Origin of the sequence: Acinetobacter baumannii (assembly GCF_009759685.1) — a bacterium.
GTDB lineage: Bacteria > Pseudomonadota > Gammaproteobacteria > Pseudomonadales > Moraxellaceae > Acinetobacter > Acinetobacter baumannii.
Genome location: NZ_CP046654.1, coordinates 2,190,659 through 2,248,329, shown reverse-complemented (window position 1 = coordinate 2,248,329; position 57,671 = coordinate 2,190,659). Strand labels below are relative to the sequence as shown.

The window sequence follows — 57,671 nt, the reverse complement described above, 5'->3', positions numbered from 1 at the left end:
CACTCTTGGCAAAGCTGAGACATGAAAATGGGCTGTGGCGAACTTTGTTCAGTGCACACCTCTGTCCACTTTTCTTGATTATCTATACCGTAATAACCAATTGCAGAACCAGAGACAATCACTTCAGGAAAAATTTGAGATTGCTTGAGCCATGCATACAGTTTTTGGGTCGTATTTACACGGCTTTCAATGAGGTGTTTTTTACGTGACTCGGTCCAGCGTTTCTCACCAATATTTGCACCGGCCAAATTCACCACATAATCAATTTGACGGGTCGAAATATCTTCGAACTTTTGTACCCACTGCAAGGCAGGATGGTCAGATTTCTTTCCAGCCTGCCGTGTCACCGCAATCACGTTATAATTTTTTTGTAGCAGGAACCTAATTAAATGCGTTCCAATAAAGCCACTGGCACCTGTGATTAATACATTCTTATTCATATTTCCTCCAAAACCGAGGACAGCAGTTTTTAATTAATATAGTTATAAAATTTAATAACGATCTAATCGTATCAGTTTTTGTGGTGAGTTATGACGCATTAAACATTTTGTTTGCCATGCGCTGGGCTTGTTTGCCATAAAACCAGTAGGTAATTAAATAAAGCGGAATAGCTAACATTAAAAGCATAATCACCATAATGCTTAAGAACTGAGGCTGTTTGAGGTAAAGCATAAAGTTTTGCAAAATCTCAGGGTCTTGTCTTGAAAATAAAAACAGACCAAATAAAACACCACACAAGTTATAGCCCCAAAATATGAGGGTAAAACCTAACGTAAATTTCTTTTTTTCTGGTACTGTCGGTGCACGGCGTTCTTTCTTTAAAAATCTAAATAAGACAAAAATCATTGCGCCTAAATATGGAACGGCTGTTAAAATACCGCCTACACTCGCTGGTAATAGTGCTGCAATCACACCGACAATTAAAGTAAGCACGATGCATAAAGCAAAAAACCAGAGAAAGTAAGAACGTAATTTGGTCATATTTTTGCCTAATTTATGGGTTCAAAAAATAATTATAAATTTTTTTCGATTTTTTTTCATTTTTCTGTCAACCAATCCTGATCTCTTGACGTTATATAGGGTAACAAGGTCGCAGCAACCGAATACTTCCTTTGCACGGCATCCGCAAAATTGTTTCGGTGACCTTTCATTACGACTCTTTCTTCCTTCGGATTAGGTTTTGTTAGCAGCCGAAACCCTTGATGAAGTTTTTGACCGACGATTCTCTCATCACTCGAATCGTCGGTTTTTATTTTCTAGCACTTTCATTTATTTTACGCTCACCATACACAATAGTGCTTTCGTGGCTATAAAGGCTATGCGTATACTTTTTACACCATAAAAATATGATTTAAATAATATGAACAATATTGCCTATTTTGAAATCCAGTCTTCAAACCCTGCCCGCGATGCGCAGTTTTATCAAGCTGTGTTTGGTTGGCAATTTAAACTCGATGAAAGCTTACCTATTGAATATTACCGCATAGAGACACCTTCAATTATGGGTGGACTATTAAAACGCCCTGCTCAAACACCTCCAATGGAATATGGCACCAATGCATTTACCTGTTCGGTTCAGGTGGAAAACTTCGATGAAGTGGCTGCAAAAATTTTAGCGCAAGGTGGCATTGTGGCAATGGATAAATTCGCTATTCCAGGCCGCGCTTGGCATGGTTACTTTGTCGATTTAGACCACAACGTTTTTGGTATTTTTCAAGTCGATGAAAATGCAGCTTAAAGATTTTATTTAACGACTTTAATTATTTTTAATTTATAGCCACCGCCTTTTATCGGTGGCTATTTCATATGAATTATTCAGCAAAGCTAAAGCTGGCTTCACATGTAATTGGAAAATTTACCGAATTGGCAATCATACATTCGTGATGTGCTTCTTCATGCAGTTTTGCTGCAAGCTCTTGGTCAGCCCCTTTTTCTAAAACAACCTCGGGCCTTAAAATAATTTGGGTAAAATGACCACGTTTGACCGGATCTGTATCTTCCATAAAACCAAGTGCATGATCGACATAACTCACAACGTGAATATGATTGACTGCACATAGGTGTAAATACCAAAGCTTATGACAAGCAGAAGCTGACACGACCAATAAATCTTCTGGGTTCCATCTGGTCACATCGCCCAAATAGGCAGGGTCTGAAGAACCTTGAATAGTCGTCTTTTGAGGATGCTGAATACTAAAATCGCGTTTATATGAACGATAAGAGGAAGTGCCTGTACCCGTATTGCCTTCCCACTGTATTTTTACTTCGTATTTATGAATAGCCATTTTGTTCTCAAAGTTCATGGTTTGACCTGATAGTAACAAAGCAGCATTTAAAGTGAACAATTTAATTCAGGTTTCATTGCGAGCTTAAATAACGAGCACTTTAAAATGTCTTGATAAAATCTCCTGCCAATTTATGCTAACGTATCTGTGTTTATTTTGGCTTGATGTCTGTTTCTATGTCCGTACATTTTCTACATACTTCTGACTGGCATTTGGGGCAGTTTTTTTATAATCATTCACGACACTACGAACACCAACAATTTTTAAGCTGGTTGCTCACTCAAATTCAAGAAAAACAACCACATGCCCTGCTTATTGCTGGCGATATTTTTGATGTCATTAACCCGGGTTCACAAGCACAAAAACAACTCTACCAATTTTTAGCAGATGCCCATCGTATTGCACCGCACATGCAAACACTCATGATTGCGGGTAACCATGACTCAGGCTACCGTATTGAACAGGTCGAACCGCTTTTAGAAAAATACAATGCAAAAACCGTAGGTGTGGTTCGCTGGAATGAAGATAAAACCCTAGATCTCGATCGACTGCTTTTACCTATCTATAACCAAAATCAAGATATTGTGGCGTGGTGCCTTGCCCTGCCTTTTTTACGTTCGGCTGAAATTACGGGCTTTAACGAACATACCACCAATAGCAAAAATGCGATTGCCTATTTGCACCAGCAACTCATTGCCGAAGCCAAACGTCGCAAGACACCGGACCAAGCCCTGATTTTGATGTCGCATGCGCATATGCAAGGTGGGGAAACATCCGACTCTGAACGCCCCATTATTATTGGTAATGAAGAGGCGCTTTCAACGACGTTATTTGAAGATGCGGTCGACTATGTCGCTTTAGGGCACTTACATAAACCACAAAAAGTAGGTCAGCCGCACATTCGTTATAGCGGTTCACCCATTCCGCTTTCTTTTAGCGAAATTAACTATAAGCACCAAGTAGTTGAGGTCAAAATCGACCCTTCTCAAGATACGGACAGCCGTTTGCAATTTGAAGCTGTGGAAATTCCGCGCTGCATACAATTGCACCGCATTCGTGGTGAGCTAAACGAAGTACTGCAACAACTCCAAGCCTTGCCTCACGGCGTGATTGAAAATATTGACCACCGTGAATATGTCGATATTGAATATTATAGTTTAACGCCACCACAGCCGAATTTACGTCAGCAGTTTGAAGCTGCTCTACCACCTGACCGCTATCGTTTAGTGCGTATTTCACGTCAATACGTAAACAAAGACGCGACTAATTCAAATACTACCCAGCACATTGCTCTTGAGCCACCAACACCAGAAAAACTCTTTCAAAATATCTGGGAAAAACAAGGTTACAGCGCCGATGATGCGGTCTTAAAAGATTTTCTGAGTCTGGTACAAGAAGCACAAAAACATCTTGAAAATGATGCAAGCCATTAAGGATATGTCATGAAAATTTTATCCATTCGAATAAAAAATCTGGCATCGCTTGCTGATGAACATTTTATTGATTTTGAAAGCGCACCTCTGGCCCATGCAGGTCTTATTGCGATTGTGGGGAAAACTGGCGCAGGTAAATCGACCATTTTAGATGCCATGTGTCTGGCCTTATTTAATCGGGTTCCTCGCCTTAAAGACAGCGATGGCAAATTAAAAGATGTCGATGGTTCCGAGTTACTAACCAACTCTCCTTTAACTGTTTTACGCCGTGGTACAGGACATGGTTTTGCTGAGCTTTGCTTTATTGCGCAAGATCAAAAGCGTTATTTGGCTCGTTGGGAAATTAAACGTGCACGTGAAAACCCAAATGGTAAATTACAAAGTGTGCAGCGCCACTTAAAATGCTTGACCGATGGTGTAGTACTTGCCGATAAAGCCAAAGCGGTTGATGAAAAAGTTAAACAAATTACCCAGCTTTCTTTTGAACAATTTACTCGTGCGGTGCTACTTGCCCAGTCCGAAGTAACCGCATTTTTAAAAGCTCGAGACAGCGAACGTGGTGAATTACTTGAGTACCTGACCAACTCCAGCATTTTCGCCAAAATCGGTGAACTGGCTTTTCGTAAAACAGCCGATATTGCAAAGCAGCGTAAACAGCTGGAAGAGTTTTTAGGCCATATTGAAATTTTGTCTGATGAAGAGATTGCTGCATTTACCGAGCAATACCAGCAAGCCGAACAAAACTATCAACAGTTAGAACAACAAAAACATGTCTTAGACAAACAGCAACAATGGTTTGAACGCAAAGCAAAACTTGAGCAAGAAGTTCAATCGAAACAGCAACAGTTTCAAACCCAGCAAAATCACCATCAACAACTGGCTAGTGAACGTGAGCAATTAAAACGACTCGAAGTTTTCTCTGAAATACGCCCACAAGTTTTTCAGCAAGCTCAAAATTTACAGACCCTACAACAACTTGAACCGCAAATTCAGCAAGCTCAAACCAAGTTTAATGAGTTGGTACAAATTTTTGAAACGGGACAAAAACAATATCAACTTGCAGAACAACAGCTCAAACAGACCCTCGATTTTGAGCAACAGCATCAACAAGCCTTAAATCAAGTTCGGCAGTCCATTCAAGAACGTGCTTTTATTGCCGATGAATATAAAAAGTGCAAAGAAAAAAGACAGGTACTTGAGCAAAACCTAAGCCCACTACAACAGCAGCAAAACGCTGTACAACAGCATATTGCACAGCTTGAGCAGAACAAAATTCATCTACAACAGCAGCTGATCCAGACTCAGCAATATGCTGTATTAGATAAGGGCCTTTCAGCGCATCTTCATCAACTTGGGCAATTTATTCAAAATTACCAAGCAATTGAAGAACAGCTCGGTAACCCTACCCTTGCTCGCCAAAAGCTATCGGAAGCTAAAAATGAACTCGAACAACTCACAGTTTCACTAGGCACCGTTGAACAGATTGAGTTAAAGCTTGAACAACAGCGTAAAGATAAAGATCAGAAACTTGCTCAAGTCACGCAGTTAGATCTGATTCAACAGAAAATAAAAATTTATCATGAGCTATATGCTGAGCTTCAGCAATTCACCGAAAAACATACTCAAGCCTCCGCGCAAGAAGACCAACTTAAAACCGTTTGCCAGTTAGCTGAACAAGACTACCAAACAGCAAAAACTGAACGTGAAAAGTTACAGCACATCCTGCAACAGCAACGTTTACTACACACCGAAAATATTGAACAGTTACGTGCCAATCTTAAAGAAGGTGAAGCGTGTTTGGTCTGTGGAAGCACCCACCATCCTTATCGTATTGATGACAGTGCAGTCTCCAAGGCCTTGTTCGATTTACAGCAACAGCAAGAGCAACAAGCTATTGCACTCGAACAAACTAAGTTTAATGCATGGCAAACCCAGCAACATGCACTTACTCAGTGCCGGGCCGAGCTTGAACAAGTTCAGAAATATCTAGCTCAACTGCAAGTAAAACAGACGCACTTACAGCAAGAACTTGAGCAAGCGTTTAACCTCAATCAATTACACATTGAGCTTAATCAAGCTCCTGAACAAATCTTACAAACACTTAATGAGCTGAGACAAGCGACACAAACTGCCATAAGTTTATTTGACTCAGAAAATGTGCGTTTAACCCAAGCCATTAAACAACACAATCAGCTTGTTCAAACGATTCAACGTAATGAAAGTTTGCTTAATACAGCACAGCAATGGCAACAACAAGTTCAACATATTGTTGAGTGTTTGTCGGAAACCGAACAGCACGCATGGCAGCAAGCAAGTAGCCAAACAGCTAAGCAGACTTGGGCTATTCTTGATGCACGCGCTAAGCAACTTGAACTACAAGAACAGCTTGCACAGCGTTTTGAACAGCAGCAACAAGATCTTAAAATGTTAGCTGCCAATCTTGAGCAAATGATCAAGCAAATTGATGAGATCGAACAAAATCTCCAAGAGATTACGCTTAAAGGTCAACAAAATAATGAAAAAGCGGTATCGCTCATTCAGCAAATGACGGGCCGTTCGGATATTAAGCCACATGAATGGTTAATTGAGCATGACGCTAAACGTCAGCACCAACAAACGGCGTATCATGAGGCTAAACAGCGTTTCGAACAAACTAGACAACACTTTGAACAGCAAAAACAGGCGCTCGATCAACTTAAACATCAGCATCAACACACAGAACAACATCAACAGCAGATTGATGGGCAAATTCAAAACTGGTTAAAAGCCCATACTGATTTTCAGGCATCTGATCTTACGGCACTCATACAGATTAATTCAGCACAAGAGCAAGACATTCGTAACCGTCTTAATCATGCCGAGCGTTTATTAAGTGAAGCCTCTTCTGCCCTTAAAACGATGCAAGAGCAATTAAGCGAGCACTTACAAACTCAGCCAGATATTGAATACGAAAAGCTCGTTACTCTCATTCAAGACAATATTGCAAAGCTCAAAGCACAGCTTGAAGTGCGTGATGGACTAAAGCTGAAGCTTGAATTACATCAGCAAAACCTTGCCAAACAGCAAAAATACGCTGAACAAATTCAAAACATTCAACAAGAAGAACATCGCTGGAGCAAAATTTCAGGCTTGATTGGTGATGCCAAAGGTAAAGAGTTCCGTGACTATGCTCAGCAATATCACCTAGATATTTTAGTTGAACATGCCAACCAACAACTGGCGATGCTTTCTCAGCGTTATACGCTAAAACGTCTTGATCAGTCCTTAAGTCTTGCCATTATTGACCACGACATGGATGGAGAAACCCGCTCAGTTGCCTCTTTATCTGGCGGTGAGTCGTTCTTAACTGCCCTTGCCTTGTCTTTAGCGATTGCCAATATGGCATCGGGTTCAATGAAAATTGAATCACTGTTTATTGATGAAGGTTTTGGTACTTTAGATGCCTCATCTTTGCACATGGTCATGAATGCTTTAGACCAACTGCAAAATCAGGGACGTCAGGTCATTCTCATCTCACACATTCAAGAAATGCATGAACGCATTCCTGTACAAATTCAAGTGAAACCACTTGGCGCTGGTGCAAGTACCATTGAAATAGTGGGTTAAAACTAAAAAGCCCCGACATCCTGTCGGGGCTTTTTTAGATTCTGCGTTGGTATGACTCCTGTCGTACCTGTCTGCATCCATTCATGACTTTTTATTGTTATTCTTAGAAACATCCTGTTTCCTGATGAGTTCATAGTACAAAAAAAGCGTGGTCTGCCATAGCCGCAAAAGGCCGCAATTTCTGTAAGAAATCGCTTACATCAGCCTTTTTGCGAATAGTCTCTAGCTCCAAATAAAGCTGTACCTACACGTACCATTGTTGAACCAGCGGCAATTGCGGCTTCTAAATCCCCTGACATTCCCATACTCAATGTATCCCAGTCTTCTGGATGAGCATGTTGGACTTTTACCGCATCAAATAATTTTTTGGCATCTGCAAAAGCAGCTGTATTGTCAGGAGCCGGAATCACCATTAAACCACGTAACCTGATTTTCGGTAGTTGACTCATTTGAGCAACCAACTCGGCAACGTCTTCCGGTGCACAACCATCCTTACTCTCTTGCCCATCAATATTGACTTGCAAACAAATATTAAGTGCAGCTTGGTCATCACCACGTTGGTTAGATAGGCGTTCTGCAATAATTAAACGATCTACCCCATGAACCCAATCAAACTGCTCGGCCAAATGCTTAGTTTTATTCCGCTGAACATGACCAATGAAATGCCATTCAATATCCAAATCCTGTAAAGCATCAATTTTATCTAAAGCTTCTTGCAAATAATTTTCGCCGAATGCCCTTTGCCCTGCTGCATACATTTCACGCAATCTTTCACTCGGATGAGTTTTCGATACGGCTAAAAGTTGCACAGTTTCAGGCGCACGCTGAGCAAGTTCACAAGCTGTTCTGATTTGCTGTAATACGTGCTGTCGCGCATCTTGCAGGTAATTCATTGACAAGGTTCTCATTTTCAAAAAACTTTTTTGCTTTTCACCTAAAGCGGGGTGTTGGTAAGCCTCGGTGAAAGCCGTATATTATTCTACAAAATAATGACATATTTTGATTTACTTGGGGAAATTATGGATATTACAGAGCTACTCGCCTTCTCTGTGAAAAATGGCGCGTCCGATTTACATCTTTCTGCTGGCATGCCACCAATGATTCGTGTTGACGGTGAAGTTCGTCGTATTAACTTACCAGCTCTAGAACATAAAGATGTCCACCGTCTTGTTTACGACATCATGAATGATAAACAGCGCCGTGACTATGAGGAAAAACTCGAAACTGACTTTTCTTTTGAAGTACCTAATGTTGCGCGTTTCCGTGTTAACGCATTTAACCAAAACCGTGGTGCTGGTGCAGTCTTTCGTACCATTCCATCTAAAGTCCTCACCATGGAAGATCTAGGTCTAGGTCAAATCTTTAAAGATATTTGCGACTATCCTCGTGGCATTGTACTGGTGACGGGGCCAACAGGTTCGGGTAAATCAACTACGCTTGCAGCGATGCTCGATTATATTAACGAAAACCGCTATGACCATATTTTAACGGTGGAAGATCCAATCGAATTTGTACATCAGTCTAAGAAATGTCTCATTAACCAGCGTGAAGTGCATCGTGACACACACGGCTTTAATGAAGCACTTCGCTCAGCACTGCGTGAAGACCCTGATATTATTTTGGTCGGTGAGATGCGTGACCTTGAAACCATTCGCTTGGCATTAACCGCTGCCGAAACAGGTCACTTGGTGTTTGGTACACTCCACACCACGTCAGCTGCAAAAACCATTGACCGTGTGATTGACGTATTCCCTGCCGAAGAAAAAGACATGGTTCGTGCCATGCTGTCAGAATCTTTACAAGCGGTTATTTCACAAACCCTGCTTAAAAAGAATGGCGGTGGCCGTGTCGCAGCGCATGAGATCATGATTGGTATTCCGGCTATTCGTAACTTAATTCGTGAAAACAAAGTCGCGCAAATGTACTCAGCCATTCAAACTGGTGCCAATCATGGCATGACCACACTCGACCAAAGCTTAAAAGGCTTAGTCGCTCGCGGTGTAATTAGCCCGCAAACGGCTCGTACTGCAGCAAAACAGCCTGAATCATTCTTATAAAAACAACAAAATAGCGAGAATACAATTATGGATTTTAATGACTTGCTCAACCTGATGGTTGAAAAAAAATCTTCCGATCTCTTTATTACAGATGGCGTTGCGCCCTCTATGAAGATTAACGGGCAAATTGTTCCAATTTCAAAAAATAGTCTTTCAGGCGAAGTAATTGGTCAACTATTACATTCCATCATGAGTGAAAAACAACGCAAAGAATTTGCAGAAACTCGTGAATGTAACTTTGCCATTATGAACCGTGAAAAAACGGCGCGTTTTCGTGTCAGTGCTTTTCAGCAGCGCGACATGCCGGGCATGGTACTACGTCGTATTGAAACCAAGATTCCTTCAATTGATGACTTGCAGTTACCGCCTGTACTTAAAGATTTATCGATGACCAAACGCGGCATTATTATTTTCGTAGGCGCGACAGGTACAGGTAAATCCACTTCATTGGCTTCAATGATCAGCCATCGTAACCATAACTCTAAGGGCCATATCATTACCATTGAAGACCCGATTGAGTTTATTCACGAACATGCAGGTTGCATCATTACTCAGCGTGAAGTCGGGATCGATACCGACTCATTTGAAATTGCCTTGAAAAATACACTACGACAAGCGCCGGATGTGATCTTAATTGGTGAGATCCGTTCTCGTGAAGTCATGGACTACGCGATTGGCTTTGCTGAAACAGGCCATCTTGTATTAGCTACCATGCACGCCAACAACGCCAACCAAGCGCTCGACCGTATTATTCACTTTTTTGAAAGTGACCGTCATAGTCAGCTTTACATGGACTTGTCACTTAACTTAAAGGCAATGATTGCGCAGCAGCTCATTCCAACACCAGATGGTAATTCACGCCGTGCAGCAATTGAGATTTTAATTAACTCACCATTAATTTCAGACTACATCCGTAAAGGTGAAATTCATGAAATTAAAGATTTGATGAAACGCTCACGTGAACTTGGTATGCAGACCTTTGACCAAGCTTTATTTGATTTATATAAAGCTGGTCAAATTACCTACAAAGATGCACTTAAACATGCTGACTCACCGAACGATTTACGTTTAACCATTAAACTTGCTGATGAAGGTCCTGATCAATTATCAGACGGGAAACAGCATTTAACTTTTGACCGCCAGTAATTTCTTCATAAAAAAAGGAAGGTTAAACGTAACCTTCCTTTTTTATTTGTTTTCTTTATGTGAAAACGATTATTTCTTGCGCAATGCTTCCTGACATTCAGGTTCATTACAGTAACCATAGAGATTTAATGAGTGACCCGTTAAGGTAAACCCATGTTGTTCTGCTACAGAATGCTGTTCTTTCTCGATAACATCATTAGTAAATTCAATGACTTTGTTACAGTTTTGGCATACTAAGTGATCGTGATGATCTTCTTGCATGATTTCGAAAACAGAATGGTTATTTTCAAAATGATGACGTTGAATAATACCCGCAGCTTCAAATTGTGTTAACACACGGTAAACTGTCGCAAGTCCGACATCTTCCCCTTGCTCTAACAAAGTCTTGTAAATATCTTCGGCGCTAAGATGATGTTGTTTTGAATTTTCTAATAATTCCAAAATCTTAATTCGTGGAAGGGTAACTTTAAGTCCAGCTTTGCGCAAATCTTGATTGGAAATAGGCATGAAAAAAGGTCTCTCAACAAATCTCAAGTTGGAATAGGCAATAGAATTTAGATGAAGTATGATCTATCCTTTGATCAAATGCATCATAATTTATTGGGATAGTGTAGCAAAATGCAAAAACTCGTGCTGACGTTATTCGTCACTTCACTCCTAGCTGGTTGTTCAATCTTTGGTGTATATAAGGTTGATATTCCTCAAGGGACTCCATTGACTAAAGCTCAAGCCTCTCAAGTACAGGTCGGCATGAATTTCCAGCAAGTGCGCTTTTTGCTTGGTAGCCCAACAGTGACTGATCCCCTCAATCCACAACGTTGGGACTATATCTACAACTATATCCCGGGAACATATGCTAAAAAAGCGAAAATCCCCGCAGCACATGGTCAGCATTTAAAAATTTACTTTGATGGAACTGGAACCGTAACTAAAATTGAAGGTTTAGAGACTATTCCAGAATCGCAACCAGGTTTACCTGCTTCCAAAGAAGCAATTTTAACTGCCCCACCACTATAATCGTTTTTTCTAATAAAAAGAAACCCCTCTAGTGAAATACTTGAGGGGTTTTGCTTATTGAGCTGATTGCTTAAAGCGATTGCCTTTAATGTATCTGCCTACAGGGTTTTTCGCAGCACGTTTCCGGCGAATATCTTTTGGATTAATCGTTAATGGTCGATAAACCTCAACTCGATCGCCTGCATGTAATACCGCATCAATTTCTACTTTTACTCCAAAAATGCCGAGCTGAAGTGGTTCAGGCAAATCAACTTGATTTGATAAACCACTTGCTTGAACTGCCTGTGCAGCAGTCATTCCCTCTTCAAATGGAACAGAAATTAAAAACTGTTGTTCCGGTACTGCAAAAGCGACCCAAACTTGTTGTGTACGTTCCATTAGATACTTTGTCCAATTACAGCAATCATTGCCACAATAATTGAAAGCGGCAATACGATACGTACAGCAATACGCCATAAGTTATAAAAAAGCTCATTGCTGAAATTCATCGATTTACGCAAGTGGCTAATTTTCATAATCCAACCTGCAAAAATTGCATAGATTAAGCAAATAAGTAAGCCCCAAAGCATAAGAATGAGCGTGAATAAATTATGAACTTCCGACACCGCCCAAACTGCAATTGCTACAACAATAATCACCCATTGTAAAACAGGCATAAGTTGTCGCTGAGCAAGTTGTTCTCTAGCCAACTGCACAAATAACGCGGATGTCATTACTCTGGTAAATATCCACGTTAAAACGGGTAATTGAGCCTGAAGCGAGAAAAAGCCAAAAGCAACCACAGCAATGAGCTGAGCTAACCAAATTGGAAGAACAGTTTTTGTTGCGCCTTCTTGCGCCTGAACAGCACCTACACTATTTTGCCAGTAAAGCCCTAACCCTAACCCGCTCGCGACAAGTGCAAGTACAGTTGCATTACCCCACTCCTTAAACTCAACACTGGTCCAATGCCAAGGTTGTAAAGTCGAGCCCATCATATTTGCCAACACAATAGAAGCGATTACTCCTAAGGTCATTAATAAAATGAGTATTTGGCGTGGAATAAAAGATAATACCAAGGCAGCAACTGCAAGGCCTGCAAAAATAATTTGACCGGAAATGCTTGGGGCAAACTGTGCAACTAATATATTGCTCGCAGTACTTAGAACGTTACCCGCTAAGAAAGGAATAAAAACAACAGCAAGCCAGCCAACCACACGCCATTTAGGGGAACTATCAGCTTCACGAGTTAAACTCGATAACGCATTTAAAGCGGTTGTTTTTGATCGTTTTGCTAAAGCAATTTCCAAATAACAAACTGGTAATGCCAATAACAACATAGTGCCAAACCACAATAACCAGAAATCGATTTGACGATCAATCTGGATTCCCATGGTGGGTGCCAAAGTGGCCATGATGACAAAAGATAAGCAAAACGCCATAAGAGGCGATAACCATCGTGACATAGGTATGTCCTGCATTATGCATTCCTTGAAAAAGTCTATAGATATTTTGCCCGTCTCATGCATGAAAATCAAAGTTTGCACAATAAAAAAAGCAAACCACCGAAACGATAGTTTGCCGCGCTAACTGTATATTAGAGTTTTTTTAGTTAAGGTTATGAGAAAAAACGGGCGAACCAGTTCTTTCCTTTCTTCTTTTCTTTTTCTCTAATAATCCCCATCATATTTTCTTTTACTGCCCCCACATAATCGGCATCATCATGTTGAATATGGTTAATTAACCATTTAGCCAAGATCTCTTGTAATTCTGCTTCAATCGTATGGCCCATTTCAAAACGTTCACGATATAATTCTATTTTTTTAATAAACAAGTCATGTACACGTTTATGAGGCACTCTATATTTATAATCCGCTTCCTCTTGTAAACTTTCTTCAAAGGTAAAATGTGATTGCGTATAATCAATAATATTGTCTAAAACATCTTTAATACGACGTCTATCCTCATCATCTTTTACATCATCAATCTCATTAATATAATCCAGTATTCGTTTATGCTGCTCATCAATAACGTCAATACCAGTATTATATTCTGAAGCCCATTTCATTTTCATACATCACCCCCAATGATGTTCAATGACTGTTGCATAAACTGCATCTTATCTTTAAAGGGTATAAATAAAAACAAAGCTATTTTGTCGGCTTTAAATAAATAAAAATGAATAAACAAATAAGTTTTTGATTTTTAAAAAATTAATTAATATTAACCAACTAAAAAGATAAAGTATTTTTTAAACAAAATACTTTATTATTAAATAAACAAAAATATATATTTCTTAAGAAATTACATTTCTTTCAATAAAAAATTAATATTGGTCAGCACGAGTAATACGCTTAAGTTCAGGATTTTTCTCTTCACGTATTAATCTTTCAACTTGAGTAATCGCTTTCTTTATAGGTTTACCATGTTGAAATAAAATCATTTCACCAGGTTGATAAGCAATCCATGTTTCATTATGAGTTAAAGGCTCAGTGGTAATTACAGCAACTCGATCTTCAGGAGTGGTTACCTGACTAAAATCAACCTCAACATCTAAATCAATTAAATGTGCATTATTGAATGGATATTCTCGAACTAACCAATGTAATTTAGTAATCGCATAACTAAATAAGGCTTGCCCATTCGATAAACAGAAATTAAATGTCCCATATTCTGCAATTTGAGGGGAAATCTTTTCTAATACTTCAAATATCTGCTCAAGCGTTGGTTCTTCATAACCAAATACTTCTACCAGTTGATCTAATAAATAACAAAATGCTCTTTCGCTATCGGTATTCCCTACCGGCGTAAAACGTCCGCTTAAGGGTGGATTAAAATCATGTAAATCGCCATTATGGGCAAAAATCCAGTGACGTCCCCATAACTCCCGAATAAAAGGATGTGAGTTCTCAAGCGTAATTTTGCCTTGAGTCGCCTTACGAATATGTGCGATTACATTACGGGATTTAATGGGATAATTACGAATAAGATCAGCAATTGGTGATTCAACTGCAGACTGGTTATCTACAAATAAACGGCATGCCTTATCTTCAAAAAAGGCAATACCAAAACCATCACTATGGTCAGAGGTAATTCCTGCGCGTTGTGAAAAACCACGGAAAGAAAAAGTGATATCCGTTGGTGTTGCACAATTCATTCCTAATAGCTGGCACATATTGTTTTTAAACTTTCACTTCATTACCCCATGCGTACTATTGTGCATGAGAGTAAATTGGCTTGTAAATCCCAATATGCGCTCGCTATTACAAAATATAAGATAACTTTATCGCTGAGCCATTTTGTTCATTACAAACGAAGTGGCAATTTTATTCACTTCTAAAAATACAAAGTAATCGAGACAGTTAAATTCAGCATCAAAGAAGGCATCTTTAGATAATTTAGACTGCATACTCAAATACATTTGGAATAGTTTCGGCATCCGCTCATCTTGAGGGAAACTAAACTCCGGATATTCAGGTTCATAGATTTTCTTAGAACGAATATCGATGGTTTTAGTGTCCGGTAATTGCTGAATTTGACGGTGTGTATAGTACGCTCTAGCCAAATTATCTTGCAGATGAATACTGACACATCCCATCAAATATTTAGCACGCATTGACCACAATACTTTAGGTGCAAGATTCAGCCATAATGTTGAAAGTGCCTTACCATTACGAAAACGTGGATGTACACAAGTACGCCCTATCTCTAATACATTTGGCAAATGCGACAAGTGTGGAACAATGTCAAACTCATTAGCACTGTAACTTTGCCCTATTTCGTGGCCTTGAAAGAGCTTAAGTCGTGTATAAGCAACAATCTCTCCTGTCCATTTTTCTCTTAATACAGCATGCTCACAGCCAAAATCGTAAATATCTTGATCTAAATTATCTTCAAATTGAATGCCGAATTGTTTACTAAATTGTTGTGCACGAAACCGTTGTACATCTTGTAATTCTTTTAAATTATCAACCCATTCAAAGCGGAATTGTGTTTGATTGTTAGCCTTATGGCGATTTAAAGGTAAAGTCCAGGTTTGGCGATATTGATTAAATTTTTCCAGCATAATGAACGCTCCTAGTGACACCCACTACACTAGTCAAAGCTCATGACAAAAAAATGACCAAAATTAAATGGCATAAAAAAAGACCACTTAGCGTGATCTTTTAATAAAAAATAATGAGGTTTAGTGAGTTGTTTGTGTACGGTTAGAAATAAGCGTACCAACCCCGTGATCTGTAAAGATTTCAAGTAATGTTGCGTGCGGTACACGTCCGTCAACAATATGTGCGCTCACAACACCACCTTTTACAGCGTCAAGCGCACAGCCTACTTTAGGAATCATTCCACCGTAAATTACGCCTGTTTCGATTAAACGGTCAACTTCTTGTGTCGTTAAACCGGTTAAAAGGTTTTTGTTTTCATCTAATACGCCACTAATATTAGTCAGCAGAATTAATTTTTCTGCGCCTAATGCTTCTGCGACCTTCCCAGCCACCAAGTCAGCATTAATATTGTAAGTATTACCTTTTTCATCAACACCTAATGGAGCAATAACAGGAATAAAGTCGCTTTGAGTAAACATCTCTAATACGTCAGTTTTAACCCCGGTCACCTCACCAACCATACCTAAATCGATATGTTTGATAGAACCGTCCTCTTCTTGTTTTTCCATTAATAATTTACGGGCACGTAATAGGTTGCCATCTTGACCAGTCAAGCCAATTGCACGGCCGCCGTGTTTATTAATCAAATTAACAATAGATTTGTTTACGCTACCGCCTAGGACCATTTCAACCACTTCCATCGTAGCTTCATCGGTCACACGCATACCATCAATACGGTCAGACTCACGTCCTAATTGCTTTAAGAAAGAGTCAACTTGTGGGCCACCGCCATGCACAACAATCGGGTTTAAACCCACAGTTTTAAGTAAAACGATATCGCGGGCAAATGAACTTTCCAATTCAGGATCAGTCATCGCATTACCACCGTATTTCACCACCAGCGTCTTACCAGAAAAACGTTGAATATATGGCAAAGCTTCAATCAAGATTTTTGCTTTGTCGACGCCGAGATGCTGATCTTGTGGCATTGCGCCTCTCCTTATTAGGCCTCAGAAAGTTCTTGTGCAATTTGCGGATAACGCTCTTGCAACATATCAATAAATTTTTGCTGGATTTCCTTTAAACGTAAAGGATTATCAGCGTCAAATCTTACGGTAAAATACTCACCTGTATTTGATGCTCGAATAATGCCAAAACCATCATCAAAATCAAGACGTACGCCATCAATTTTACTAATTCGAGCACCTAAACGATGGCTTAAAATTTCAATATCTTGTAGTACATGTTTAGGGTCGGACTGATGGGTACCAATATAAGTATCTTCAGTACAGCATCTTTCAGGATAATTAGAAAATAAATCAGAAATTGTTGTCGCACTCGACTCGGTGAAATATTCCATTACACGTAATGCAGCGTACAAACCATCGTCATACCCAAAACCACGCCCATCATTAAATACATAATGACCCGCGTATTCGCCCCCAAAAATAGCGTTACCATTTGATTGAGATAAATACGCGCGGAGGAAGCTACTTCCCGTGCGAATCATTTTGGGTTTACCACCAAGTCGTTCTACGGTTCTTTGAACCATGAGCGAGCATTTCACATCAAATACAATTTCTTTGTCTGGTTGCTGCTCCAGACACATTTGTGCAAATAGTGACAATAAACGGTCAGCAGTAAGTATATTGGCTTTTTCATCAAGCAATACGACACGGTCGCCATCACCATCAAGGGCAATACCAATATCTGCCCCCTGTTCAATAATCGTTTTACGTAGTTCTTTTAAATGCGCAGCATGTGAAGGGTCTGGTGCATGATCAGGGAACTCACCATTTGGAGTTGTACGTAAAGCAATGACTTCACAACCCATTTTTTCAAGTACGAGTTTTGAGCAATGCCCTGCCGATCCATGCAGGCCATCTAATACAACTTTTAAAGGACGCTTGAGTTGAATATCGTTAAAGATTGCTTGTTGGTATTTTTTACAAAATTCTGAATTAAATTGAGGAGTTGATAATTCTAATAATGAAATTGTATGAGTAGGTACATAAGTTTGCGCAAATTCACCTACTTGCTGGATCATTTCAGGAGATGGAGGTTCACCTCTTAAAATCCATTTAATACCATTATCTGATTTAGGATTATGGCTAGCTGTTACCATTATGCCATTACCACCAAACTCCCGTGCAATGTAGTACATCATCGGGGTTGAGCAACAACCAATATTTGTAACATTTAAACCCTGCTCTAATAATATCTCTTCGATTAAATGCGCATAAGCTGGACTCGTCAGGCGCGCATCATAACCAATAATCAGCTGAGTTTGTTCTGCTTGTTTATATTGTTGTGCCAATCCATAGGCAATTGAACGGACGACGTCCGTAGTTAAATAAGAAAGTTTGCCTCTAATATCGTAAGCACGGAAAATATTTTTTGGAAATGAGTGTCTTACATTCATAGCGTATCTTCTATTTAAAGATCAATTTGATCTATCGCAAAAACATAGAGTATTCAAAATCTGAAAAATGGGTATTTGCTAAAAAAAGTTAAAAGAATATGAGTAAAGCGTTTTGTAATATAATTCATTGTAACATTCAAGGTGTAAAAAGAAACACTTGTAAAACAAGCGTTTCTTTTCATTATTTTTTATAAATTAATTATTGTTTACCAGTGTGACCAAAGCCGCCTGCGCCACGTAAAGTTTCTTCAAATTCCTCTACTTGCTCAAATTCAGCCTGAACTACTGGAACTAGAACATACTGTGCTAAACGCTCACCTGGTTCTAAACGGAAAGTGGTTTGACCACGGTTCCACACTGAAACCATCAACTCACCTTGATAATCCGAATCAATCAAACCAACTAAGTTGCCAAGCACGATACCGTGTTTATGACCTAAACCTGAACGCGGTAGAATTAAACCAGCAAAATTCACATCATGAATATAAATTGCCATACCTGTTTTAACCAAAACAGTTTGACCTGGTTCAATCTCAATTGCTTCATCTAAACAGGCACGTAAATCTAAACCTGCTGACCCTGCTGTTGCATATGAAGGTAAAGGCCACTCTTTACCTAAACGCGGATCGAGCAATTTAACTTGAACTTTCATGGGATTTCCTAAAAATTAAAAAAAATTAACGCTTTAATAAAGCTTTTAAATTTGCCAAATATTGTTGAGCCTGTTCTTTAGGATCAACATTTGCTGCAATTTTCTTTTTACGCCCTAACCATTCGAGCTCATCTTGCGGAAGCTCATCGAGGAAACGGCTTGGGGTCATCTGTTTCATTTGACCACCATTTTTACGCTGCTCTGCCAAAGTCAAAGTTAAGCCTTGACGTGCACGGGTAATTCCCACGTACATAAGACGGCGTTCTTCTTCAATAGTTTCAGCAGCAATCGAGTTCTTATGCGGCAACAGCTCTTCTTCAAGACCCATAATATAGACATATGGGAATTCCAAACCTTTAGCAGCATGTAGAGTAAGTAAGTTCACTTTATCAGTGTCTTCTTCCTCTTGCTGTTGCTCTAACATATCAAGCAAGACTAGTTTTCGAATCACACTTTCAATGTTCTTTTCATCAACATCTTCAGCACGATTAATTAAGTTTTGAATACTACTAAACAAGTTCTCGATATTATCGAGCTTACTTTTCTCTTGCGCAGGCGTTGCGGACTGCTCACGAATATAGTCGATATAACCCGCTTCATTCATCATTTGACGAACTTTAGGCACAGGCTCATCATCTTCCAACAGCTCACGTGTAAACGTCGAGATAAAGTCAGCAAACTCATGCAATTGAGTTTCTGCCTTTTTAGGAAGCACCATACTTAAGCGCTGGTCAGAAGAAGCACCAAGTAAAGACAAATTATTTTCTTGTGCAAATAAGCCTAACTTCTCAAGAGTAACTGGGCCAATCGCACGTTTAGGCGTATTAATAATACGTAAGAAAGCACTGTCATCTTCTGGGTTAATAATAAGACGTAAATAACTCATTACATCTTTAATTTCTGCACGAGCGAAGAACGATGTACCGCCAGAGAGTTTGTACGGAATCTGCATTTGGCGAAGTTGTGTTTCCAATACACGCGCCTGAAAGTTACCACGGTACAATACAGCGTAATCTTTCCAGTTCTTACCATTCATAAGTTTGTGAGTCAGTAAGTCTTTGACTACACGTTCTGCTTCATCATCATCATTACGACAGGTAATAATTCTGATGACCTCACCATGCCCTTTATCACTCCACAATTTTTTATCAAAAATATGCGGGTTATTTTGAATTACACAGTTCGCAGCTTTCAAAATACGGCTGGTCGAGCGGTAATTTTGTTCAAGCTTAATAATATGAAGATTTGGGAAATCCTGTTTAAGCAAAGCCATGTTTTCAGGCTTAGCCCCACGCCATGCATAAATCGATTGGTCATCATCACCTACGGCTGTAAACTGCCCCATTACGCCAACTAGTAGTTTCACCAAAATATATTGCGCGGTGTTGGTATCTTGATACTCATCCACTAGCAAGTAACGAACACGGTTTTGCCATTTGTCACGTACTTCTGCATTTTCTTGCAATAAGCGGGTTGGCATAACAATGAGGTCATCAAAGTCAACTGCATTGTAAGCACGTAAATTACGTTCATAAAGTTGATAAAGATGGGCAAACTGGACGTCTTCAGGTGTTTCACACGTCGAATGTGCTTGCTCAGGCAAAATCAGATCGTTTTTCCAATCTGAAATTTTCTTCATTGCCTTGGCAATTAGTTCTTTACTCTCTGCACCCGATAAATTATCGCGATGCATCAAATCCATCAAAATACGTTTACAGTCATCCGCATCCAAAATCGAAAAATTAGCTTTTAAAGGTAAATTTTTAAGTTCTAAACGTAAAAGATTTAAACCAAAAGTATGGAAGGTCGAAACGGACAAACCTTTTGCTTCTTCACGTGATAAAAGCTTGGTGACACGCTCTTTCATTTCACGTGCAGCTTTATTGGTAAAGGTCATCGCTGTAATACGATGTGCAGGAATACGGCAATGTTGCACCAAATAGGCAATTTTACGCGTAATTACCGATGTTTTACCTGAACCAGCGCCAGCAAGCACCAATAAAGGGCCTTGAGTATATTTCATGGCTTCTTCTTGCTTGTTGTTCAGTTGACTGGCAGATGACATCGTGTATTACCTCTTAATTTTTCGAGCATGATTATAGTCATCTCTTTTTTAGAATCCCAATAGTAAATCTACGGATATGTATAAATGATGTCTAATAATGCAATTTATGCGCCGCAGAATGTCGTGATTATTTTTTATACTTCACCCATAAAAAAACCACCCGAAGGTGGTTTTTGAAACAATAAACTAGATCTTATTGTTTAGCATAAATGCTGATTTCTACACGGCGGTTTTGTTCACGACCAGAAGCAGTTGAGTTGTCTGCGATTGGGTTAGAAGAACCATAACCTTGTGCATCGATACGGCTAGATGGAACACCTTTACCAGCTAAATAGTTTTTAACTGATTGAGCACGCGCTTGAGATAATGGGATGTTAATAGAGTCATTACCAGTGTTATCTGTATAACCAGTAACTAAAATCGCGCTCTTGTTATCTTCAGCCAATGTTTGAGCTACTTTGTCCAAAGTTGCATAGAAGTTTGGCTTGATGTTTGATTTGTTAGTATCAAAAGTAATGCTACCAGGCATGATCAATTGAACAGAACCATCTGGGTTACGGCCTACTTCTACACCAGTACCAGCCATTTGTTCGCGTAATTTTTTCTCTTTTTGGTCAAGATATAAACCGCCAGCTGCACCAAGAACTGCACCAATTGCCGCAGCACGGTTGTTTTGACGGCTAGAGTTTGCATTTGATTTAGAAATACCGTAGCCAGCTGCTGCGCCGATCAAAGTACCTAATGCGGCTTTATCGTATTCAACGCCACCAAGGTTATTACCTGTTGTTTGACAACCAGAAAGTACTACTGCTGCCCCTACCACTGTTGAAATAACTAATGCACGCATTGCATGCCTCCTCACTTTGAGTGTTTTGTTGTTGAATGAATAATGAAACAAAAAGGAAGTATAAAACATTGATATTTTGTTAATAATAAACAGTTTAGTTATTTTTTTGTAATATTTTGATGCACTTTAAGGTGTGCACTCATCACAATTTCTTCATTGTTGTCTAAGATACCGTTGTATTTCATTTCATGATAGTTATAGTTGAACAACTTTCTATGGATTTTGGATATTCGGGGCCATTTATATGTCAACTGCACCCAATAAGCAATCTGCGCTAAAAAAAATTACACGTGGACTCACTGTAGGTACAGTCATCACAGGTAGCACTTTTTTTCATGGACCACCTGTCTTAGCTTTAGGTTTAACAAAGCTATTTAAAAAGTCTTCAAAAATTGATGAAACCAATATTCAAATTACTAATAGCTGGCTTGGTGTCAATAATTGGCTCATTGATCATGTTTTACCTAATTTAAAATGGGACATTAGCATTGACGAAGGCCTTGATCTGAATATGCAAGGCCGTTATTTAATGACTTGTAACCATCAAAGTTGGGTTGATACCACGGTAAACCAATATTTCGGATTAACCCGTATGCCGCTTACCCGCTTTTTTACCAAGTGGGAGCTCATCTTTATTCCTTTCGTGGGTCAAGCTTTTAAAATCTTAGGCTTCCCAATGATGAAGCGTCATACAAAAGAGCAAATCGCGAAAAACCCTGAACTCAAAGACCGCGATATGATGGAAGCACGTAAAGCGTGTGAACAGCTCTTAAGTCAACCTTTTACATTATTAAATTATTTGGAAGGGACTCGTTTTACTCAGGAAAAACACGACCAACAAAAATCACCATATAAACATTTATTAAAACCTAAAGCAGGTGGTTTGGCTCTGGCGTTAAATATTTTGGGCGACAAAATTGATGCTTTAGTTGATATGACCATTGTCTACCCTGATGGCGTACCAGGTTATGGCGATTTCTGGCTAGGTGACGTTTCAAAAATTGCGGTCAATCTTCGAAAAATTGAAATACCAGACTGGGTTCTCGGGGGTAATTATGAAGATGACCAAGTTTACCGTGAACGTTTTCAACAATGGGTACATGAACTCTGGACTGAAAAAGATCAGCTCATCGAGAAAATGAAAGCTCAATACGCGACTACGAATCTTTAAAAAAGAATCCACTTTTATGCAAAACAGTTCCGGAAAGCAAACGAAATATCACCGTGTAGATTCAAGCAGCCTTTCATTTAAGCTGTTTTTGGTCTACGACATCTTTATGGTGTTTATTATCATTTTCAATCTGTTCTGTCTTGCAGCCAATTTCTTTTTAATGAGCAGTATTGGGGCATGGTTCTTTGAACATATCCATTTGCCCCAAGTATTGTCTTTCTACCGTACCCATTTACACCCATGGGTTATTACCTCTGAAGCCTGGTTTATTGGTTTTCTAATTATTGAACTACTGGTCCGTTGGGGAATTGCTATCGTTTATAAACATCATAAGCGTTGGTTCTTCTTCCCTTTCATTCACTGGTATGAAATTTTAGCTATTATTCCTCAGCTACGTTTTCTACGTTTATTCCGTGCCGGGATTATTGCATACCGTTTACACGAACTTGGTTACCCGGTTATTCCTGAAAGCTGGAGAAAGACAGGTCTCTTTTATTACCGTGTGGTTATGGAAGAGTTGTCGGACCGCGTGGTGATTACCGTAATTGACGGTATTCGATACGAGCTTGAAACGAGTTCTAGCCATAAACAAATTATTCATGATTTGGTTAATCATCATCGTGAACAATTTACCGTAACCCTAACTGCCCTATTACAAGAATCTTTAGCAACTGCTTTAAAAGAACAAAAGCCTGCAATCACCCGAGCTGTCGGACAAATTGTAGATCAGGCAATAGAAGATACGCCTGAATTAACACAATTATTAAGGCTTATTCCACTTGTAGGGGGACGTATTGAGCAACAAATTCAAAGTATTGGTCAACGTCTTGGTGAAAATATCAGTGCTGGTTTAATAGAGCCGTTAATTGAAGGTTCAGCCGCACATCCTAATTCAACTTATCAATTAATTTCTCAAAAAATTAGCCATATAAATATTGATAACCATGAACTTGAGCAGCTGGTTGAGTCTGTCGTTTTTGAAACGCTAGAAGCTGTCCGTAAACAAGTTAAAGTTAAACAGTGGCAACAAACACTCGCGGAGTATGATCGAATCAAAGAATAAGCATTTATTTATTTTTTTATAAATCACGCTAGAGAATTGGTACGATTTGTTCTAGCATTTGCTCTATTTACAATAAACTTAACGATATTACAGCTCGTTTTAACGCCTTGAAGGAAGACTTATGGCTGATATCCGGATTACCGGCAGAATGGTTAACTTTAGCAGGATAACCTTCGATACGAATGATCATGATGTGATCCGCCAGCAATTATCAAATATATTAAATGAAGGTTCCTATCAGGGAACTGTCGTTATTATAGATAGTACTGTTGAACAAGAGCTTATTGCTTTAATTCAGCTGTTAGTCAGCATGGGCTTACAGCCTATGGCTGTCATTGACGGTATTTTAGGCGACGAAGCACGCGCCATTCAGTTCCCTGTATTACCGGCAGATCAACCATTACAACGTATTAAACCAACTGCAGAGCAAGTTGCAATTGTAGAGAAGCCTAGCTCTGCACAAGCTTCAGTAGAAACAAAAAAACCACTAAATAATAATGCAGTTGCCCATATTACCTCTTATCATGATGAAATTTTGCGTACAGGCCAATCTCTTGTACAAGACCAAGGCGATATTATTTTAAAAGCTGGCATGAATAGTGGTTCCGAAGTGATTGCTTCAGGAAATATACATATTTATGGCACGGTTCGTGGTAGAGTCATTGCTGGTGCGGGTGGGCACGCTGCTGCACGCATTTTTTGCCAATCTTTAGAGGCTGAACTCGTTTCCATTGCCGGAACATATTGTGTCGCAGATGATATCCCTAAACATGTGGTAAAAAAGCCAGTACATATTTATTTAAATGAAAAGCAAGAGCTTGAATTTGAAGCTCTAGAACTTTAGTTTATTAAGCAAATCACCAAAAAACAGCCCTTTTAAGGGTGTATGTATGACCATAATAGGAGTGGATTCGGTGGCCAAAATTGTTGTCGTAACATCAGGCAAAGGTGGTGTAGGTAAAACTACAACGAGTGCATCTTTTGCAACAGGTTTAGCCCTTCGTGGTCATAAAACTGTTGTGATTGACTTTGATGTAGGCTTACGTAACCTTGATTTAATTATGGGTTGTGAGCGTCGTGTTGTTTATGATTTCGTCAATGTAATTAATAATGAAGCACGTCTGCAACAAGCCCTTATTCGCGATAAAGATATCGAAAACCTTTACATTTTGCCGGCTTCCCAAACCCGTGATAAAGATGCTTTGAGCGACGAAGGTGTTGCTCGTGTAATTGATGAGCTTTCTCAAGAATTTGATTACATTATTTGTGACTCACCTGCGGGGATCGAGCGTGGTGCAATTTTAGCAATGTACCATGCAGATGAAGCAATCATTGTGACAAACCCTGAAATTTCTTCAGTACGTGACTCTGACCGCATCATCGGAATGTTAGATAGCAAAACTAAAAAAGTTGAACATAACGAAGGACGTATACGTAAACATTTATGTATTACACGTTTTAACCCTGAACGTGCTGACCGTCAGGAAATGCTGACGATTGATGATATTTCTAAAGATATTTTACGCGTACCGACATTAGGTGTTATTCCTGAATGTCCAAGTGTATTACAAGCATCAAACGAAGGTAAGCCAGTTATTCTGTATTCAGAAACTAAAGCTGGACAAGCGTATGATGACTTGGTTGCTCGCTTTCTTGGCGAAGACCGCCCTTATCGACACATCACAGCTCAACCTAAAGGCTGGTTAGCACGACTATTTGGAGCGTAGATATGGCAGGATTCTGGAGTAAATTATTTAGCAGTGAAGAAAAACCATCAAGTGCTCAAACTGCCAAAGATCGTTTAAAAGTCATTGTTGCATCAGAACAAGGTTTAGGCCGTCGTTTAAGCCAAGACAAGATTGACCAAATGAAGAAAGAAATTATGCAGGTGGTCAGTCGTTATGTTAGCGGTGTAGGCGAACAGCATATCCAAATGCAAGTTCGTTCTGAAGCAAACATCGAAATGTTAGAAATGAATATCAATTTACCTGAAGAACGATAATTCTATTTCTGACTATTCAATAAAACAGAATCAAGGCAAAATAACGCAAGTTATTTTGCCTTTTTTAAAATGAGGAGATTGTCATGGCATTATCACAGCCAGCAACTTTCAATGAAGAATGGTCCGATGAGCGTGTTTTTGCCTACCTCAACCAACTTCCTCCAAATGGTGTGAACGCAGACTTCCATGTGCTCTACCATGCTTTCAAACATATGCGTCCAAATGACTATGAACGTCTTTTAACTAAATTTGTCGCAGATGGACGAGATATTAATGCGACTAATCCGGAAGGCGAACGCATCCATGACGTGATTGCTAAATTCCCACGTCAATCAGCGCCGTTTTTAGAAGTTTTAGCAAAGTTTGCTTAAAAATAAAAAAGCCTCATAAAGAGGCTTTTTTCTTATTTAAAATTATCGATTTCCAATCAGGAAAATACCAAAAACGGTAAAAATTCCACCAGAAATACCATCAATCCATTTTGAAAAATTACGGTAAGCGGCTCTAAAACTCGGTAATGAAAAAATAAAAGTCACAAAGCAGAACCATAAAATTGTTTCAACCGACACAATAATAAAAAGCAGCCAATGGACTTGATCAAGCTGAGGGTTTGCTAAAAATAAAGAGAATACACTACCAAAATAGATCACAGCTTTAGGGTTCGATAAATTGGTGAGTAATCCCTTCATAAAAAATAAATACGGCGCTTTCGGTAATTCAACAGTTGTCACTTCTTCCTGCTGATTTTTTGAAAATGCCGAACGCAACATTTGGTATCCTAACCAGCATAGGTATAAACCGCCGGCAATAAGTAAACCTTGCTTTAACCAAGCCATTTTCTCAAAAATAATATTTAAGCCCATCAGTGCTAAAGAAGCCCAAAACATAACACCCGCTGTTATTCCTGCAACAACCAGCATTGCTTCTTTACGAGATCGGCTCACTGCGGTCTGTGATACCAGAAAAAAATCAGGCCCTGGAGTAATAAGCGCACAAAAATGAATAAAAGCTAACGTAATTAACGCGACTAACATGTTGTCCTCCTGATTTGTTTCATTGTTATTTATTGAGAAGCACACATTAGCATTTTTTACTATTTGATAAAATCTCAAACTACCCGTAGTAATTATTATTTTTAACCATAAAAAAGCCTCCGAAGAGGCTTAATTTTAACTGTAGATCTTAAACTAAAATATCGCGCTTACCGTTGGCACCCATACCACTCACAATGCCATTCTCTTCCATTTGGTCAATGATACGAGCGGCACGGTTATAACCAAGGCTAAACTTACGCTGTAATGAAGACGTAGAAGCTTTTCGAGTTTCTAAAACAAACGATACACATTGATCATAAAGTGCATCACGGTCTGAACCACCATCACCTTCTTCAAAGCCACGCGAAGCAGGCTCTTCATCAAATGGAGTTAAGATCTCATCTACGTAGTCTGGTTCGCCACGTTCACGCCATGCATCACAAATACGGTTAACTTCATCATCACTAATAAATGCACCATGCACACGTTCTGGCTCAATCTTACCTGGCCCTAAGAACAGCATATCACCGTGGCCTAACAAGTCTTCTGCACCACCTGCATCCAAAATAGTACGTGAGTCAATTTTACTGTTTACACGTAAAGCTACACGCGTTGGAATATTGGCTTTAATAAGGCCTGTAATGACATCTACCGATGGACGTTGAGTTGCAAGCAATAAGTGAATACCAGCAGCACGAGATTTTTGCGCCAAACGCGTAATCATTTCTTCTGCTTTCTTACCAACTTGCATGATCATGTCAGCGAACTCATCCGCCACAATAACAATAGATGGTAATGGCGTTAAACGAGGCGCACGCTCTTGTGTCGCCGAGTCACTTGGTTTCCATGTCGGGTCAATCAAGTCTTCTCCATTTGCAAGCGCTTCTTCAACTTTTCGGTTGTAGTCACTTAACTTACGAATTTTGAGGAATGACATAAGCTTGTAACGGCGTTCCATTTCATTTACACACCAGTTTAATGCACTCACTGCATCTTTCATGTCAGTGACTACAGGCGTTAATAAATGCGGAATATCGTTGTAGTTTGCAAGTTCTAGCTGTTTCGGGTCAATTAAAATCAGACGCAATTGGTCAGGGGTATATTTGAGTAACATCGATAAAATCATCGAGTTAACGGCAACAGATTTACCCGAACCTGTAGTACCCGCAACCAACATATGCGGTGCTTTTGCCAAGTCTGTTAGTACCGGATTACCTGAAATATCTTTACCCATTGCCATACTAATGAGAGCACTTGGGTCACGATATGCGGGTGTTTCCAATAGTTCAATCAAACGTACCATTTCACGAGCACTATTTGGAACTTCAATACCAATATATGGTTTACCCGGAATAACCTCTACCACACGTACAGAAGCCATAGACATTGAACGTGCCAAGTCACGGGAAATATTAGTCACTTTAGATGCTTTCACACCCGGTGCCAAATCTAATTCAAAACGTGTAACCACTGGACCCGGCTGAGCTTCAACCACCTGAGCCTTCACATTAAACTCTTGTAATTTGATCTCAAGTAATTCAGATAAACGGGAAAGCTGTTCCTCGGTAAAGTTAACTTTCTTATTTGGGTCAACCTTATCAAGCAATTCAAAGCCCGGTAATGTTGGTAAATCTAAACGCTTTTTGGCCACCTGCATGGCACGAGACATTGGTCGACCTGATGCATCTGTTAAAGGCGCATCAAAATCAAACTCATCCTCAAGGTCATCCTGAGGCTTTCCAGCAGTTTCCTGCCAAGCTTCAATAAATTCTTCTTTTGACAGCTTCTCTGCACCAATCGTAGTTTGAATAGGCGCTTTTACAAAAGCTGAAGATTGCGCATAGCTACTTGCCTTGATCGGTTGAGTTGCTGGCGGGATATCTTCATCAATCAATAAGTCGTCAAAATCATCAAAGACTTCTTCATTAGATAAATTTTTAGGTGACTGATTTAAATTCGATACAGGTACAGATGACTCAACTAATGTTTGAGGAGCTTGCGGCGTAACTTCTGGTTCAACATGATGATCTTGCACAAATGGCGTATGCACGTCAGTTGCCGTTTTACTATTTGGAACTGCAGCAAGTAGTTCATCAAAAATCTCATCATCATTCCAATCTAAACCTTGATGAGTATTCGATGGTTGATTTTGTTTAGCCTGATAAACTGTTTGCTGAAATTGCTCATGAGTCGAAGGCTGTTCACTTGAATCATCAGCAGCTCGTAACAGCGCATCAATTTCTTGTTTATGGCTTACATCATCACGCTGTAAAGCACGCCAAACCTCTCCCGTAGCCACTAAACGCTCACTGTCTTTTTTAAGCTGTTGGGCTTGCTCAAGTGTACGCTCAAAGTTTTCTGGCTGAGGAGTTGGTTTTTCTTCAATTGTTTCAGGTTGACTTTGTTCTTTAGCTAAAACGTCGGCAAATAAACGCTCTGCTATTTCATCATGTCGTGTAGAGCTCGCTTTGCTTTGAGTTTTTTCTGGTTGGGCATTTAGCTCTACTTCATCCGTAACTTCTTCTGCTTTAGGCATCTCTGCAACTTTTACCGTTGCTGCTTTATTCGCAGGCTGTGTGGTTAAGTCATAAGCAGATTCGTTAGGAGATACATTTTTATAGAATAAATCTTGTAAATAACCAGGCATTGCTTTGAGCGTAACCCATGTTTTGCTCCACTGCACCCCAAATGCCAAAGTGAACAATACCACTCCGAAAACAAGGAGAAATAATGTCGCACCATAAATTGTTAACAGTTGAGATAAGCTTTGCCCCAACTCATAACCAATAATCCCGCCTGCCGCATTATCTAAAGTATCTGCAGGCACATTCCAGTGAAGGTAAAGCAAACTCGAAACAACAAGAATTAAGAAGAACTGCGCAGCATAACGGAATGGGCGGTTTAGAAAACTATGTGGCCACCAGACTTGAATCGCTTCAACAAATAGGAAGATTGGAATAAGTAAACTTGCCCAACCTAAAAAGCCAAACAGCAAATCTGCAATCCATGCACCGGCAATACCACTTGCATTGGATACTTGCTGAGTATCACTTGAAATATGCATCCAGCCCGGATCAAATGGTGTATATGTTACTGTCGCCAGAAACATATAAATCCCAAAAGAGACCAAGAATAATGTCATCAATAAGCGCTGTGCATAAACACTTGACACCGCAGTCATATACTGTCCTGTAACCCATTTAATTATTGGTTTAGAGATGTGAAGACCTACATTTCAGATCTTCAACGATTGAACTTTATATTATGCACCTGTTCTTACAAAAAAGGTGCATGATTCTTTACAGTTGTTGTTAACATAAGGCTCTTCTATATTGTTATATAACTTAATTCGATTGACCTGATCAATATTATCCACATTGATTTAACGCTATTGGTCGGCAATTTCACGTATAATTTTCAAAATTCTCGAAATAAATAAGGATACCCTCAATGAGTGCTCGTCATTCTCGGTTAATTATTCTCGGTTCTGGCCCTGCGGGTTATAGTGCAGCTGTTTATGCAGCACGTGCAAATCTTAAACCAACACTTATTGCAGGTTTACAGCTTGGCGGCCAACTTACAACAACAACCGAAGTTGACAACTGGCCGGGCGATCCTGAAGGTTTGACTGGTCCTGTCCTAATGGACCGTATGCAAGCACATGCTGAACGCTTTGGTACTGAACTTGTCTATGATCATATTAATGAAGTGGACTTAAATGTACGTCCTTTTGTTCTTAAAGGTGATATGGATGAGTACACTTGTGATGCTTTAATTATTGCAACTGGTGCGACAGCTCAATATCTTGGCTTAGAGTCTGAACAAAAATTTATGGGTCAAGGCGTGAGCGCATGTGCAACATGTGATGGCTTCTTCTACAAGAACCAAAATGTGATGGTTGTTGGTGGTGGTAATACTGCTGTTGAAGAAGCACTTTATTTATCAAATATTGCTGAACATGTGACGCTTGTACACCGCCGCGATTCTTTACGCTCTGAGAAGATTTTACAAGATCACTTATTTGCTAAAGAAAAAGAAGGCAAAATCAGTATTGTTTGGAACCATGAAGTTGAAGAAGTTCTTGGTGACAATACTGGCGTAACAGGTGTTCGCTTAAAATCTACGAAAGATGACAGCAAACAAGAAGTACAAGTTCAAGGCTTATTCATTGCAATTGGCCATAAACCAAATACCTCTATGTTTGAAGGTCAGCTAAACTTACGTGATGGCTATATCCAAGTACAAAGTGGTACTTCAGGTAACGCAACAGCGACTTCTGTAGCAGGCGTTTTTGCTGCTGGTGATGTTGCTGATAGTATCTATCGTCAAGCGATTACTTCGGCGGGTTCAGGCTGTATGGCTGCACTAGATGCCGAAAAATATCTAGACAACCTTTAAGTTTAGATATTTCAAAACAGCCGTTTTATAACGGCTGTTTTTTTGGAATTTATAATAATTACTGGCTGCCCTGTATTAATTTTTATAGCATAGCCCTAAAGCACATATTATTTTAGTTTTATGAAAACACTGCCTCTATCTCAGTATATTTTCCCAGATCCGGAGGAATCAGATCCAGATGGTCATGGTTTAATTTGTATAGGCGCTGACCTCTCCCCCTCCACACTCTATGAAGCATATACACATGGGCTTTTCCCATGGTTTAATGAAGATGAACCTATTTGTTGGTGGAGCCCTGAACCACGCTGTGTAATTTATCCTCAAAACTATAAACCGAGTAAATCGCTTATTCGGAACATGAAAAAATATGATTACACCATTACGGTAAATCGTGCTTTTGAGCAAGTCATTCGCTCATGTTCATTACCTCGAAGCTATGCTAATGAAACATGGATTAGTGAAGATATTATTGAAGGCTATTGTGGAATGTTTGATGCCGGTTATGGCTATAGCGTAGAAGTCTGGCAAGAAGAGCAGCTGGTAGGTGGTTTATATGGGGTAACGATCGGCAAGGGTTGTTTTGGCGAGTCTATGTTTAGTACCCAAACCGATGTTTCCAAAATGGCTTTTTATACGTTAATGTTAATTGGTCAAGAAAATCAGCTTCCTTGGGTTGACTGTCAACTTGTAAATAGTCACTTAATTAGTCTTGGGGCTTGTACACTTTCTCGGCAAGAATATCTTAAATCGTTACAAGATGTAATTATTCACCCCTCTATCAATTGGAAAAAGTATCAAGAACGTGTATTTTCAAGTAAAACAATAGCATTAAATGCAAAATTAATGGAATGATAACAGGAGGGACCAATCATGAAATCATATCACCCGAAGTCCCTTTTAAATGATCTGCAATATTATATTACTCCACCTCATGATTGCAGCTATTTAGAAAATAAATCAGCACGTATGGTCTTTTTAGACCCGATTCATCGGATTGATGTGGTGACGCTTTCTGAATTATCGCGATTAGGTTTTCGTCGTAGTGGCGACTTTGTATACCGTCCTGAATGTCATTTATGCAGGCAGTGTTTATCTTGTCGTGTACCTGTTGCCGATTTCCAAATGAACAGCATGCAAAAAAAAGCATGGAAGCGAAATCAAGATCTCACCATGACTGTTCTACCAACACGGCAAGCCTCACAAATTCATTATGATCTATATGAACGTTACATTAACGAGCGCCATGCCGATGGTGATATGTTTCCGCCAAGTTTAGATCAGTTTGAAAAATTCTTGGTCCATAGCTGTACAGATAGTTTCTTCTTAGAACTATGGAAAGACAATCGTCTTATTAGCGTTTCGACTTGTGATTTAATGGATGATGGGTTATCTGCCGTCTATACGTTCTTTGACCCAGATGAACACCGTAGATCTTTAGGCGTTTATTCAATTCTGAATCAAATCGAATATGTAAAAACACTCGGTTTAGAATATGTCTACTTAGGCTATTGGGTTCCCCACTCAGCTAAAATGAACTATAAATCTCAATATACGCCGCTAGAACTTTTACTAGATGGGCAATGGCGCCGCTTAAATAGATCATTATCACCAGAAGAGATCAATCAGTTAGGCAATTCCCTCATGACCACATTACCTTCTGAATGGAATAATTTAATTATTAAATAATCTGCTTCTGTCTTGTTGTTCAAACAGCAACAAGACAGGCATTCTTAGAATAAAGAAGCAAAATCATCAGTACAGCTTTTTACCATAATAACGGCATTTTCACGCCCACCCTCTTGGGTTGGATAATAGTTACGACGCACATCAATTTGGTGAAACCCTGTTTTTTCGTATAAACCAATAGCAGCTTTATTACTTTCACGTACCTCTAGAAAAATTTGTACGGGGTGATTTTCTAAACGCTCAATCGACGCATCTAACAACTGATATCCTAATCCTTTACCTTGCATTTGAGGATCAATTGCCATGAGCAGTAAATTCGCTTCATCTAATACAGGTTGTAAAATACAAAAACCAACCACCTTATTATTTATTTCTATTACCGTACATTGGTAAGAATTTAAAGATTCTACAAATTGCTGCCTAGACCATGGGTGTGTTTGAACAAGCTTCTCAATTTGAGCAACACTATCAATATCTGAGACTTGCATAGTACGAATCATGAGTTTCAACACATTTTTAGATTTCAAAGTAAACGTATTATAGAAACTTAAATAGAAAAAACGAGTAAAAAAAAGAGCAATTAAATTGCTCTTTTCCAGTCAGCTTTTTAAAGACCTAATTTTTCACGCCAAGTGGCCAATAAAGCTGTCGTATCCGAATCATTTGGATGGAATTTTGGTCTTAAGAAATCTAATAATTCTGGAATTTGACGAGTCATAAAACCTTTACGGCCATACATGAACTTAAGCATGTATTTGGTATCTTTCCATGTTAATTTATCATCAGTCTTAAGTAACTTAGCAGTAAAATAAGACTGAGTAGCAAAAATTAAGGCCATTGCAATGATTAAAGCAGTTGAACGCATAAAATAAGCCTTTGGCCCCTGCCCATACATATTGGTATAGACATCAAATGCTACAGCTTTGTGTTCGTTTTCTTCTACCGCATGCCACATCCATAAGTGATACATAGTGTCATCCTGGAACATGGCTTGAATTTCAGGGTTTTGTAAAAGCTCAGCCGCAATAGTTGAGGTAAAATGTTCTAACGCACAGGTACCTGTTAAATCAATCATTTCTTTTGTATAACCAAAAGGTTTCATTAGCTTGGTTACAACCGCAGTACCTACTTTAATAACTTTACCTGTTTGTTTTTCCATTTTACGAACATCATATCCATACGCCTGCGCAGAAGCATTAAATGCAAGATGCTCTTTAGAATGCATAGCTTCTTGGCCAATAAAAGCACTTATTTCTTTTTGAAGTGCTGGATCAGCCAGTTTAGGATCATTTCGCACAGCACGAGTACTGTTTACAAAGAACTGCTCTCCTTCCGGAAAAAGAGCCGATAATGCTGTCATAAAATGAGTTAATCCTGCATCGTAATTTGCCCAATAGCGTGGAACTTGAGCAAACTCAAAGTCCATACGACGCACAGGGAAACTTGCTCCGGCACGATTAGAAATATTTACTTTAGCATTCATGTCAGACTCCTTTAAGCGAATCAAAAATTCACTTATATCCTTATTTATTTTCTTAATATTTATAATAATACGCCTTTAAAGGCGCTATTTAAGTGCAGATGAGGCCAGCAAATTATCAGATGAGGTCATCAATAGCCTCATACTAGGGCAAAATTAACAAGTATCTTTTAAAAGTGAGTCATAATTTATAGACAATAAAAAAGGACTGTTAACAGCCCTTTTCATTTACTTTCAGCTTAAAGTCCAAGTTTAGATTTCCAAGTTTTTAACAAACTAACCGTATCTAAATCATTGGGATGAAAACCTGGCTTAAAATAAGCCATCATCTCTTTAGCCATACCCGTAATAATCCCTTTCGACGGGCTATAACCATATTTATAAATCACAAACAACTCATCTAAGTTTAATTTATGGTCTTGCTTTAAAAGACGAACCACAAACGAAGATTGAATTGCGAAAATAAGAGCCATTGCAAAAACAAGTGAACTTGTGCGTAAAGCATAAGCTTTTACACCTTTACCAAAGACACCTTCATACACATCAAATGCGACTGCTTTATGTTCATTTTCTTCTATTGCGTGCCAATACCACATGGTTGACATCGTTTTATCTGTCATCAACTCTTGAATATGGGTATTAACTAAAAGCTGAGATGCAATGGTTGCAGTAAAATGTTCAAGGGCTGTAGTAGCAGTCAGGTCCACCATTTCTTGCGTCATACCAAATGGTTTTACGAGCTTTGCAAAAGTTTTTCGGGCAGTTTGAATAGCCGTATCGGTGAATTTTTCTAAAGTTTCAACATCATGACCAAATTTTTGGGCAGAAGCATTAAAGTTTACATGCTCTTGAGTATGCATCGCCTCTTGACCAATGAAAGCACTAATTTCTTTTTGTAGCTCTTCATTGTCTTTAATTGCTGGGTGATAACGTACAGCACGTACACTATCAATAAAGAACTTTTCACCAGCTGGAAATAGCGCTGATAACGCTGTCATAAAATGTGTAAGTCCAGCGGAACCATTCATCCAGTATTCTGGCACATCATTAAAATCAAAGTTCATACGACGTACAGGAAAGCTTGCCCCTGCACGATTTGTGATATTCACTTTAGCATTCATATTGAAAGCTCCTTACCAGTAACCTAAGTTACTTAAACTTTATTGTTCGTTTTCTTGATTCTTATCATACAAACTTAATAAAAAGGCTTAAGTGCAAATAGGGACATTGAAGTATCAGTTAAGGCCAGCTTTCAACTGAATTGTCTAACAATTGGATATAAAAAAAGCGCCCCAAAAGGAGCGCTTTTTTCACTGAAAAGTGATTATGCAGTTACTTTAGCAACAACACCAGCACCTACAGTACGGCCACCTTCACGGATCGCAAAACGTAGACCTGGGTCCATTGCGATTGGGTGGATTAATTCTACTGACATTTCAACGTTGTCACCTGGCATTACCATTTCAACGCCTTCTTTCAACTGGATCGCACCAGTTACGTCAGTTGTACGGAAGTAGAACTGTGGACGGTAACCATTTAAGAATGGAGTGTGACGACCACCTTCTTCTTTAGAAAGTACGTATACTTCTGCGTCGAATTTAGTGTGCGGCTTGATTGTACCTGGTTTAGCAAGTACTTGACCACGTTGTACTTCTTCACGCTTAGTACCACGAAGTAAGATACCACAGTTCTCACCTGCACGGCCTTCGTCAAGAAGTTTACGGAACATTTCTACGCCAGTTACAGTTGTTTTAACTGTATCTTTAATACCAACGATCTCTACTTCTTCACCAACTTTGATGATACCAGCTTCAACACGGCCTGTTACTACTGTACCACGACCAGAAATTGAGAATACGTCTTCGATTGGCATCAAGAATGCTTTGTCGATTGCACGCTCTGGCTCTGGGATGTAAGAGTCAAGTGCTGCTACAAGAGCAAGAACTGATTCTTCACCGTAAGGACCAGCTTCACCGTTAAGCGCTGCAAGAGCTGAACCACGGATTACTGGAGTGTCATCACCTGGGAAGTCATAAGTAGAAAGAAGTTCACGTACTTCCATTTCTACTAATTCAAGTAATTCTTCGTCATCAACAAGGTCGCATTTGTTTAAGAATACGATGATGTAAGGTACACCTACCTGACGAGAAAGAAGGATGTGCTCACGAGTTTGTGGCATTGGACCGTCAGTTGCAGCACATACAAGGATCGCGCCGTCCATCTGAGCAGCACCAGTGATCATGTTTTTAACGTAGTCGGCGTGGCCTGGGCAGTCAACGTGTGCGTAGTGACGAGTTGGAGAATCGTATTCTACGTGTGATGTATTAATTGTAATACCACGTGCTTTTTCTTCAGGTGCTGAGTCGATTTGTGAGTAATCTTTCGCTTCACCGCCGTAAGTTTTTGCACAAATTGTTGCAATCGCAGCAGTTAAAGTTGTTTTACCATGGTCAACGTGACCGATTGTACCCACGTTTACGTGTGGTTTATTACGTTCAAACTTGGCTTTAGCCATGATGATCTTCCTTTATTAACTACTCATGGAGGGTCGCTCCATGAGCACTTGGTTTTTAACTAAGAATTAGTTAGGGCTTATAGTAATCGAAAGATTACTCGTCGTCACCTTTTTTACCGCCAGCTTGGAATTTAGCGATGATGCCTTCAGCCACGTTACGTGGAGTTTCAGCATATTTAGCAAATTCCATTGAGTATGTCGCACGACCTTGAGACATAGAACGCATTTGAGTCGCGTAACCAAACATCTCAGCAAGTGGAACTTCTGCTTTAATTGCTTTTGTTCCACCAGGAAGATCGTCCATACCTTGAACCATACCACGACGACGGTTTAAGTCACCCATGATATCGCCCATGTAGTCTTCTGGAGTCTCAACTTCAACTTTCATGATAGGTTCAAGAAGAACAGGATCTGCTTTCATGAAACCATCACGGAATGCGTAAGAACCAGCCATTTTGAACGACAATTCGTCAGAGTCGACATCGTGGTAAGAACCGTCAAAAAGAACAGCTTTAACGCCTACAACTGGGTAACCAGCCAAGACACCATTCTTCATACGTTCTTGAATACCTTTGTCAACTGCACCGAAGAATTCTTTAGGTACTACACCACCAACAACTTCTTCAGCGAATTCGTATTCTTTACCAGCAGCTTCAACGTCAAGCGGTTCTAAACGAACATATACGTGACCGAATTTACCTTTACCACCTGTTTGACGTACGAATTTACCTTCTTGCTCAACAGTTTTCTTAATCGTTTCACGATAAGCAACCATTGGTTTACCGATATTCGCTTCAACACCGAATTCACGCTTCATACGGTCAACGATGATGTCAAGGTGAAGCTCACCCATACCAGCAATAATTGTCTGACCAGATTCTTCATCAGTGTGAACACGGAATGAAGGGTCTTCTTTAGCCAAACGACCTAAAGCGATAGACATTTTTTCTTGGTCAGCTTTAGTTTTTGGTTCAACCGCTAACTGAATTACTGGATCTGGGAATTCCATACGTTCAAGTGTAATGATGTTTTTCTCATCACATAATGTATCACCAGTAGTAACGTCTTTAAGACCTACACACGCTGCGATATCACCTGCACGGATTTCATCAATATCTTGACGTTCGTTTGCGTGCATTTGCACGATACGACCGATACGTTCACGCTTAGATTTAACTGGGTTATAAACAGCATCACCTTGTTTAAGAACACCAGAGTAAACACGTACGAATGTTAAGTTACCTACGAATTTGTCGTTCATGATTTTGAACGCAAGCGCAGAGAACGGAGCTTCGTCAGATGCTTCACGAGACGCTTTAGTTTCGTCTTTATCGTCAAGGATACCTTCGATCGCTTTAACTTCTGTAGGTGATGGTAAGAATTCAATTACAGCGTCCAACATACGTTGAACACCTTTGTTCTTGAATGCAGAACCACAAAGCATTACTTGGATTTCAGAAGCTAATGTACGAGCACGTAAACCTGCGATGATGTCTTCTTTAGAAAGATCACCCTCTTCAAGGTATTTGTCCATTAACTCTTCAGAAGCTTCAGCAGCAGCTTCAACCATGTTTGTACGCCATTCTTGAGCAGTATCAACTAGGTCAGCTGGAATCTCGCCGTATTCAAACTTCATACCTTGAGAAGCTTCATCCCAGATAATTGCCTTCATTTCGATAAGGTCAACTACACCAGTGAATGTGTCTTCAGCACCGATTGGCACAACGATTGGCACAGGATTCGCACCAAGACGTGTTTTCATTTGTTCAACAACACGGAAGAAGTTTGCACCAGTACGGTCCATCTTGTTCACGAATGCTAAACGAGGCACTTTATATTTGTTAGCCTGACGCCATACAGTTTCAGACTGAGGCTGTACACCACCAACTGCACAGTAAACCATGCAAGCACCGTCAAGAACACGCATAGAACGCTCAACTTCGATTGTGAAGTCAACGTGTCCCGGTGTATCAATTACGTTGATACGGTGTTGTGGGAATTGGTTACCCATACCAGACCAGAAACAAGTTGTTGCAGCAGAGGTAATTGTAATACCACGCTCTTGCTCTTGTTCCATCCAGTCCATTGTTGCTGCACCGTCGTGTACTTCACCAATTTTGTGAGATACACCTGTGTAGAACAAAATACGTTCAGTTGTAGTTGTTTTACCTGCGTCGATGTGCGCAGAGATACCGATGTTACGGTAACGAGTAATTGGGGTTTGGCGAGCCATGATGTCTACATTCCTAAATGTTATCTTTAAAACAGGGCGCACCAATTAAATTGATGCGCACGAATACTCAAGCGGGGCAACTTAAATACCCGCAAAGCCCCCACTTTGGTAGAGAGCAATGTTGAATCCAGCTACTGTATGCATGAGTATTCTCCTGATTAGGGACTGTTTTATCCGCTTAGAAACGGTAGTGAGAGAAGGCTTTGTTAGCTTCTGCCATACGGTGCACGTCTTCACGTTTTTTGATCGCAGCACCTTTGCCTTCAGCTGCATCAAGCAACTCGCCAGCAAGACGTAAAGCCATAGTTTTTTCAGAACGCTTAGCAGCAGCATCTACTAACCAACGCATTGCTAAGGCAGTACGACGGGATGGGCGTACTTCCATAGGTACTTGATAAGTAGCACCACCAACACGGCGTGCTTTTACTTCGACCATAGGACGAACTTTTTCAAGAGTAGTCTCGAAAAACTCAACTGGGTCTACTTTGTTTTTTTCTTGAACGCGTTCTAAAGCACCGTAAACGATACTTTCAGCAATAGATTTTTTACCATCTTGCATTACGTGGTTCATGAATTTAGCGATTGTTTGGCTGCTAAATTTAGGATCTGGAAGGATCTCACGAGCAGCGACTACGCGACGTCTTGGCATTTTAATACACCTAATAATATGACACTTCAGGATGATCCAGCAGTTTGTACAAGTGTCATGTACACGACGCTGGCCTTACTATACGTCGCTTGAATTACAAATCTATGAAGAATTCAAACAAGCGAAACGCTAAAGGGCTTTTGGACTAGTTTCCCAGAATTACTTCTTAGGACGTTTAGCACCGTATTTAGAACGTGATTGGTTACGATCTTTAACACCAGCACAGTCTAAAGAACCACGAACGGTATGGTAACGTACACCCGGTAAGTCTTTAACACGACCACCACGGATAAGAACAACACTGTGCTCTTGTAAGTTATGGCCTTCACCACCGATGTAGCTAGATACTTCAAAACCTGAAGTTAAGCGAACACGGCAAACCTTACGCATAGCTGAGTTAGGTTTTTTAGGTGTAGTTGTATAAACACGTGTACAAACACCACGACGTTGTGGACAAGCCTTCAACGCAGGAACTTTGGATTTTTCAACCAAAGTCGTACGACCCTTACGGATCAACTGATTCGTTGTTGCCATATGGCAATTCTCCCGTTATTAAAAAACCTTAAAAAGAAAACACCTCTTTTTAAGGGCACATAATTGTAAGCCAAGATGCAAAAATGGTCAACATGGCAGCAGTTGCCAAATGTTGACCATATCAATGATTGACAGGATTATTTACAAATTTAAATAGGGGTGAAATTTAGTTTTCAAACCCTACCTTTGTAATTGTATTGTTAAGAGTACTTTTGCCCCTCTATAACGTCATCATTTTCTTCACTTTCAGGCTCTAATGCTGGCTTTTGTTCACTATGTTCATGTTCAACTACATGTTTCTCTGCAAGATGCTCAATTCCTTGGTGAACATTTTCTTGGACTTTCTCTTCGCTTTTTTCAGAAGTATTTGATTTGACCACAACAGATACTTTTGAAATTACATCATGATTTTCAATTTTATGATGCTGCGCAGCATGGACACTACCATTTTCACCCACATTTAAAAGACGTGGGCTCGCTTTTTGAATTAGAGTTACCGCCGCATAGTACGCCTGTAATGGTGATAAATGCTCATTTGGATGTTCATTTAAATAATGTCTTGCTGCACCGAAAATAGCTTGTGCCTTATGGCCTACATCTTCTTGTAACTTCCAACTATAAACAGCACTAAGCACTGCACCAGCTACTGGAGTAAACTTGCCTACCACAGCAAGTTGCGGAACTTTATTTAACCAGTTCCATTTAAACTCACCATTTTCATCAACTAACCAGCTTTTTAAGGTTTCAATATCATTTGAAGAGCCAAGTACTTGCTGGAACTGTTGAATGTCTTGAGTCTCCAACATATTTCGTAAGGCTTTCAGTGCCAAGAGTAAAGTCTGCTTTTCCGCAATTAAGCTGATATCAACTTCTTTAAAAATAAATTCAACAACGTCTTGGTCAGTTGCTTCGGTTAAATCAAAGCCGTGTGATCTACCTGTTTGGTAAATTGTTCTCAAAACCAGGACTAATGAAACTGGAATATCTACGGCGGCTCCAACCATTCCAGATACGCCCGTAATTGCACCTTGAATACTGGCAATCAATTTATTTTGTTCAATAAGTGCCTGACTTAAACGTTGGGAGCGTGAGGTATCTTTTGTAAGCTCAAATAAGTCTTTAGCCCCCGCTTCTTCTAAAATTTTTTCAGTTAACGTACTTTTCGAACTAAAGTCATTCAACCAATCAAATAAATAGCTTGATATTTTTTCATTCCAGTCAGGTGAAATAAATGTAGCGATACCATTGACCTTTCTAAAATGGCGTCCAAATACCTGACGAGTAACTTTAGGTAAATGTTCACGTAACATTTGTTGTGGGCTTTCATACTGCTCCACTTCAAACGGACTTTTATTTCTGGCACTACCTTCTACTGTTTTGCCATTTGAAAGTGGCTCAACCAATTTACTTACCTCACCAATTTGACTTTGCTGCAAGATGTTTAAACCAGTAGAACTGAGCTTTTTAGCCACTCCGAAGACCTGAGAAAACAAATTGTCAGATTGATTATTATTAAATTTTGTCATCCAGTACCTCGATTTTTTAATTTATCTAATTAGAGATAAATACTAGGTGGAATGTGGATTTATCTCAACTTGAATGTGTGTATTTTAGTTAACCCTAAATGCAACATACTGTGTATTTGGTTATTTTTTTTAAATGCAAAATTGACATAAAGATTTGCCATAAGAAATAAAAAACCTTTCTGCTATCATGGTAGCAACGAAAACATGGGTCTACTGTTCTTACAGCTATATTCTCCTATCATTTAATAGCTGCTCATGATCATAGACTTTAAATATCACCATAAAGGGACCTGTAGATGAAACGTGTTGTAATCACTGGTATGGGTATTAACTCATGTATCGGTAACTCTTTAGAAGAAGTTACTCATTCACTTAAAAATGGAATCTCCGGGACACGTTTTAACCCAACTTATGCTGAACTCAATTTTAAAAGTCATGTCAGCGCTGCGGCAGAACAAGATTTTGACAATATTGATCGTAAATTAAAACGGTTCATGGGCGTATGTGCAATGTACGCTTATAACTCTGCTGTTGCAGCTGTTGAACATGCTGGCTTAAAAGCAGAAGATTTAGCAGATAATCCACGTTATGGTATTGCCGGTGGTTCAGGCGGTGGTTCAACTGCTTCTGTTGTAGAAATGACTGAGCTTTTAGAAACTAAAGGTGCTCGTAAAGTTGGTCCTTTCTTTGTTCCACGTAACATGACAAATACAATCACTGCAAACGTGGGTGTAGCATTTAAACTTCAAGGTATTGCTCACTCAATTGCAAGTGCTTGTGCAACTTCTGCAGACGCAATTGGTTATGCATATAACCTTATCGCTCTAGGCAAACAAGATCTTATGCTTGCTGGTGGTGGTGAAGAAGATCACTGGTCTCAAAGCCTATTGTTTGATGCAATGGGTGCTTTGTGTTCTAAATACAACGACACACCTGAAACAGCGTCTCGTCCATATTCTAAAGACCGTGACGGTTTCGTTATTGCTGGCGGTGGCGGTTTCGTTGTTCTTGAATCTCTTGAACATGCTCAAGCACGTGGTGCAAATATTCTTGCTGAAGTTGTTGCTTATGCTGCAAACAGTGACGGTGCTGACATGGTCGCTCCAAGTGGTGAAGGTGCAACTCGCTGTATCTTGATGGCTCTTGAAGAAGCGAAACAACACGGCGTAGATAAAATTGACTATGTAAATACGCATGGTACTTCTACACCAGCAGGTGACGTGACTGAGCTTAAAGCAATGGAACGTGCTTTCGGTGAAGGTAAAGTTCCACCACTTAGTTCAACTAAATCTATGACTGGTCACAGCTTAGGTGCTGCTGGTGTTCATGAAGCAATTTACTCTGTATTAATGCTTCAAAATGACTTTATCGCGCCAAACATCAACGTGACTGAGCTTGATGAAGGTACTGAAGGCTTTGATATTGTGCTTGAAAAACGTGATACAAAATTGAATACTGTAATGAGTAACAGTTTTGGCTTTGGCGGTGTTAACGCTTGCCTAATTTTCAAGAAGTGGGATGCATAATCCCGCGTAGGATTATCGATGGATGCACCTTCTGATGCCTTTTTGTGGGTAAAAGCATTACATATTATTGCTGTGGTTTGTTGGTTCGCTGCTTTGTTCTACTTACCACGTCTTTATGTTTACCATGCAATGAGTGATGATGCTACCAGCCATCAGCGCTTTGAAGTGATGGAACGTAAGTTGTATCGAGGTATTATGTGGCCATCTATGATTGCCACATTAATTACTGCTCACTTTCTCGTAGATTGGGGTGATGCAACTAGACATTACCATGAAGCCACTTGGTTTTATCTAAAAGTTGGATTAGTGGCTTTATTAGTGATCTACCATTTAGTTTGTGGTTACTATCGCAAAAAGCTTATTGGAAATGCTCACTACAAATCACATAAGTTCTGGCGTTTCTTCAATGAAATGCCAACCTTAATTTTATTTGCTGTTGTGATTTTAGTTGTTGTAAAACCTCAGTTTTAACTGGGGTTTTTTATTATCTAGGACTCTCATCTCATTCTCTTATGCATTTTACTGGCTCAACCTATTCATAATTTATTATTCAGAGCAAAAGACTTTTATACCAGTCTTAATACATTCTTATAAAAACATCTCATCTTTTTTATAAATTCAATCAACAGAAAGGATAAAGCATGAAAAGTCTGGCTTTTATTCATCGTAACGATACTCGCTTTGCGGTCGGTGATTTTTATCCAGTTCTTTCTGTTTTTTCCTACCATGAGTTAGGCAATACCCTCTCACCCTTCTTACTACTCGACCATTTAGGTCCCGGAAAAATTGCACCTTCTATGAAACGTAGAGGAGTTAATGATCATCCTCATCGTGGATTTGAAACGGTAACACTTGTTTATGCAGGTGAACTGGAGCATAAAGATTCATCTGGTGGAGGTGGATTTATAAGTGCTGGCGATGTGCAATGGATGACCGCAGCCTCTGGTGTGATTCATCGGGAATTGTTTAGTGAAGAGTATTCTCGATCTGGTGGTCCCTTTGAAATGATTCAACTTTGGGTCAATTTACCAGCAGCAAATAAAATGAATTCTCCGCGCTATCAAAGTTTAAAGAAAGCTGAAATACCGATAGTGAAACTGGAAAATGAAGCTGGATTTGTACGTATTATTGCAGGGCAGTTTAAGCATGTTATAGGCCCTGCACTCACTCACACTCCTATTACCGTATTAGATGTAGAGCTTCAGGCAGGTCAACAAACTGCCTTCCCTGCTCAATCTGGTGAAACAGCTTTAGTTTATTTACGTTCAGGTCGGGCACAATTTCAAAAAGATGAAGACGTTTTAGAGGAACAAGGCCTAGCAGTCATGTCAAACCAAGGAGAGCATTTCTCTATTACTGCCCTGCAAAGCTGCAAATTACTTATTTTGACTGGACAACCCATCACAGAACCGATTAATGGTCATGGTCCATTTGTAATGAATACTTATGATGAGATTTTACAAGCCTATGATGATATTAAAAATGGAAGATTTGCCAAGTAAAACAGGCTAACTGCCGCATGAGAAACAAATGCAAGTTATTTGCGTCTGTCTTTTAACATAGTTGATGTATGTTATGCTACAAACCAATAGATGAACTTATTTACTAGCAAAACTATGTTCACTCTCAACGCTTTTAAACTTGTCATATATCGCCAATTTATTATTTTCACCCTTTTTATATTTCGTCACTTAAAAAGCTATCCAATTCGATTTCTTACACCTGAAGAAAAAGCTTTAGCACAAAGGGTGTTTGGGAGTTTGCTAGATTGTGAACGTCCTAAAATTATTGCTACTCGTTACTTACCGTGGCAAGCGCATGGAATTTTGATGGCTCCAAATGGGAATATATACGTCAATCTTTCTGACTACAGCAGTAATTACGCGCTAGAGTCTAAATTCATACAAGGGATTTTTATTCATGAGCTAGCTCATGTTATGCAATACCAACGAGGTATTCATGTATTACTAAAAGGTGCGTTACTACAATCTGCCTACTATCTGAGCTTTAAATATTACAATCCTTATAAATATACTTATCATCCTCAGAAAGCATTTAGTTCTTACAATATTGAGCAGCAAGGAGAAATTGCTAGAGATATCTGTTCAGGTAAACTGCCAAATATCATTTGTTTACCTCAACTTGATTTGTAACCAAATAATCCAGTTTGTTTTCAACGTAACTTTTTTGCTAACTTATCAATAGAAATTTGATAAACAAAAAACATAAAAATAAAGTTGAGATCTGAATTTATTAATGTCAAATTATTGAAAATAAGTATAAAAACTTATTTCAAATTTTTGAGCGATAAGGCAGTATACAAACAATAAAAATAATGAAGCTTGTTTCTATTGTATACAGAAAATCTCGTTATTTTTACGCAGAAAATATGTGATTGGTATATATTATTGATCTTGACATTTTTGTTTACTATTTTACGTGTTTATTATCGTGCTATACACATCGTTGAAAAATTATATTCATAAAAATCAACACTATGTGTATTTATATTCGTTATGATCTAGGATTAGGTTTGAATGAAAAGTTTTAAAGTTGCCCTTGCTCAGTTTTCTCCGCATATTGGCAATATTGACTCAAACACCCAAAAGATGATTGAGCAAGCAAATCAGGCGAAAAAACAAGACGCTGACCTGATTATTTTTCCTGAGCTTTCTGTGATTGGTTATCCAGCTGAAGACTTATTGTTACGTCCAAATTTAAATAAGCGGATGCAAAAGGCTTTTGCTCAACTTAGTGAAGTTAAAGATATTGTGATGGTTTTCGGCTTCGTAAACCAGACAGAAGATGGCCAACGTTATAATTCAGCTGCTGTCATGAAAGACGGTCAGGTTTTAGGTGTCTTCAATAAACATAACTTGCCAAACTATGGCGTTTTTGATGAAAAACGTTATTTCCAAAAAGGCCATCAGCACTTGGTGTTTGAGTACTTAGGCCATAAGTTTGGTGTACTCATTTGTGAAGATATCTGGTCAATCAATACAGTAAAACAATTAAGCCAATTAAATGTTGATACTGTACTTGTGCTTAATTCATCGCCATATGAAGTGGGTAAACCACAGCATCGTAAACAGACATTAAGTGAGCTTGCAAAGCAGCTTCATTTAAATATTGTTTATGTTAACCAAGTTGGTGGACAAGATGATTTAATTTTTGATGGTACAAGTTTTGTCAGCAATCAAAATGGTGAAATTGCTTTACAAGCACCTAGCTTTAAAGAAGATCTCTATATTGCTGAATTTGACCGCGATACAAAATTATATAAAGTTGTCGAGTCTGCTCCTGCACTAGAAACTTTTGCAGAGATCTATCAAGGTCTAGTCATGGCAACACGTGACTATGTAGAACGCTCAGGTTTTCCTGGAGTAATCTTAGGTCTTTCTGGTGGTATTGACTCTGCCCTTACGCTTGCTATCGCAGTTGATGCAATCGGTGCAGAGAGAGTTCAAGCTGTGATGATGCCATATACTTACACATCTCAAATTAGTGTAGAAGATGCAGCGGAACAAGCTCGCCGTATGGGCGTGACTTTCGGTATTGCCGAAATTCATTCAATCGTAAATAGCTTCATGCAAACTTTGTATCCGTTCTTTGGTAATTCACCAGCCGATGCGACTGAAGAAAATTTACAAGCGCGCGCTCGTGGCACATTACTTATGGGCTTATCTAACAAGTTTGGTAATTTAGTCCTTTCTACAGGTAATAAATCTGAACTTTCAGTTGGCTATTGCACACTTTACGGTGACATGGTGGGTGGCTTTGCTGTTCTCAAAGATGTTTATAAAACAATCGTGTTTGAATTAGCAAAATACCGTAATAGCTTAAGTGAAACTCCGGTTATTCCTGAGCGTGTAATTACTCGCCCACCTTCAGCAGAACTACGTCCAGATCAAAAAGACCAAGACTCTTTACCAGCGTATGATGTATTGGATGCTATCCTTTATGCATACATTGAGGAAGATTTAGGTCAGGCAGACATTATTGCCAAAGGTTTTGATAAAGAAGTTGTTGAAAAAGTCATCCGTTTAGTTGATCGTAATGAATATAAACGTCGTCAAGGTGCGATTGGCCCGAGAATTACTTCTCGTGCATTTAGTCGCGAACGACGTTATCCGATTGTCAACGGTTGGACAGCGAATGACTGAGCAGAAAAACTCATCAAAAACTACAGCACTTGCTCAAGCACTTTTGCTTGAGCAGGTGGAATTTTTCAAAAAACAATTATCTATAGAAAACTCACCTATTTATTTCCGGCAATTTATTCAGCTTTTTATGCAACATGCCGATGAAATTAAACTTTATGAAGTTGTGGATTTAGAACAATTACAAGCCGTTGTGAAACGCTATGCTTTTGAAATGCAGCTTGGTGCAGGCTTGCTTGAGTTTATTGGGGAAATTGCACAGCGTATTTATTTATCTGCCATGAAATCTCCAGTTCAGCTACAAGACTTGGTGTCCGATCATCAGTTCGAAATGTGGCTTTCCAAGTTTTTGGAAATGGAGCATATTCCACATTATCTCAATCAATTTTTAAGAACTAGCCCATCTGTCCAACAGCTTTGCCAATATATTGCTACTTCAACCTTAGAACAAAAATTACCTAAATTTCTAACGGCCTCTAGAGTGGATGACTACCATTTTGAATGGCAACATAAACTCAAAAAATTCTCTTTTTTACAGCAACAACGTCTTGAGCATAAGCTTGAAACGTGGATTGCCAGCTTTATTCATGAACAACTGACAGAATTAAGCCTTTTATCGGCTGAAGATTTAGAAAGCTTAGTACGTCATATCTGGGAAGATATTAGACATAAAAAAATCTATGAGTTTATGAAACAGCTCACTCCTCTCGATGTTGAGGAGTTCTTTGTTTTAATTTATGAATACTGGAAAGAATTAAGACAGTCACAATTTATGCAAGGTCTTATTTTGTATGGTGTCGAAGTTTTTTATGATTTTTATAAAGACCAGAGTTTATTTGAAGTATTAAGTGCAATTGGTTTATCCGAAACTGACTTACAAACTGAAGCTTTACGTTTTTATCCAAAAGTTATGGATGCCTTTAATGAGCACGGTATTTTGGAACCGTTACTTCAAGCGCTCTTAGCTCCTTTTTATCAAAGCTCAAAAACACTCAATATAATTGAAAAACATTTTAGTGAGTAAAAAATAGATAAAAAGAAACCACGCAGGAGCGTGGTTTTTAAAATGGTGGCTATGACGAGACTTGAACTTGTGACCCCCGCATTATGAGTGCGGTGCTCTAACCAACTGAGCTACATAGCCGTAAACTGTGTGCGCATTATCTATAGTTCTGTATAGCAGGTCAATACTTCAAAACTCTTTATGCCCACCAAATGAACAAATATGATTCAGATCACCATTATTTGTTCATTTTTTAGCAAATTCTTACTTTAAGCAATTGATCGGCCACAGAAATATATTAAAGATCTAATACCAATTTTTTACCTTTTGCTCGTGATACACAAATCATCATACTCTTTTGTGAAGCTTTTTCGGCATCACTTAAGTATTGATCGAAATGCTCTGCTTCACCTTCTAAGATAGCGGTTTCACATGTTCCACAAACCCCTTCTCGGCATAGACATTCCACATCAATATTTAATGTCTCGATGGCTTGTAAAATAGTCTGGTTACTTTGTACTTCAATTTCCTGATTAGATTTGGCAAGTACCACCGTAAATGCTTCACCATCTTCAGGAACTGTTGAAGCAAATTGTTCCCAATGAATGTATTCATCGCGGTAACGGTGCTTGTTACAACAATCAATCACAGCATCAATCATGGGTTTTGGGCCACATACATACACATGCGTGCCTTTTGGTTGCGATGAAATTAATTCGTCTAAATTAAGCATGCTGCCTTCTGAGTCAACGTAACTAAATACATGCCCTGCATGTTTCTGTGTTAGCTCATCAAGTAAAGCTGCATGTTCAGGTGAACGGTAAGCATAGTGCAGCTCATACTCTGCTCCACGTGCTGCCAGCTCATCCATTTGAGGTAAGAATGGTGTAATACCAATACCACCAGCTATCAAGATATGTTTATTGCCTGTTTCAGCTAGCGGGAATAAATTTTTTGGTTCTGAAATCTGGATTTCACAGCCTTCATTGCACTGATCATGCATGAAAACTGATCCACCCTTACCTTCCACATCCTTACGAACGCAGACTTGGTAAGTTGATAAATCTTGCGTACAGCTCATCAATGAGTAGGCATTGGAAAGTTGTTCATTCATTTTGACAATAATATGGCTTCCCCCACTAAATCGAGGAAAGTTCTGCCCATCTTGACGTTTGAACGTAAACCGTTTGATTAAAGGGGTTAGCTGTTCCACACGAGTAACAACCGCTGGGAACATTTCATAATGACTCGCCATATTAGAATCCTTCTTTTACCGCATATTTTTGTTGTTAGGGCTTATCCTTAAAGCCCTAAACACATGTATTTAATAGTCATGAATTCTTCAAGACCATATTTTGAGCCTTCACGCCCAACACCTGATTGTTTCACACCGCCAAATGGTACAACTTCATTTGAAATTGCAGTGGCATTCATACCGACCATTCCATATTCAAGCTGTTCTGACACTCGCCATAAACGTGAAATATTTTCGCTATAAACATACGCTGCCAAACCGAAGATAGTGTCATTTGCTTGAGCAACCACATCTGCTTCATCTGTAAAGCGAATGAGCGGCGCAACTGGACCAAAAATTTCTTCTTGGACAATTTCCATTGTACGGTCAACGTTAGTTAAAACTGATGGTTCATAAAAGGTTTGTCCTAAAGCATGCTGCTTACCACCACAGGCAATCTTAGCGCCTTTGCTCACTGCATCATCAATTAACTGCTGTGCTTTCAAAACTGCTTTTTCATTAATTAATGGGCCAATTTGTACGCCATCTTCAAGTCCATTACCGACTTTAAACTTTTGTACTTCTTGTACAAACTTCTCGGCAAAAGCTTGATAAATATTGTCATGTACATAAATGCGGTTAGCACAAACACAGGTCTGGCCTGCATTACGAAACTTGGCAAAAATCGCGCCTTGTACAGCTTTATCTAAATCGGCATCATCAAACACAATCAGAGGAGCATTTCCGCCCAACTCAAGCGCCAATTTTTTAATGGTGCTTGAACACTGCTGCATCAATAAACGGCCCACTGGCGTTGAACCAGTAAAAGTTAACTTCTTCACTTTTTCATGTGAAGTAAATACCGAGCCAATTTCTTGAGATTTACCAGTAACAACATTAATCACACCAGCTGGTATACCTGCCTTTTCTGCAAGCTTTGCAATCGCTAATGCACAGTAAGGTGTTTCATTGGCTGGCTTAATCACGACCGTACAACCCGCTGCTAGAGCTGGCGCTGCTTTACGGGTAATCATGGCAATTGGGAAATTCCACGGCGTAATCGCTGCCACCACACCCACAGGTTCTTTACTGATAATAAAGCGCTGCTGGTTATTTACGGTTGGAATCACATCACCATAAATACGCTTGCCTTCTTCGGCAAACCATTGAATAAATGATGCAGCATAGCGAACCTCGCCTTTTGCTTCTGCTAAAGGCTTGCCTTGCTCAATGGTCATGATTAAAGCAAGTTCATCGGTATGATCGAGAACCAGTTTATGCCAAGCCAATAAGATATCAGCACGGTTTTGTGCCGTTAAAGCTTTCCAACTTTGTAAAGCCGTATAGGCAGCTTCAACTGCTTGGGTTGCCTCTGCCGCTCCCATATTAGGAATTGTGCCAATTTCTTCGCCTGTAGCTGGGTTACTCACCGGAACCGTGGCATTTGACTGTGCAGCTAGCCATTGCCCATTAATATAGGCTTGTTGCTGAAATAGTTCAGTACTTTGTAAACTCGACATATCGTCTTCCTAACTAAAGAATCAGGTGTAAGTCATCTTTACACCTGAATAAATCCCTTTGTTTTTATTGATGGTACTGCGCCACTAAATGTTGGAAGTAAGCAATACCATGCTCACTGATACCAGAACGTTGCTTGTCAGTCATGATACGGCCTTGACCACGATAACCACGTGATTTCAAACCACGTTGTACGCTTTCTACCAAGTTCAAATCTTCCGGACGGAATACATTGCGATACCACTCAATCAAATCTTTTTGATCTTGAGTCAGTTCTTCGTTAGTGAAGTAAATATCGTAATGCTGCAAAGTTGTTTCTGCATCAACAGGGAATTCATAAATAACTGTCATGAAGTTGCTGCCTGGTGGTACGTTGAACATGGTGCAAGGCCAAGTCCAGAAACCATGAAACTCAGGATCTGTTACTGATGGATCAAGTTTGAATGACTTCTCAGATGAACGTGCAAAGCCATATTGCAGTGTCCAGTTTTGATGTGTTGTATGCCAGTATTTATCGACTTGTACAGAGTCAGCAAAGCCTGGATGTGCAGGTCCACAGTGGTAGCATTCCATATAGTTATCAACAATCACTTTCCAGTTTGCTGGTGTTTCTGTCACAAAGCGTGCTGCCAATTTTAAATCTTTAATCACACCACATGCTTGATTTAAACGTTCAGCAAAACCCGGGAGCTGGTCTTCTACGCAAGTCGCATTTTCATCCATATTAATAAATAAGAAACCTGCATATTCTTCGACTTTTAAAGGCACCATGCTTGAGTTTTCTTTATCGAAAGATTCAACGTGGTCACAGTTACGTGCCAATGCCAAGCTTCCATCTAACTTAAATGTCCATGCATGATATGGGCAAGTAATTACGTTTTTTGCTTTACCACTGCCACTTAAAAGTTCATGGCCTCGGTGCGGACATACATTATAAAAAGCTCGTAAAACGCTATCTTTACCACGAATGATGACAATATTTTCACCAATCACTTTACGGGTAATATAGTCATTTGGCTGAGCCAACTCACTACTATGTGCAACGCAAATCCAGCTTTTAGCAAAGATTGCCTCTTTCTCGTGCTCAAAAACTTGAGATGAAGTATAGAAAACTTTAGGGAAAGTCCATGCAACATCTGGGTTTGCGCAAAAATCTTCAGGTAATTTTTCAACTGCACTCATGTTTTTACTCCATTAAATTCTTTTCGTCCAAATGACTCGATATTAAATTGATGTCTTTTCGGCACTGCTCAACATGCGACGTATTGCACTTAGCATGTTTTGATATAAATGTTGAACTTCCGGACAGTCACGCATCAAACGTAAACTGCCATGTAATAAACCTTTGCCTAAATGGAACTCGTTAGGGATACCTGCTTGTTCCAATTTTTGGGTAAGGAAATAACCGTCATCACTTAAAGGGTCATATTCAGCAACGGCTACAAAACTTGTAGGCATATCTGAAAAGTCCGTCGCCAATAAAGGGGCTAGACGTAAATCCTGCCAATCTTGTGAGTCCGGAGCATATTCCTTTAAATAAAAATGCATATCTTCTGTCGTTAACAACGGCGCATGGGCGTGCTTTTGTGCGGATGCAGTATCAAATGCTGTCGTTAAACATGGATAAACCAATGCCAGCCCTTGAGCTTGTAAACCACTATGTTGTAGTTCCACTGCAAGGGCTGCTGCTAAATTACCGCCCGCGCTATCGCCTGCTAGAACGATATTTTCACTATCGATTTGCCAAGCTGAACCATGTTGTTTAAGCCAGTGATAGACTGCTAAACAATCTTCAAAGGCTGCTGGAAAGCGATGCTCTGGTGCCAAGCGGTAATCCACACTAATAACAACCGCATTTAAGTCCTTACACAAATAACTGGTAATAAACTCATGTGAATCGAGTCCACCTACCATCCAACCACCACCATGTAGATACAACACACATGGCCAACCAGACTCAGGTCGATTTGTTTTTGGTAAATACACACGAACAGGCACAGGATGCTCTTCATTTGCAATCACTCGATCTTCTACATCTAACTTGTCATCACGTGGCAAAGTGTAGTGTCGGCACATGGCATCATATGCCGCACGGACTGAGTCAATATCTGCATCTGCTGGTGAATAAATGCTGCTCCAATACAAAAGGCTTTGCATTTCTTCACTTAAGGCATAAGTAGCCTGTTCATATGTCGTCATTACCGTTCCCTCTAGCTGGTTTTTCTATCCAGTTTGATTGAGCTTGCAAGCTCAAGCTGCATCCGTTTTGCATGTTCATCTTGAGTCTGGTTTAAACCAATTTCCTGATCATCATAACCTTGTTGCTCAATCAAATGTGATGGGACTTTGGCATAATCCTGTATGAGCCATTTCACTAAGCCATAAGTCTGAATCAGAATAATCACGATGAATGGTAAAGCCGTCACAATAGTTGCCGTTTTCATGGTGTCTAATGGTGCTTTACTAAAGATCATGGCAATTGGAACCAAAGTCAGCATGACACACCAGAACAAACGTGCATTTGGCGATGGATCTTGCCCTTCACTTAAACCGCGTGTACATGTTGCCGAAACCGCATACCCTACTGCATCCATGTGTGCTGCCAAGAACACCACCATAATGCCGAGGAAAATCCACATCATGAGTTTTCCGGCAGGTAACAGGCTAAGCAATTGACCAATCGCAACCTCACCACCTTGTTGGCTCAAGATTTGTGGCACATTTACAGCTCCATGAATAAAGCTATAAACACTATAGTTTTCAAACACACCAAAGATGAACCAAAGCCCGACACTGCCACCAATGACCATGGCAAAGATCACTTCTTTAATAGTACGGCCTTTAGAAACACGCGTTACAAAGAGTGCCACACCTGGTGCATATGAAATCCACCATAACCAGTAGAAAACAGTCCATTCACGGGTAAACTTGCCGTCACCCATTGGATCGGTAAACAAGCTCATATCGACAAAGTTAGTTGCCATTAACCCGAAACTCATTAATGAATTATTCAAAATGAATTGAGTCGGACCAAAGCAAAGTACATAAATTGCAAATAACACTACACCCAAGCACACCATATGGCTTAAACGCTGCATGCCCTTGTCCATACCTACATATGAACTGAGTGCGAACAGGACTGAAACTGCCAAAATAATGATGACCTTGGTCATAAAGGTATTTGGAATACCTGTGAGCTGAGACAAAATATTGGTAAATGTCACGGCAGTGAGTACCAATGAAATCGTCAATGCACCGAACATGCAAAGCAAGAACATTAAGTCGACTAAACGACCAACCACGCCGGTTGATTTAAAGCCTGTCACAGCCTCAATCACTGAAGCTAAACTTAAACCCTTGTTTTTTCTCACATGATAGCTGTAGCACAAAGAAATTGATGCCAAAGCATAAATTGCCCATGCACTTAAACCTGAGTGAAAAAATGAATAAGCCACGCTATATTTCAATGCTTCTGCTGACTCAGGCGGTAAGCTCAAACCCGGAGTTTGATAATAGTAGGCCCAGTCCAAAAAGCCCCAGTACAATGTAGAAGACCCAATACCCGACAAGATGAACATAAAAATCCATGACATTGTGCTGTATTGAGGTTTTCCTTCTCCAAGCTTAATTTTTCCGTATTTACTAAAGGCAAGACCAAAAGTAAAAATAATGGCTAAAAAAGCAAACAGTAATACTGGGGTTGTAAATACCGATGTCGTCCACTGCATCCATGTTGCAGCAATCTTTATCGATTCTTGCGAATAAATCGCCAAACCAGCAACTGAAATAAATACAAACAGTAAGCTGGTTACGGCAAGAAATTTATCCGTATAAATTTTTGTGTTTTGATTATCCATATCCATACATCCATTTTTGGATGGCGTTATTCCATAGCGAATACGTCCATTTTAGTTTGGGCTACACATGATGCAATTGCATCTCCTACCTCATAAGTCTTTGCCTGACCGCCGATATCGGCTGTTTTTGGGCCATTAATTAATACATTCTCAATCGCCTGCATAATATCTTGACCCGCTTGGATACAGCGCTCGTCTTCTTCTCCAAAGAATTCGAACATCATGGCACCCGACCAAATCGCAGCGATTGGGTTGGCAATTTGTTTACCGTAAATATCTGGTGCTGAACCATGGACAGGTTCAAACAGTGATGGAAATTTTCTTTCTGGGTTTAAATTTGCCGATGCCGCTAAACCAATGGTTCCCGTACATGCAGGACCTAAATCGGAAAGAATATCGCCAAATAAATTCGATGCCACAACCACATCAAAACGTTCAGGTTGTAAAACAAAACGAGCCGCTAAAATATCAACATGCTGTTTATCAGCTTGAATTTGTGGATACTGTTTTGCCATCGCATCAACGCGCTCATCCCAGTACGGCATGCTCACTGCAATACCATTTGACTTGGTCGCTGCGGTAATTTTTTTCGCATCTCGCTGATTTGCAAACTCAAATGCATAACGCAAAATTCGGTCTACGCCATGACGTGTAAATACGGCTTCTTGTAAAACAAACTCGCGGTCTGTTCCTTCAAAAGCTTTACCGCCAATCGCTGAGTATTCACCTTCACTATTTTCACGAACCACGTAGAAGTCGATATCGCCCGGTTTTTTACCTACCAATGGACATTTCACACCCGGCATTAAGCGCACTGGACGTAAATTCACATATTGGTCAAAACCACGACGGAACTGGAGCAGCGAACCCCAAAGCGAAATATGGTCAGGTACTTTATCTGGCCAGCCTACAGCGCCAAAATAAATTGCATCGTAGCCCTGCAAAGTTTCAAACCAGTCATCTGGCATCATTTTGCCGTGCTCAAGGTAGTAATCACAGCTTGCCCAATCGAAAGCATCTAACTGAAGATCAATGCCGTACTTCTCTGCTGCTGCCTTTACAACCTTAATACCTTCTGGTAGAACTTCTAAACCAATGCCATCGCCTGCAATCGTGGCAACTTTATATCTTTTTGCCATAAGCTTCCTTCACACCTTCGACTAATATCCTTGTATGGCTTAAACATGATGTTTTAAGCAAAAATGATCAACAACAGAACTATCACTCCAATGGACACGGATCGTGAATAATCTACCTAACCTATCGGATTTAAAGGTTTTTTGCACAGTCGCCAAACTAAAAAGTTTTGTCGAATCTGCTGAGGAACTCGGGACATCGCCAGCTTTTATTAGCAAGCGAATTAATATTCTAGAAAACACGTTGAGCTGCAAACTTTTTCATCGCAGTACACGTCACGTTAGCCTGACAGAAGATGGCAAACTCATTCTTGAGAGAGTTTCAAATATTCTTGAAGAATTTGATGAAGTTTGTGAACTGGTCAATAACCCGCTCAGTACGCCTACGGGTCGTATGGATATTATTAGTAGCTTTGGTTTTGGCAGAAAACATGTCGCACCAATTTTGTCTAAATTAATGATGCTGTATCCAAAACTACAGATTCATTTTGATACCATCGACAATACCAAAGACCTGATTCAACACAGTATTGATTTAGACATTAGAATTGGTAATGAAATTGCACCCAATATGATTGCGAAGAAGCTGGCTTCTAATTTTCGTATTTTGTGCGCGTCACCCAGTTATTTACTTAAACACGGTGTACCTGACAGTATTGAAGATTTGCAAACACATGACTGTTTAACAATTAGTGAACGCGACCAATCCTCGGTTTTATGGAAATTTAGGCATGCTTCCGAAGATGTCTCAGTGCATATCAAACCCCGCTTTGTTTCAAATAACGGCGAAATTATTCATCAACTTGCCATAGAAGGTCACGGTATTATTTTCCGTTCGATTTGGGATGTTGCAGATGAATTGATTACCGGCCAACTTCAGCATATTTTGCCTGAGTACTGGCAAGATGCAGATGTCTGGGCAGTTTATCCATCACGACTCAAAAGCTCCTCCAAACTGCAAACCTGTATTTTGTTTATTCAAAATGAATTGCTCAATCGTTTACAGCATGTGCAAAACCTAAGCCGTGGTCAACTCATTTCACCAGCGGTCAAACGAGAACCACCGCCTGAAAAAGTCTTTCTATAAAAAAAGCCCTAAGTGGGCCTGTTCACTTAGGGCAATAGTTTACTTTTAACTTTTAGAAATAATATCCAATTGAAAGATAAAACAGTTTATCCCAATCATTACTGCTACCTTGTGCAAGGCCATTCGCCCCACCACCTACCATTGGATCATTTTTACTCATAATATATTCACCCTGAATACCAATGGCTTTGTAATTAAAATAAACGCCTGCAATTAAACGCTCAGAGTCTTTATATCCATCCTC

General features: G+C 39.6%; 54 protein-coding genes and 1 tRNA gene (2 of these 55 running past the window's edge). 22 read left to right on the top strand and 33 right to left on the bottom strand.

The genetic code is table 11. From position 1 onward, the window contains the following. Both GO593_RS10700 and GO593_RS10695 read right to left on the bottom strand, forming a co-directional pair. Positions 1-440: the beginning of a TIGR01777 family oxidoreductase gene (locus tag GO593_RS10700; RefSeq protein WP_001039359.1), read on the bottom strand. The gene continues 466 nt to the left of window position 1, outside the view; only the first 440 of its 906 coding nucleotides appear in the window; it begins with the start codon at positions 438-440; the stop codon falls past the left edge of the window. A gap of 88 nt (positions 441-528) precedes the next feature. Further along, entirely contained in the window at positions 529-981 is a 453-nt protein-coding gene (locus GO593_RS10695) for an ABZJ_00895 family protein (RefSeq protein WP_000164154.1), read from the bottom strand. Positions 982-1,360: 379 nt separating this feature from the next. On the opposite strand from GO593_RS10695, the gene GO593_RS10690 reads away from it, so the two are divergent. Beyond that, positions 1,361-1,738 (top strand): VOC family protein, encoded by a 378-nt coding sequence (locus GO593_RS10690; protein ID WP_001059437.1) that lies wholly within the window; start codon positions 1,361-1,363, stop codon positions 1,736-1,738. A gap of 73 nt (positions 1,739-1,811) precedes the next feature. Here GO593_RS10690 and GO593_RS10685 read toward each other — a convergent pair whose 3' ends face one another. Beyond that, complete coding sequence (locus GO593_RS10685) at positions 1,812-2,285, bottom strand: OsmC family protein (protein WP_002134289.1); 474 nt, start codon at positions 2,283-2,285, stop codon at positions 1,812-1,814. A 164-nt stretch (positions 2,286-2,449) separates the two neighbouring features. Here GO593_RS10685 and GO593_RS10680 point away from each other — a divergent pair, with 164 nt between their 5' ends. Together GO593_RS10680 and GO593_RS10675 are read left to right on the top strand one after the other, a co-directional pair. Further along, on the top strand, positions 2,450-3,718 hold the full coding sequence (locus GO593_RS10680) for an exonuclease SbcCD subunit D (RefSeq protein WP_001984248.1): 1,269 nt from the start codon (positions 2,450-2,452) through the stop codon (positions 3,716-3,718). A 9-nt stretch (positions 3,719-3,727) separates the two neighbouring features. Next, the gene (locus GO593_RS10675) at positions 3,728-7,324 is read left to right on the top strand and encodes an AAA family ATPase (protein ID WP_000698801.1); all 3,597 of its coding nucleotides are present in this window, start codon (positions 3,728-3,730) and stop codon (positions 7,322-7,324) included. A gap of 200 nt (positions 7,325-7,524) precedes the next feature. On the opposite strand, the gene GO593_RS10670 is transcribed toward GO593_RS10675, so the two are convergent. Next, positions 7,525-8,217, bottom strand: coding sequence for a YggS family pyridoxal phosphate-dependent enzyme (locus tag GO593_RS10670; protein WP_001108520.1), 693 nt, complete (start codon positions 8,215-8,217; stop codon positions 7,525-7,527). A gap of 126 nt (positions 8,218-8,343) precedes the next feature. Between GO593_RS10670 and GO593_RS10665 the strand changes: the two genes are divergently transcribed. Beyond that, on the top strand, positions 8,344-9,381 hold the full coding sequence (locus GO593_RS10665) for a type IV pilus twitching motility protein PilT (RefSeq protein WP_000355489.1): 1,038 nt from the start codon (positions 8,344-8,346) through the stop codon (positions 9,379-9,381). 27 nt (positions 9,382-9,408) lie between these two features. Then, positions 9,409-10,527 carry a PilT/PilU family type 4a pilus ATPase gene (locus GO593_RS10660; RefSeq protein ID WP_000347036.1) on the top strand — a complete coding sequence of 373 codons (1,119 nt, stop codon included), beginning with the start codon at positions 9,409-9,411 and terminating at the stop codon, positions 10,525-10,527. Between the two features lie 69 nt (positions 10,528-10,596). On the opposite strand, the gene fur is transcribed toward GO593_RS10660, so the two are convergent. Continuing rightward, positions 10,597-11,034 carry a ferric iron uptake transcriptional regulator gene (gene fur / locus GO593_RS10655; protein WP_001122847.1) on the bottom strand — a complete coding sequence of 146 codons (438 nt, stop codon included), beginning with the start codon at positions 11,032-11,034 and terminating at the stop codon, positions 10,597-10,599. 111 nt (positions 11,035-11,145) lie between these two features. Here fur and GO593_RS10650 point away from each other — a divergent pair, with 111 nt between their 5' ends. Beyond that, positions 11,146-11,544 (top strand): outer membrane protein assembly factor BamE, encoded by a 399-nt coding sequence (locus GO593_RS10650; protein WP_001170994.1) that lies wholly within the window; start codon positions 11,146-11,148, stop codon positions 11,542-11,544. A 54-nt stretch (positions 11,545-11,598) separates the two neighbouring features. Here the strand turns inward: GO593_RS10650 and GO593_RS10645 are convergent, their stop codons facing one another. The 10 genes from GO593_RS10645 to GO593_RS10600 all read right to left on the bottom strand — a co-directional run bounded on the left by GO593_RS10645 (position 11,599) and on the right by GO593_RS10600 (position 21,615). Further along, positions 11,599-11,922, bottom strand: coding sequence for an RnfH family protein (locus tag GO593_RS10645; RefSeq protein ID WP_000442584.1), 324 nt, complete (start codon positions 11,920-11,922; stop codon positions 11,599-11,601). After that, complete coding sequence (locus GO593_RS10640) at positions 11,922-12,989, bottom strand: SLC5/6 family protein (RefSeq protein ID WP_005144332.1); 1,068 nt, start codon at positions 12,987-12,989, stop codon at positions 11,922-11,924. Before GO593_RS10640 ends, GO593_RS10645 begins: the two co-directional genes overlap by 1 nt. Before the next feature lie 152 nt (positions 12,990-13,141). Then, positions 13,142-13,597, bottom strand: a complete 456-nt coding sequence (locus GO593_RS10635; protein ID WP_000782976.1) for a bacteriohemerythrin — start codon at positions 13,595-13,597, stop codon at positions 13,142-13,144. A gap of 252 nt (positions 13,598-13,849) precedes the next feature. Next, positions 13,850-14,698, bottom strand: a complete 849-nt coding sequence (locus GO593_RS10630) for a class II glutamine amidotransferase (protein WP_000336554.1) — start codon at positions 14,696-14,698, stop codon at positions 13,850-13,852. A gap of 108 nt (positions 14,699-14,806) precedes the next feature. Continuing rightward, positions 14,807-15,589: a GNAT family N-acetyltransferase gene (locus tag GO593_RS10625; RefSeq protein WP_000890283.1), complete on the bottom strand. Its 783-nt coding sequence runs from the start codon at positions 15,587-15,589 to the stop codon at positions 14,807-14,809. A gap of 120 nt (positions 15,590-15,709) precedes the next feature. Next, the gene (argB, locus tag GO593_RS10620; protein WP_001135419.1) at positions 15,710-16,618 is read right to left on the bottom strand and encodes an acetylglutamate kinase; all 909 of its coding nucleotides are present in this window, start codon (positions 16,616-16,618) and stop codon (positions 15,710-15,712) included. Between the two features lie 14 nt (positions 16,619-16,632). Continuing rightward, complete coding sequence (locus GO593_RS10615; protein WP_001102833.1) at positions 16,633-18,051, bottom strand: phosphomannomutase/phosphoglucomutase; 1,419 nt, start codon at positions 18,049-18,051, stop codon at positions 16,633-16,635. A gap of 199 nt (positions 18,052-18,250) precedes the next feature. Beyond that, a complete protein-coding gene (dut, locus tag GO593_RS10610; protein ID WP_000868152.1) occupies positions 18,251-18,703 on the bottom strand; it encodes a dUTP diphosphatase in 453 nt (150 codons plus the stop codon). Positions 18,704-18,728: 25 nt separating this feature from the next. Continuing rightward, a complete protein-coding gene (rep, locus tag GO593_RS10605; protein WP_000093035.1) occupies positions 18,729-20,768 on the bottom strand; it encodes a DNA helicase Rep in 2,040 nt (679 codons plus the stop codon). A gap of 193 nt (positions 20,769-20,961) precedes the next feature. Then, positions 20,962-21,615, bottom strand: a complete 654-nt coding sequence (locus tag GO593_RS10600; RefSeq protein WP_001202415.1) for an OmpA family protein — start codon at positions 21,613-21,615, stop codon at positions 20,962-20,964. A gap of 244 nt (positions 21,616-21,859) precedes the next feature. On the opposite strand from GO593_RS10600, the gene GO593_RS10595 reads away from it, so the two are divergent. From GO593_RS10595 to GO593_RS10570, 6 genes are all read left to right on the top strand, one after another. Beyond that, positions 21,860-22,786: an acyltransferase gene (locus GO593_RS10595; RefSeq protein WP_000100975.1), complete on the top strand. Its 927-nt coding sequence runs from the start codon at positions 21,860-21,862 to the stop codon at positions 22,784-22,786. A 16-nt stretch (positions 22,787-22,802) separates the two neighbouring features. Next, positions 22,803-23,849, top strand: a complete 1,047-nt coding sequence (locus GO593_RS10590) for a hypothetical protein (protein ID WP_001181637.1) — start codon at positions 22,803-22,805, stop codon at positions 23,847-23,849. 121 nt (positions 23,850-23,970) lie between these two features. Continuing rightward, positions 23,971-24,693 (top strand): septum site-determining protein MinC, encoded by a 723-nt coding sequence (minC, locus tag GO593_RS10585; RefSeq protein ID WP_000763677.1) that lies wholly within the window; start codon positions 23,971-23,973, stop codon positions 24,691-24,693. 70 nt (positions 24,694-24,763) lie between these two features. After that, the gene (minD, locus tag GO593_RS10580) at positions 24,764-25,576 is read left to right on the top strand and encodes a septum site-determining protein MinD (RefSeq protein WP_001074362.1); all 813 of its coding nucleotides are present in this window, start codon (positions 24,764-24,766) and stop codon (positions 25,574-25,576) included. 2 nt (positions 25,577-25,578) lie between these two features. Continuing rightward, complete coding sequence (gene minE, locus GO593_RS10575) at positions 25,579-25,851, top strand: cell division topological specificity factor MinE (protein WP_000896934.1); 273 nt, start codon at positions 25,579-25,581, stop codon at positions 25,849-25,851. An 83-nt stretch (positions 25,852-25,934) separates the two neighbouring features. Further along, positions 25,935-26,222, top strand: a complete 288-nt coding sequence (locus GO593_RS10570) for a PA4642 family protein (RefSeq protein WP_001218560.1) — start codon at positions 25,935-25,937, stop codon at positions 26,220-26,222. 42 nt (positions 26,223-26,264) lie between these two features. Here the strand turns inward: GO593_RS10570 and rhtC are convergent, their stop codons facing one another. Together rhtC and GO593_RS10560 are read right to left on the bottom strand one after the other, a co-directional pair. Continuing rightward, entirely contained in the window at positions 26,265-26,885 is a 621-nt protein-coding gene (gene rhtC / locus GO593_RS10565; protein ID WP_000959259.1) for a threonine export protein RhtC, read from the bottom strand. A 148-nt stretch (positions 26,886-27,033) separates the two neighbouring features. Next, positions 27,034-30,066 carry a DNA translocase FtsK gene (locus tag GO593_RS10560; protein WP_000127835.1) on the bottom strand — a complete coding sequence of 1,011 codons (3,033 nt, stop codon included), beginning with the start codon at positions 30,064-30,066 and terminating at the stop codon, positions 27,034-27,036. A 269-nt stretch (positions 30,067-30,335) separates the two neighbouring features. On the opposite strand from GO593_RS10560, the gene trxB reads away from it, so the two are divergent. From trxB to GO593_RS10545, 3 genes are all read left to right on the top strand, one after another. Continuing rightward, positions 30,336-31,283 carry a thioredoxin-disulfide reductase gene (gene trxB, locus GO593_RS10555; protein WP_001276144.1) on the top strand — a complete coding sequence of 316 codons (948 nt, stop codon included), beginning with the start codon at positions 30,336-30,338 and terminating at the stop codon, positions 31,281-31,283. Positions 31,284-31,403: 120 nt separating this feature from the next. After that, on the top strand, positions 31,404-32,135 hold the full coding sequence (gene aat, locus GO593_RS10550) for a leucyl/phenylalanyl-tRNA--protein transferase (RefSeq protein ID WP_000854789.1): 732 nt from the start codon (positions 31,404-31,406) through the stop codon (positions 32,133-32,135). A gap of 18 nt (positions 32,136-32,153) precedes the next feature. Next, positions 32,154-32,969, top strand: a complete 816-nt coding sequence (locus GO593_RS10545; RefSeq protein ID WP_000844343.1) for an arginyltransferase — start codon at positions 32,154-32,156, stop codon at positions 32,967-32,969. Positions 32,970-33,013: 44 nt separating this feature from the next. Here the strand turns inward: GO593_RS10545 and rimI are convergent, their stop codons facing one another. The 8 genes from rimI to GO593_RS10505 all read right to left on the bottom strand — a co-directional run bounded on the left by rimI (position 33,014) and on the right by GO593_RS10505 (position 41,906). Then, positions 33,014-33,469 (bottom strand): ribosomal protein S18-alanine N-acetyltransferase, encoded by a 456-nt coding sequence (gene rimI, locus GO593_RS10540; RefSeq protein WP_000621546.1) that lies wholly within the window; start codon positions 33,467-33,469, stop codon positions 33,014-33,016. 107 nt (positions 33,470-33,576) lie between these two features. Beyond that, complete coding sequence (locus tag GO593_RS10535; protein WP_000992291.1) at positions 33,577-34,452, bottom strand: metal-dependent hydrolase; 876 nt, start codon at positions 34,450-34,452, stop codon at positions 33,577-33,579. Positions 34,453-34,688: 236 nt separating this feature from the next. Beyond that, on the bottom strand, positions 34,689-35,570 hold the full coding sequence (locus GO593_RS10530; protein ID WP_000992301.1) for a metal-dependent hydrolase: 882 nt from the start codon (positions 35,568-35,570) through the stop codon (positions 34,689-34,691). A gap of 203 nt (positions 35,571-35,773) precedes the next feature. Next, a complete protein-coding gene (tuf, locus tag GO593_RS10525) occupies positions 35,774-36,964 on the bottom strand; it encodes an elongation factor Tu (protein ID WP_001029610.1) in 1,191 nt (396 codons plus the stop codon). 94 nt (positions 36,965-37,058) lie between these two features. Then, positions 37,059-39,197, bottom strand: coding sequence for an elongation factor G (gene fusA, locus GO593_RS10520; protein ID WP_000113824.1), 2,139 nt, complete (start codon positions 39,195-39,197; stop codon positions 37,059-37,061). A gap of 178 nt (positions 39,198-39,375) precedes the next feature. Then, positions 39,376-39,846: a 30S ribosomal protein S7 gene (gene rpsG / locus GO593_RS10515; protein WP_001138055.1), complete on the bottom strand. Its 471-nt coding sequence runs from the start codon at positions 39,844-39,846 to the stop codon at positions 39,376-39,378. Positions 39,847-40,005: 159 nt separating this feature from the next. Beyond that, positions 40,006-40,380: a 30S ribosomal protein S12 gene (rpsL, locus tag GO593_RS10510; protein WP_000246374.1), complete on the bottom strand. Its 375-nt coding sequence runs from the start codon at positions 40,378-40,380 to the stop codon at positions 40,006-40,008. A gap of 200 nt (positions 40,381-40,580) precedes the next feature. Further along, a complete protein-coding gene (locus GO593_RS10505) occupies positions 40,581-41,906 on the bottom strand; it encodes an EcsC family protein (protein WP_000160010.1) in 1,326 nt (441 codons plus the stop codon). A gap of 296 nt (positions 41,907-42,202) precedes the next feature. Here GO593_RS10505 and GO593_RS10500 point away from each other — a divergent pair, with 296 nt between their 5' ends. From GO593_RS10500 to GO593_RS10475, 6 genes are all read left to right on the top strand, one after another. Then, positions 42,203-43,432 carry a beta-ketoacyl-ACP synthase II gene (locus GO593_RS10500; RefSeq protein ID WP_000832710.1) on the top strand — a complete coding sequence of 410 codons (1,230 nt, stop codon included), beginning with the start codon at positions 42,203-42,205 and terminating at the stop codon, positions 43,430-43,432. Positions 43,433-43,450: 18 nt separating this feature from the next. Beyond that, on the top strand, positions 43,451-43,903 hold the full coding sequence (gene hemJ, locus GO593_RS10495; RefSeq protein ID WP_000339889.1) for a protoporphyrinogen oxidase HemJ: 453 nt from the start codon (positions 43,451-43,453) through the stop codon (positions 43,901-43,903). 170 nt (positions 43,904-44,073) lie between these two features. Further along, positions 44,074-44,934, top strand: coding sequence for a pirin family protein (locus GO593_RS10490; protein ID WP_000838088.1), 861 nt, complete (start codon positions 44,074-44,076; stop codon positions 44,932-44,934). A gap of 90 nt (positions 44,935-45,024) precedes the next feature. Next, positions 45,025-45,585 carry a hypothetical protein gene (locus GO593_RS10485; protein WP_001048354.1) on the top strand — a complete coding sequence of 187 codons (561 nt, stop codon included), beginning with the start codon at positions 45,025-45,027 and terminating at the stop codon, positions 45,583-45,585. A 384-nt stretch (positions 45,586-45,969) separates the two neighbouring features. Continuing rightward, positions 45,970-47,595: an NAD+ synthase gene (locus tag GO593_RS10480; protein WP_000834616.1), complete on the top strand. Its 1,626-nt coding sequence runs from the start codon at positions 45,970-45,972 to the stop codon at positions 47,593-47,595. Then, entirely contained in the window at positions 47,588-48,616 is a 1,029-nt protein-coding gene (locus GO593_RS10475; RefSeq protein ID WP_000139299.1) for a hypothetical protein, read from the top strand. The genes GO593_RS10480 and GO593_RS10475 overlap by 8 nt, the downstream gene beginning before the upstream one ends. Positions 48,617-48,659: 43 nt before the next feature. On the opposite strand, the gene GO593_RS10470 is transcribed toward GO593_RS10475, so the two are convergent. The 7 genes from GO593_RS10470 to GO593_RS10440 form a co-directional block, all read right to left on the bottom strand. Further along, positions 48,660-48,736: transfer RNA gene (locus GO593_RS10470), tRNA-Met, on the bottom strand. Positions 48,737-48,893: 157 nt separating this feature from the next. Beyond that, positions 48,894-49,850 carry a carnitine monooxygenase, reductase subunit CntB gene (cntB, locus tag GO593_RS10465; protein ID WP_000146428.1) on the bottom strand — a complete coding sequence of 319 codons (957 nt, stop codon included), beginning with the start codon at positions 49,848-49,850 and terminating at the stop codon, positions 48,894-48,896. 47 nt (positions 49,851-49,897) lie between these two features. Then, positions 49,898-51,349: an NAD-dependent succinate-semialdehyde dehydrogenase gene (locus tag GO593_RS10460; protein WP_000096957.1), complete on the bottom strand. Its 1,452-nt coding sequence runs from the start codon at positions 51,347-51,349 to the stop codon at positions 49,898-49,900. A 64-nt stretch (positions 51,350-51,413) separates the two neighbouring features. Then, positions 51,414-52,529 carry a carnitine monooxygenase subunit alpha gene (gene cntA / locus GO593_RS10455; RefSeq protein WP_001277086.1) on the bottom strand — a complete coding sequence of 372 codons (1,116 nt, stop codon included), beginning with the start codon at positions 52,527-52,529 and terminating at the stop codon, positions 51,414-51,416. 42 nt (positions 52,530-52,571) lie between these two features. After that, complete coding sequence (locus GO593_RS10450) at positions 52,572-53,546, bottom strand: alpha/beta hydrolase (RefSeq protein ID WP_000214715.1); 975 nt, start codon at positions 53,544-53,546, stop codon at positions 52,572-52,574. A gap of 11 nt (positions 53,547-53,557) precedes the next feature. Then, positions 53,558-55,210, bottom strand: a complete 1,653-nt coding sequence (locus GO593_RS10445; protein WP_001984224.1) for a BCCT family carnitine transporter — start codon at positions 55,208-55,210, stop codon at positions 53,558-53,560. Between the two features lie 20 nt (positions 55,211-55,230). After that, a complete protein-coding gene (locus tag GO593_RS10440; protein WP_001129656.1) occupies positions 55,231-56,343 on the bottom strand; it encodes a tartrate dehydrogenase in 1,113 nt (370 codons plus the stop codon). A 103-nt stretch (positions 56,344-56,446) separates the two neighbouring features. Here GO593_RS10440 and GO593_RS10435 point away from each other — a divergent pair, with 103 nt between their 5' ends. Continuing rightward, complete coding sequence (locus tag GO593_RS10435; RefSeq protein WP_001061609.1) at positions 56,447-57,427, top strand: LysR family transcriptional regulator; 981 nt, start codon at positions 56,447-56,449, stop codon at positions 57,425-57,427. 52 nt (positions 57,428-57,479) lie between these two features. Here GO593_RS10435 and GO593_RS10430 read toward each other — a convergent pair whose 3' ends face one another. Continuing rightward, positions 57,480-57,671, bottom strand: partial view of a porin gene (locus GO593_RS10430; protein ID WP_000830706.1) — the 3' end only. The gene runs 993 nt beyond the window's last position; only the last 192 of its 1,185 coding nucleotides appear in the window; the start codon falls outside the window, past its right edge; its stop codon occupies positions 57,480-57,482.

What these genes read in the sequence shown, in the direction of transcription:
- GO593_RS10695 (WP_000164154.1), bottom strand. Translation starts at nt 981, where the DNA reads ATGACCAAATTACGTTCTTACTTTCTCTGGTTTTTTGCTTTATGCATC.
- GO593_RS10690 (WP_001059437.1), top strand. Translation starts at nt 1,361, where the DNA reads ATGAACAATATTGCCTATTTTGAAATCCAGTCTTCAAACCCTGCCCGC.
- GO593_RS10685 (WP_002134289.1), bottom strand. Translation starts at nt 2,285, where the DNA reads ATGGCTATTCATAAATACGAAGTAAAAATACAGTGGGAAGGCAATACG.
- GO593_RS10680 (WP_001984248.1), top strand. Translation starts at nt 2,450, where the DNA reads ATGTCTGTTTCTATGTCCGTACATTTTCTACATACTTCTGACTGGCAT.
- GO593_RS10675 (WP_000698801.1), top strand. Translation starts at nt 3,728, where the DNA reads ATGAAAATTTTATCCATTCGAATAAAAAATCTGGCATCGCTTGCTGAT.
- GO593_RS10670 (WP_001108520.1), bottom strand. Translation starts at nt 8,217, where the DNA reads ATGAATTACCTGCAAGATGCGCGACAGCACGTATTACAGCAAATCAGA.
- GO593_RS10665 (WP_000355489.1), top strand. Translation starts at nt 8,344, where the DNA reads ATGGATATTACAGAGCTACTCGCCTTCTCTGTGAAAAATGGCGCGTCC.
- GO593_RS10660 (WP_000347036.1), top strand. Translation starts at nt 9,409, where the DNA reads ATGGATTTTAATGACTTGCTCAACCTGATGGTTGAAAAAAAATCTTCC.
- fur (WP_001122847.1), bottom strand. Translation starts at nt 11,034, where the DNA reads ATGCCTATTTCCAATCAAGATTTGCGCAAAGCTGGACTTAAAGTTACC.
- GO593_RS10650 (WP_001170994.1), top strand. Translation starts at nt 11,146, where the DNA reads ATGCAAAAACTCGTGCTGACGTTATTCGTCACTTCACTCCTAGCTGGT.
- GO593_RS10645 (WP_000442584.1), bottom strand. Translation starts at nt 11,922, where the DNA reads ATGGAACGTACACAACAAGTTTGGGTCGCTTTTGCAGTACCGGAACAA.
- GO593_RS10640 (WP_005144332.1), bottom strand. Translation starts at nt 12,989, where the DNA reads ATGTCACGATGGTTATCGCCTCTTATGGCGTTTTGCTTATCTTTTGTC.
- GO593_RS10635 (WP_000782976.1), bottom strand. Translation starts at nt 13,597, where the DNA reads ATGAAAATGAAATGGGCTTCAGAATATAATACTGGTATTGACGTTATT.
- GO593_RS10630 (WP_000336554.1), bottom strand. Translation starts at nt 14,698, where the DNA reads ATGTGCCAGCTATTAGGAATGAATTGTGCAACACCAACGGATATCACT.
- GO593_RS10625 (WP_000890283.1), bottom strand. Translation starts at nt 15,589, where the DNA reads ATGCTGGAAAAATTTAATCAATATCGCCAAACCTGGACTTTACCTTTA.
- argB (WP_001135419.1), bottom strand. Translation starts at nt 16,618, where the DNA reads ATGCCACAAGATCAGCATCTCGGCGTCGACAAAGCAAAAATCTTGATT.
- GO593_RS10615 (WP_001102833.1), bottom strand. Translation starts at nt 18,051, where the DNA reads ATGAATGTAAGACACTCATTTCCAAAAAATATTTTCCGTGCTTACGAT.
- dut (WP_000868152.1), bottom strand. Translation starts at nt 18,703, where the DNA reads ATGAAAGTTCAAGTTAAATTGCTCGATCCGCGTTTAGGTAAAGAGTGG.
- rep (WP_000093035.1), bottom strand. Translation starts at nt 20,768, where the DNA reads ATGTCATCTGCCAGTCAACTGAACAACAAGCAAGAAGAAGCCATGAAA.
- GO593_RS10600 (WP_001202415.1), bottom strand. Translation starts at nt 21,615, where the DNA reads ATGCGTGCATTAGTTATTTCAACAGTGGTAGGGGCAGCAGTAGTACTT.
- GO593_RS10595 (WP_000100975.1), top strand. Translation starts at nt 21,860, where the DNA reads ATGTCAACTGCACCCAATAAGCAATCTGCGCTAAAAAAAATTACACGT.
- GO593_RS10590 (WP_001181637.1), top strand. Translation starts at nt 22,803, where the DNA reads ATGCAAAACAGTTCCGGAAAGCAAACGAAATATCACCGTGTAGATTCA.
- minC (WP_000763677.1), top strand. Translation starts at nt 23,971, where the DNA reads ATGGCTGATATCCGGATTACCGGCAGAATGGTTAACTTTAGCAGGATA.
- minE (WP_000896934.1), top strand. Translation starts at nt 25,579, where the DNA reads ATGGCAGGATTCTGGAGTAAATTATTTAGCAGTGAAGAAAAACCATCA.
- GO593_RS10570 (WP_001218560.1), top strand. Translation starts at nt 25,935, where the DNA reads ATGGCATTATCACAGCCAGCAACTTTCAATGAAGAATGGTCCGATGAG.
- rhtC (WP_000959259.1), bottom strand. Translation starts at nt 26,885, where the DNA reads ATGTTAGTCGCGTTAATTACGTTAGCTTTTATTCATTTTTGTGCGCTT.
- GO593_RS10560 (WP_000127835.1), bottom strand. Translation starts at nt 30,066, where the DNA reads ATGACTGCGGTGTCAAGTGTTTATGCACAGCGCTTATTGATGACATTA.
- trxB (WP_001276144.1), top strand. Translation starts at nt 30,336, where the DNA reads ATGAGTGCTCGTCATTCTCGGTTAATTATTCTCGGTTCTGGCCCTGCG.
- aat (WP_000854789.1), top strand. Translation starts at nt 31,404, where the DNA reads ATGAAAACACTGCCTCTATCTCAGTATATTTTCCCAGATCCGGAGGAA.
- GO593_RS10545 (WP_000844343.1), top strand. Translation starts at nt 32,154, where the DNA reads ATGAAATCATATCACCCGAAGTCCCTTTTAAATGATCTGCAATATTAT.
- rimI (WP_000621546.1), bottom strand. Translation starts at nt 33,469, where the DNA reads ATGATTCGTACTATGCAAGTCTCAGATATTGATAGTGTTGCTCAAATT.
- GO593_RS10535 (WP_000992291.1), bottom strand. Translation starts at nt 34,452, where the DNA reads ATGAATGCTAAAGTAAATATTTCTAATCGTGCCGGAGCAAGTTTCCCT.
- GO593_RS10530 (WP_000992301.1), bottom strand. Translation starts at nt 35,570, where the DNA reads ATGAATGCTAAAGTGAATATCACAAATCGTGCAGGGGCAAGCTTTCCT.
- tuf (WP_001029610.1), bottom strand. Translation starts at nt 36,964, where the DNA reads ATGGCTAAAGCCAAGTTTGAACGTAATAAACCACACGTAAACGTGGGT.
- fusA (WP_000113824.1), bottom strand. Translation starts at nt 39,197, where the DNA reads ATGGCTCGCCAAACCCCAATTACTCGTTACCGTAACATCGGTATCTCT.
- rpsG (WP_001138055.1), bottom strand. Translation starts at nt 39,846, where the DNA reads ATGCCAAGACGTCGCGTAGTCGCTGCTCGTGAGATCCTTCCAGATCCT.
- rpsL (WP_000246374.1), bottom strand. Translation starts at nt 40,380, where the DNA reads ATGGCAACAACGAATCAGTTGATCCGTAAGGGTCGTACGACTTTGGTT.
- GO593_RS10505 (WP_000160010.1), bottom strand. Translation starts at nt 41,906, where the DNA reads ATGACAAAATTTAATAATAATCAATCTGACAATTTGTTTTCTCAGGTC.
- GO593_RS10500 (WP_000832710.1), top strand. Translation starts at nt 42,203, where the DNA reads ATGAAACGTGTTGTAATCACTGGTATGGGTATTAACTCATGTATCGGT.
- hemJ (WP_000339889.1), top strand. Translation starts at nt 43,451, where the DNA reads ATGGATGCACCTTCTGATGCCTTTTTGTGGGTAAAAGCATTACATATT.
- GO593_RS10490 (WP_000838088.1), top strand. Translation starts at nt 44,074, where the DNA reads ATGAAAAGTCTGGCTTTTATTCATCGTAACGATACTCGCTTTGCGGTC.
- GO593_RS10485 (WP_001048354.1), top strand. Translation starts at nt 45,025, where the DNA reads ATGAACTTATTTACTAGCAAAACTATGTTCACTCTCAACGCTTTTAAA.
- GO593_RS10480 (WP_000834616.1), top strand. Translation starts at nt 45,970, where the DNA reads ATGAAAAGTTTTAAAGTTGCCCTTGCTCAGTTTTCTCCGCATATTGGC.
- GO593_RS10475 (WP_000139299.1), top strand. Translation starts at nt 47,588, where the DNA reads ATGACTGAGCAGAAAAACTCATCAAAAACTACAGCACTTGCTCAAGCA.
- cntB (WP_000146428.1), bottom strand. Translation starts at nt 49,850, where the DNA reads ATGGCGAGTCATTATGAAATGTTCCCAGCGGTTGTTACTCGTGTGGAA.
- GO593_RS10460 (WP_000096957.1), bottom strand. Translation starts at nt 51,349, where the DNA reads ATGTCGAGTTTACAAAGTACTGAACTATTTCAGCAACAAGCCTATATT.
- cntA (WP_001277086.1), bottom strand. Translation starts at nt 52,529, where the DNA reads ATGAGTGCAGTTGAAAAATTACCTGAAGATTTTTGCGCAAACCCAGAT.
- GO593_RS10450 (WP_000214715.1), bottom strand. Translation starts at nt 53,546, where the DNA reads ATGACGACATATGAACAGGCTACTTATGCCTTAAGTGAAGAAATGCAA.
- GO593_RS10445 (WP_001984224.1), bottom strand. Translation starts at nt 55,210, where the DNA reads ATGGATATGGATAATCAAAACACAAAAATTTATACGGATAAATTTCTT.
- GO593_RS10440 (WP_001129656.1), bottom strand. Translation starts at nt 56,343, where the DNA reads ATGGCAAAAAGATATAAAGTTGCCACGATTGCAGGCGATGGCATTGGT.